This window comes from Flavobacterium sp. MR2016-29 (assembly GCF_015350695.1).
GTDB lineage: Bacteria > Bacteroidota > Bacteroidia > Flavobacteriales > Flavobacteriaceae > Flavobacterium.
The window spans coordinates 173,015-230,685 of sequence record NZ_JADKPU010000006.1; the positions used below are offsets into that span (position 1 = coordinate 173,015).

The following is a 57,671-nucleotide window of genomic DNA, read 5'->3' on the forward strand; positions in this document are numbered from 1 at the left end:
TCCGCGTGAATTACTGGATCGCTTAACTGCCGAAATTAATTTGTTAAGCCGAAATGAAACGGTTTCGGTTATAGTTTTACAAAGTGAAGGTTCGAAAGTTTTTTGCTCTGGCGCTTCGTTTGACGAACTTTTGCAAGTTCAAAATGAGGAGCAGGGAACAGAATTTTTCTCTGGTTTTGCACATTTGTTAAACGCCATGCGAAATTGTTCTAAAATAATTGTCGGCCGTGTTCAAGGCAAAGCAGTAGGTGGCGGTGTCGGCATTATTGCGACTTGCGATTATGTTTTGGCAACACCCGAAAGTGCAGTAAAATTATCTGAATTGGCAATCGGAATTGGGCCTTTTGTTATCGAACCGGCTGTTTCGAGAAAAATAGGAAAAACGGCGATGACAGAAATGACATTGGCGGCGCACGAATGGAAGTCGGCTAACTGGGCTTTGCAAAACGGACTTTACGCCTCACTTCATACTGCAGCGGAATTAGATGCCGAAGTTGCGAATTTTGCTCAAAAACTAAGTTCGTATAATCCTGAAGCTTTATTCGAAATGAAAAAAATCATTTGGGAAGGAACAGAACAATGGGAATCGATTTTAATTGAACGTGCTAAGATTACAGGTAAATTGGTTTTGTCTGATTTTAGCAGAAATGCTCTGACGCAGTTTAAGAAGTAATTTTCAGTTTTCAATCTCAGTCTCAGTTCTTGAATTTTGACAAAGTTTGGACTCAATATAACAAAGCTAAAAAAAGACCCGAAAACGGTTATTAATTTGTAAATTTGCAACCTAAAATTTAAATCGATGAGTAATATCAGAATTACAAAGCAATTTAATTTCGAAACCGGTCACGCTTTGTACGGTTACGACGGAAAATGCAAAAACGTTCACGGGCACAGTTATAAATTATCGGTAACGGTTATTGGTTCGCCAATCACGGATCGAAACAATGTGAAATTCGGAATGGTAATCGATTTTTCAGATTTAAAGAAAATTGTAAAAGAAGAAATTGTCGATCAGTTTGATCATGCAACTGTTTTTAACGAAACTACACCGCATATCGAATTGGCAAATGAATTGAAAAACCGCGGACATCACGTAATTTTAGTAGATTATCAGCCAACAAGTGAAAACATGGTGGTCGATTTTGCTGAAAGAATTGTTGCAAGGCTTCCTGCAGGAATAACGCTTTTCTCACTTAAACTTCAAGAAACAGAATCGTCATTTGCAGAGTGGTACGCAAGTGATAATCAGTAAAAAGTAAAAAGTAAGATGTGAAAAGTAAGATGTGAAAAGTAAAATGTAAAAAGTAAAAAGTAAAAAGTAAGATGTGAAAGGTAAAACAATTCACATTTGACATCTCACAACTCACATTTGACATCTCACAAATCACAACTCACAGTTCACAAAAAAAAAATCAATGAAAAAAGTATATTTTGCTTCTGATCAGCATTTTGGAGCGCCGACTCCAGAGTTGAGTTTGCCTCGTGAAAAGAAATTTGTCGCTTGGTTGGATGAGGTTAAAGAAGATGCGGAAGCTATTTTTTTATTGGGCGATTTATTTGATTTTTGGTTTGAATATAAAACCGTTGTGCCAAAAGGATTTGTGCGTATTTTAGGCAAATTGGCTGAAATTCGCGACAGCGGTATTCCGATTTACTTTTTTGTTGGAAATCACGATTTGTGGATGAACGATTATTTTGAAACCGAATTAAATATTCCGGTTTACCACGATAACAAAGAATTTACTTTTAACGGAAAAACCTTTTTGATTGGCCACGGTGACGGAAAAGGTCCTGGCGACAAAGGTTATAAAAGGATGAAAAAGGTATTTACAAATTCGTTTTCAAAATGGCTTTTCCGATGGCTTCATCCAGATGTTGGCGTGAGTTTAGCGCAATATTTATCGGTTAAAAACAAATTGATTTCTGGTGACGAAGATGTAAAATTTTTAGGCGAAGAAAACGAATGGCTGGTTTTGTACGCCAAACGAAAACTCGAAACCAAACATTATAATTATTTTATTTTCGGACATCGTCATTTGCCAATGATCATTCCTGTTGGCGAAGATGCTAAATATGTAAATCTTGGCGACTGGATTGGTTATTTTACCTACGGCGTTTTTGACGGTGAAACTTTTGAACTTCAAAAATTCGAAAAATAACTATTTTTATTTAGCCGGATAAATTCCGATTTTGTGCGTTCTCAGATTGTAATTCGAAAATTGCTTGCTGTTTGAAAGCTGAAATTTAATCGCACTAGACGGTTTTTTCGGCATATGGCATTCTACACAATTATTTGCCAGCATGCTTCCTGACATTGTTTTTAATGTAGTTTCAGTGTGTTTTAAATCTTGATGACAATTCATGCAGATCTTAGAATAAGACGCTAGTTTAGTAGGCGCATTCTCGTGTGGATTATGACAGGTCATGCAATCCATTTTTTCGCTTTTTTGAAAACATTTGCTTTGCGCCAATAAACCCAATTGATTGCCGTGAACATCAAAGTGAAGACTATCATTTGAGGATGGAGTTGCTCTGAAGTAATCATTTATATTATCACCGGGCTTAAATTGAAAACGAGATTTCATTCTGAGTTTATCGTTTCCTGAATGGCATATTGCACAAGCATCAATTCGTTGCTGTCTGGTCAGATTTTTGAAGGCAACAATATTTTGGGATTTCTTTAGATCAGGAAATTTTAAGTGAGTTTGAACGTGCTCTTTTCCAGGACCATGACAACGTTCACAGTCAATACCGTACACTAAAGTGTTTTTGTCCATAAAATTCTCGACTTCCATTGTCATCGAACTTACTTTGTCTGAACTTGTTGTTATGTAACTGCTTGCAATATTTGAGCTGTGACAGCCGTAGCATTCTTTAGCTATTTCTCGAGTAAAATTTGGTTTGTCTGCCGGATATCCCGGACTTGTAGCCCAACTGTTTAAGGATTTGTAATACGATAATGGAAGTTCGTATGTGTAATGGTTTTTCCAGAAAGCACTTGTTTGTGCATGTTTTGTTCCAAAGACAATATCATAAGGATGTGCTTCGACTTCTTTTCCATTTTTGTATAAAACTTGGTACAGGCTGTCGTTGCGTTCTTCCATGACCAATTTGGTATTTTTGTCATAGATGAAAACATGATTTCCTTTATTAAAATCACCTAAAACATTTTCTAAGGTTGCTGGAGCAGTTGCTTTAAAATGAGAACTCACTAAAGCCAATTGATGTTGTGTCTGATGACATTGAATACAGCTTTCAGAACCTGCGTAATCAGTACCGCGCGGGTCTATATATTCATCAGATTTATTTGTGCAGTTTGTTAGAAAAACGGCTAAAACAGCAAGGACAAAAAGAATGCAAGTTTTTTTCATTGCTGTAAATATACTTTTTTTTGAAGAAAATCAAAATATATTTCAATAATGAAAAAATGTTGTTAAAATATTTAGAATGCTTCTTAATTCAAGCCAGCTCCATAAACATATTCGTCAAGTTCAATTCGGAACAAAGACCCTTCAACCAAATCTTTAATAGATTTTAATTCTGTCATAGAAACAGCCAAATCTATTGCTGCGCAAGGTGTTTTCAATAAAAATTTATGACAAGAATATTTTAATTCGCAAGCTTCGCAACATGCATTTTCGATCAGGCTGTCTTCTATTAAATCACAGAATTGATTCATTTCAGAAATGGTGAAATAAAAACCTGTTTCCTTAAAAACGAGCTGTACTTTGTCTACCAATGTTTCGTTTTCTTTTTTCCAGTAAAAAGCTATCCCAAAATTGTTGTGGTATATCTGCTCTATTTCTCTCATTGCAAATCTTTTTATTGTCACAAATATAAATATTATTTATATTAGTTCTAAATAAAAGATTCATAAAAAACAGAAAATTTTCAAACTCTATAAGTAAAATAAGTTCATATTAAACATTCTTATTTTGGCATACGGCGAAATAATAAAATAAAACAGCCTCAGTTTAACTTGAGGCTATTTAATTTAAAGTTCTATAATTAGATGAACTTATATTACATATATGAGAAAATATAATTACTCCATATTCTGATGATCATCCATATCTTTTTGAAGATCTAGATTTCTAAATGTAGGCGATTTTATTCCGAAACCTAAAACGGTTAAAAGCGTCATACTTCCTCCAAAAACTACCGAAACAACAGTTCCCATTAATCGTGCGGTTAAGCCGCTTTCAAATGCGCCTAATTCATTTGATGACCCAACAAATATAGAATTTACTGCTGCCACGCGGCCACGCATGTGATCAGGAGTTTTAAGCTGTAAAATGGTTTGACGAATAACAACTGAAATTCCATCAGCAAGTCCACTTAAGAATAAAGCAACTACCGAAACCCAGAAAATAGTCGAAACTCCAAATAATATAATAGACAATCCGAAGATAAAAATGGCAGCCAACAGTTTCATTCCGGCTTTTTTGTATAAAGGAACGTAGGCCGATACCAACATTGTGATAAAAGCTCCAACAGCGGGAGCAGCTCTTAAAACGCCGAATCCTTCAGGGCCAACTTTTAAAATATCCTGTGCAAAAACAGGCAGTAAAGCTACAGCTCCACCAAAAAGCACGGCAACCATATCAAGTGAAAGAACTCCCAAAATGGTTTTATTATTGAAAACAAATTTAATTCCCTCTTTCAGACTTTCCATAATTGGCTCGCCAATTTTTGGATTTAAAATTGGTTTTTTCTCAATTTGAGATAATGCGATTAATGAGAAAACAGAAAACCCAACTACCAAACACATTGACCAGTGAACCCCAATCCAATTGATCGAAAATCCTGCAACGGCTGGCCCTAAAACAGAACCAATCTGCCACACCGAACTGCTCCAGGTTGCTGCGTTTGGATATGCTTTTTTAGGAACAATCAAAGATAAAAGTGAGAAAATAGTTGGACCAAGAAAAGAACGAACCAATCCACCGATAAAAACTAAAAAGTAAATAGAAAGTAGGATTGCATCTGTAGACCACCCGTGAACAATTTTTGGCCACGTTAATAAAAACAGTCCAAAACTAACGACCGAAAAACCGAGGATACATTTTACCAACAATCCTCTTTTTTCTCTTTGATCGACCATGTGTCCAGCAAATAAAGACATTCCGATGGCTGGTATTATTTCTGCCAAACCAATAAAGCCCAAAGAAAGCGGATTTTTCGTTAAGCTGTAAACTTCCCATTCAATAACAATAAACTGCATGGACCACGCAAAAACCATTGCAAAACGCAGGATTAAAAAAATATTAAATTCTCTGTAGCGCAATGCCTGATACGGGTCGGCTTTTTTTGATTTATCTTTCATTTGTTCTAATATCTTTTAGCATAAGCTGAGTCGAAACATTTCCGTTCCACTCATTTTCAGCAATACAATAGGCAAGCTGAAAAGTATTTTGATTTTTGGTAAGGTCTATTTTTTTTCCGAGTCCAAAACCAATTGCTGCAATTCCGTCTGTCCCAATGCTTCGGGATTGTTTAACGAAAAGCCTCAAATGTTCTTCGTCTGCGCCTAAAGTTTTGGCATAACCTGTATCTTTTACATCCGAAGTCATAAAAACAGGTGTCATATTTTGCGGACCAAAAGGTTCAAATTGTTTTAAAATCCGAATCAGTTTTGGTGTAATATCGCTAAAGTTTATCTCTGCATCAATTTCGATTTCCGGTGTTCGCATTTCAGGCAAAATGGTTGCTGAAACTTGTTTCTCAAAAGCTTCTTTAAAAGTTTTATAATTCTCAGCTTTCAACGTCATTCCCGCAGCGTACATATGGCCTCCAAATTGTTCTAAATGATGTGCACAAGCGTCTAGAGCATTATAAACGTCAAAACCTTTTACAGATCTTGCCGAAGCAGCATATTTGTCGCCGCTTTTAGTGAAAACCAAAGTGGGGCGATAATACGTTTCTATTAATCTTGAAGCGACAATCCCAATTACGCCTTTGTGCCAGTCTTCTTGAAAAACAACAGTTGAAAAACGCTCTTCTTCTTGATTTTCTATAATTTGCTGAAAAGCTTCTTTGGTAATTTTTTTATCTAGATCTTTTCGATCTGCATTGTATTGCTCAATTTCGGAAGCAAATTGCTGCGCTTGATCAAAATCAAATTCAGTTAATAATTCGACCGCATGATTTCCATGTTTGATTCTTCCTGCAGCATTTATTCTAGGAGAAATAATAAAAACAACATCGGTAATGTCCAAAACTTTCTTCTTTACCTGATGCACTAAAGCTTTGATTCCCGGTCTTGGTTCGCTATTAATAACTTGCAATCCAAAATAAGCCAAAACACGGTTTTCTCCCGTGATCGGAACAATATCTGCTGCAATCGCAGTTGCAACCAAATCCAGATACGGAACAAGATCTTCAATAGTTTCATTTCGATTTTGGCCCAAAGCCTGAATCAGTTTAAAACCAACGCCACAACCGCATAATTCATCGTACGGGTAGGAGCAGTCTTCTCTTTTAGGATCTAAAATTGCAACAGCATCAGGAAGAATATTTCCGGGTCTGTGGTGATCGCAAATAATAAAGTCGATGTTTTTTTCTTTCGCGTAGGCGATATGATCTATTGATTTGATACCACAATCTAAAGCGATAATTAATGAAAATCCGTTATCATCGGCAAAGTCAATTCCTTTAAAAGAAATTCCGTAACCTTCATCATAACGATCTGGAATATAAGTAGCAATATTAGGATAATGCGATTTCAAATAAGATGAAACCAAAGAAACGGCTGTCGTTCCATCAACATCATAATCGCCAAAAACCAATATATTTTCCTGATTTTCAATAGCCGATTCGATTCGGGAAACCGCTTTGTCCATATCTTTCATCAAATACGGATCATGAAGATGTTCTAACGATGGGCGAAAGAAATTCTTGGCATCGTCAAAAGTTTCAATGCCACGCTGAATCAAAAGTGTTGCTACAAAATCTTCTACATTTAAGGCTTGCGCCAAATGTTTGATTTTATCTTCAGAAGGTTTTGGTTTTAATGTCCAACGCATTTTTAATGATTTTTGATTTTTGAATGAAGATTAACGATTTTTTATTTGAAATACAGATTTGTAATTAAAAAGATTTGTAATTCTGAAATCAAAAATCGTTAATCAAAAATCTTAAATAAAATTACTTCAATTCTAAAGCATTTCCTTCAAACTGAATTCCGTCCCAGCCTAAGCTGATGAAATTTCTAATGTTTTGGTGATTGGTTCCGTTTGGATCTTTTAAAACTTCTTCGAAATAAAAAGCGCCGAAACAAGCTAAAGTTTCTTCTTTGCTTAAGTTTTGCAATTTCGCGAAAGAAAATAATTTGCAAGAACCAGAGTTTTCGCCAGCAGCATTATGCTGTGTTCCATTTTGAAAAGCAGTTGGAGTAAAATTATAGTTTTCCTCAATTACTGCAATAGTTTCCGGGAATGTTATTTGTGTTGGAGTTTGTTTTACTTTTTCTAAAAAGGCTTGAATTGTCATTGTTTTTTAATCTTTATATTTTATACTTGAAGCTTAAGTTCAATCTTGGTTGCTAACCTTTTCCACATTCTCAAAAGTGTTTTTGTTTCACTTTGAGTTTCAGAAAATATTTCTTTTCCGATTTCAGTTAAAGAATATTTCTTTCCTGTTTTTACAATTAGTTTATTGTTATTAAGCCAAGTTAGTGAGCTTTGCATTTCTTTTTCGTTTGGAATAGAATGATTTATCCCATCTGCAATTTGAGAAATTGAAATAAAATTAACTGGAGAATCTTGAGAAGCAATTGCTAAAGCTAGAACTATCCACGATATCGTTTCTGCGTTTCTCATAATTCTGTTGGATAACTGTAAATAGTATAAGTTTTATTCCTCGTTATCATCATCCTTCGAATACTTATTTTTCTTAGCTTCTTTTTCTATTGTTTTTCCAGCAACGACAACCACGATTTCACCTCGCGGTGCTGTTTTTTCAAAATGAGTTAAAACTTCTCTTGCGGTGCCGCGGACATTTTCTTCGTGTAATTTTGATAATTCTCTCGAAACGCAAACTTGTCTGTCTTCTCCAAAATATTGAATAAATTCGGCTAAAGTCTTAACGAGTTTATGCGGTGAAACGTATAGAATCATCGTTCTGGTTTCTTCGGCTAAAGCCAAAAAACGAGTCTGACGTCCTTTTTTATCCGGCAAAAAACCTTCAAAAATAAATTTATCATTTGGCAATCCGCTGTTTACTAACGCGGGAACAAAAGCGGTTGCACCAGGCAGACATTCTACTTCAATTTTATTTTCGACGCAAGCGCGTGTTAATAAAAAACCTGGATCTGAAATTGCCGGAGTTCCTGCGTCAGAAATTAAAGCTATAGTTTCGCCAGCTTTCAAACGTGCAATTAAATTTTCAGTCGTTTTATGTTCGTTGTGCATATGATGGCTGTGCATGTGCGTGCCAATTTCAAAATGCTTTAAAAGTTTTCCGCTTGTTCGGGTGTCCTCGGCCAAAATCAAATCGACTTCTTTCAGAATTCTGATCGCACGAAAAGTCATGTCTTCAAGATTGCCAATTGGCGTTGGAACGATATATAATTTAGACATAGTTTTTTTATATTTAACACAGATTGCACGAATTAGCACGAATGATTAGAATGCTAAAAATTTCACCAAAATAAATTAGTGTAAATCTGTGAAATTCGTGTTTAAGAGAATTTTTTCTCTACAATTCCCAGAAAACGTTCTGCATAATCATCTTTTCCTTCCCAGTTATTATAATCTGGTTTTACCATATTTTCAATAAAATCTTTGGCTTCTCCAAAAGTATCAAAAGTCAATAATTGATTTAAAACACGACTGTAATCTTCAGAACTGTTTCCGAAAAGATTTTTAGTAAAAGCAATTCTATCATTCAAATCAACGTGAAAACCTTTTGCCAGTTTTTCGTTTAAAGTAACTGTCTTTGGTTCAGAATGAGTTTCTAAAACTGCCGTTTCAGGAGTTTTCTTTTCTGTAAATTCATTGAATAATGGAGTAGGAACGGGAGAAACTGCTTCAAAACTATCCACTTTTACAAATTGTGCATCGGCATAATTGATTCCGAAATCTTCAAACGAAATTGGAACTGGAATTGATTTTGTTGAAGTTTCAATTTTTGGCTCTTCTTTTTCCTCTTCAATTTTTTCTAATTCAAAAGCAGGTTTAAAATCCGGAATTGGTTTTAGTTCGTTTACTGTCGTAAAAGAAAGATCTCTATTTGCTTCGATTGTTTTTTTAGCTTCAAAAACAGCTTCTTCAATTTTTTTAATAATTGGATCTTGAACATTTTCGGCAGTTTCAGGAATAGTTTCAACAATAGATTCCGCAATTATTTCTTCTGGAACTTCGGCAACGATTTCTTCAGAAGCTTCCTCAGCTTTATTTTCTTCTGTCACTTCTGATTCGGCGATTATTTCATTTGGAGTTTCTTCAACTGCAACAGGAGTTTCAATCACAGCTTCTGCTGGAGTGTTTTCTTGTTTTTCGAAAATAGTTTCGATTTCAGAACTAATGTCGCTGTGGCTGATCGTTGGTTTTGCCGTGTCGAAATTTTCATCGACAAATTTTAAAATCGCCAGTTTCTCATATAATTTCTGAGTTTCAAGATACAATTGATTGATATCGGATTTATTTTTAAGCTTTAAAATTCGATGTGCAATGCTGATTAAATCGGCTTCCAATTTTTTTTTCATAACTGTTGAAATTATAGTGAATAGGGTATTTTAGTGTATTTTGTATTTGAATGTCTTTATTAATGGAGAAAATCAACGAGATAATTTTTATTTCTGTTAATAAGCGTTTGCGAATCTCCGATTTGATAAAAATTTTCTACTTTTGAAAAAACGTAAAACATCAAAATTTTGCGTCAATTTATTACCAGTACAAAGTAATAAAAACTATTCATTTTTAAAGGTAGAAAAATACAAAATGTTTCTCGAAAATACAGTAAATCACAAAGAACAATTTGGTTGGATTGAAGTTATTTGTGGATCAATGTTTTCGGGTAAAACCGAGGAGTTAATCCGCAGATTAAAACGCGCCCAATTTGCCAAACAAAGAGTCGAAATTTTTAAACCTGCTATTGATACCCGCTATCATGACGAAATGGTGGTATCGCACGATGCCAACGAAATTCGCTCAACCCCAGTTCCAGCAGCAGCAAATATTGCTATTTTAGCCCAAGGATGCGACGTTATCGGAATTGATGAAGCGCAGTTCTTTGATGATGAAATTGTTACGGTTTGTAATGATCTTGCCAATCAAGGAATTCGTGTTATAGTTGCAGGACTTGATATGGACTTTAAAGGAAATCCTTTCGGACCCATGCCAGCTCTTATGGCAACCGCCGAATATGTAACTAAAGTTCACGCAGTTTGCACCAGAACAGGAAATTTAGCGAATTACAGTTTTCGTAAAACCGACAATGATAAATTGGTAATGCTCGGTGAAACCGAAGAATATGAGCCGCTTAGCCGTGCAGCATATTATAATGCGATGAAAAAAAGCCAAGAGAAATAAATTCAAAATTCCATTTAAAGCCAAATAACAAATGCAAGAAAAGCAAAGTAAAAGAAAACAGAACATCTTATTATTGGTTGTAATTGGAATTGCGATTTTTTTAGCTGTCTTTTTTCAGTTTTATCTTTCGAAGAATTCAGATGAAGTAAATACTGAAATAACAGAATTAGTTGGAAAATATAATAAAAATTGTCCTCTCACGATTCAGCAAGGAATTCGACTAGACAGTGTAAATTTACCTTCAGAGCAAGTTGTGCAGTATAATTTGACATTGATGAATGTAGAAAAAGAAACTGCAGAAATTAATGTTATAAAGAAAGAAATTGAAAAAAGTTTGATCAGCACTGCAAAAGCAAATCCGGGGCTTCAAGTTTTTAGAGATAATGATTATACCTTGGTTTATAAATATAGTGACAGAAAGAAAGCGTCTTTGTTTGAAGTAAAAATATTGGCTGATCAATATAAATAATTGAACTTCCAGAAAAAAAATAAAACCCGACAGATTTCAAAAATCTATCGGGTTTGTTGTTTTGTTTAAAATGGACTGAAGTCCCGCTCTACAATATACTACGTTCCTTCGGTACTATTAAAGAACCTGTAGTTTTATCCATATTTTAAGGACGGATTTTAATCTGGTTTATAATGAGTAATTATATTAAATCTTCTTTCTCATTCTTGCTACCGGAATATCAAGCTGTTCTCGGTATTTTGCAATAGTTCTTCTCGCAATCGGATATCCTTTTTCTTTAAGAATTTCAGCCAATTGATCATCTGGAAGCGGTTTGTGTTTGTCTTCTTCTTCAATTGTATTCTTCAGAATCTTTTTGATTTCTAAAGTCGAAACATCTTCACCTTGATCATTTTTCATCGCTTCAGAGAAAAATTCTTTGATTAGTTTTGTTCCGTAGGGTGTTTCAACATATTTACTGTTGGCAACACGCGAAATTGTCGAAATATCCAATCCAACCATATCGGCAATATCTTTTAAGATCATCGGTTTTAGTTTGGTTTCGTCGCCGTCTAAAAAGAATTCCTCCTGATAATGCATAATCGCATTCATCGTTACAAAAAGTGTTTCCTGACGCTGTCTGATCGCATCTATAAACCATTTAGCCGAATCCAATTTCTGTTTGATAAACTGAACTGCATCTTTCTGAGCAGTCGATTTATCACGAGAATCTTTATACGTCTGCATCATTTCCTGATAATCTTTAGAAACATGCAGAGAAGGAGCATTTCTTCCGTTTAAGGTTAATTCTAGCTCGCCGTCAACAATTCTGATGGCAAAATCCGGAACTACATTCTCCGTAACTTTATTGTTTCCGGTAAAAGATCCTCCCGGTTTTGGATTTAGTCTTTCGATTTCGTGAATGGCTTTTTTAAGCTGTTCGTTAGAAACACTATATTTCTGTAAAAGTTTATCGTAATGTTTTTTTGTAAAAGCATCAAATTGATTTTCGATGATGTCAATTGCTAAATCAACATATTCAGTTGGTGTTTTGTGCTTTAACTGCAATAATAAACATTCCTGCAGATCACGTGCTCCAACTCCGGAAGGTTCAAGTTCGTGAATAACGTGAAGCATTTTTTCGACCATTGCTTCATCAGTATAAATTCCCTGAGTAAAAGCCATATCATCAACAATATCCGGAACGCTTCTGCGGATATAACCCATATCATCAATACTTCCAACAAGAAATTCTGCAATTTCACGTTCTTGATCGTTCAGAATAAAAGTATTCAGCTGATTGATTAAATCCTGATGAAAACTAATTGGAGAAGCAAAAGGTGTTTCTCTTTCTTCATCTTCACCATAATTATTTACCTGAGTTTTATAATCAGGCGTATCGTCGTCGCTTAAGTATTCGTCAATATTAATGTCGTCTGCTTCGATTCTGTCAGATTCTGCATCATCATAATCGTCGTATTCTTCATTGGCGAATTCATCGGCTTCGTATTCGTCTTCTTTTCCAGCTTCCAAAGCCGGGTTTTCGTTCATTTCTTCTAATAAACGTTGCTCAAAAGCTTGCGTAGGCAATTGAATTAACTTCATCAGCTGAATTTGCTGTGGAGATAATTTTTGGGATAATTTTAAATTTAAAAATTGCTTTAGCATTTGTTTTTGTTAAAAGTTTCAAGTTTCAAGTTTCATGTTTTCCAACTGAACGGAGAACCTAAAACCTGAAACTTGAAAACAAATTTTATAATTTTAGTTCAAGCTTCAATAACTTGAAACCTGAAACTTGAAACTTTTTTAAACTAATTTTTTAAAATTCCGCGCTTCCAGGAGTTCTTGGGAAAGGAATTACGTCCCTAATGTTTGTCATTCCGGTTACAAACAATACCAAACGTTCAAATCCTAATCCGAAACCTGCGTGAGTGGCAGAACCAAATCTTCTGGTGTCTAAATACCAGTATAATTCTTCTTTGTCGATTCCTAAAGCTTCCATTTTCTGAACTAAAACATCGTAACGTTCTTCTCTTTCAGAACCACCTACGATTTCTCCAATTCCTGGGAAAAGGATATCCATGGCACGAACTGTTTCTCTTCCTGGTTCTGTGTTGTCGTTCAAACGCATGTAAAACGCTTTAATGTTTGCTGGATAATCGTATAAAATTACCGGACATTTAAAGTGCTTTTCAACCAAGTAACGCTCGTGTTCTGACTGTAAATCAGCTCCCCATTCGTTAATTAAGTAGCTGAATTTTTTCTTTTTATTTGGAGTTGAATCTCTTAAAATGTCAATTGCTTCAGTATAAGAAACACGTTTGAAGTTGTTCTCCAAAACAAAATTCAATTTCTCTAACAAAGGCATTTCGCTTCTGTCTGCTTGCGGTTTTGATTTTTCTTCTTCTAAAAGTCTCCCTTCTAAGAATTTCAAATCGTCTCCACAATTGTCTAAAGCATATTTAATTACGTACTGAATAAAATCTTCAGCCAAATCCATGTTATCATCAAGATCGTTGAAAGCAACCTCTGGCTCGATCATCCAGAATTCTGCCAAGTGACGAGAAGTGTTTGAATTTTCTGCTCTAAAAGTTGGCCCAAAAGTATAAATCTGACCCAAAGCCATAGCAAAAGTTTCCCCTTCTAATTGTCCAGAAACTGTTAAGTTAGTATGTTTTCCAAAGAAATCTTCTTTGAAATCAATGTTTCCTTCTTCGTTTTTTGGAAGATTATCCAAAGGCAATGAAGTCACCTGAAACATTTCTCCAGCACCTTCAGCGTCAGCGCCGGTAATAATTGGTGTGTTTACATACACAAAACCTTTTTGTTGAAAATAGCTGTGAACTGCATAAGACAATACAGAACGTACACGCATAATCGCACCAAAAGCATTTGTACGTACGCGCAAGTGAGCATTTTCGCGTAAAAATTCTAAAGAGTGTTTTTTAGGCTGCATTGGGAATTTCTCAGCATCAGAATCTCCAAGGATTTCAAGTTTATTAACCTGAATTTCATATTTCTGACCTGCACCTTTACTTTCAACCAAAGTTCCGATTACAGAAACCGCAGCTCCAGTCGTGATTCTTTTTAAAGTTTCTTCTGGTGTATTTTCAAAATCAACAACACATTGTATATTATTAATGGTAGAACCGTCATTAAGCGCGATGAACTGATTATTTCTAAAAGTTCTCACCCATCCTTTTGCATTCACTTCTTGTAGCGTCGTAGTACTGTTTAATAAGTCTTTAACTTTTGTGTGTCTCATTTTAATTTTAGATTTATAGATTGCTGATTTTAGATTAAAATAAAATCAGTGTTTTATATCGAATTGCAAATATAAACGATAATAATTAATTTTTGAAGCTATTCCTGCTATCCGCTTGTATCTTTTCCTTGCTAAAGAAGCAAGAAAAAGGATACCGCTTCTATCAGGGCTAGGCGACTCACTTTCATAAGAAGCAACCGTTTTTATTTTTGTCATTTCGATCCCGAGGCTTCGGGAGAGAAATCTTCACAAGTAGCTCCGTTTAGTATTTCTTAGTCTTGCAGAATCTCGCAGATTTCGATCCCGAAGCCTCGGGATCGAAATGATAAATTTTTGTGTGATTCTTAATTAAATTATGATTTCAAATATTTCGTTGAACTTTCGTTCTAAATTTTTCATTTCTTGTTTTGTTCGCCATTTTGTATAAAACGTTGAAAAAACAATAAACAAGTTAAAAAATAAATATACTTGTAAAGGGATTTTTTCTTGACTAATAAGAACTGAATTTGCTAAAACAAATGCAATAATTGGAAAATACTTTATCCAAATAATTGAAAGTTTGTGAGTTGGCTCAATTGTATAACTAATATTTAATGTTCTATTTGCTGTTTTGTAATTGCCTTTTATTGTATAAAATGTCGGCAATATGGCTGTATTTATTGTTAAACGAAATGTTGAATCGTCAAAATTTCCATAAAAAGGTTTTGAAATTCCTTCAAATATTCTGAATAACCAAAATGGACTAATATATTTAAGTTTTGGGTTACCAATTACTGTGTTGCTTTTAATCTTATTTCTAAATTCAGTCGCTTCCAGTTTAGATTTCATTTTATTTTTTTAATTAATTCGTGCTAATTCGTGAAATTGGTGTTTCCTTCCAATCCTTCCAAATCCTCTTTCTTCGCTTTTTTCTTCTCAAAAGTCAAAACCAAAGCGGGCAAAACCAATAAATTGGCAAACATCGCAAACAATAAGGTACATGAAATTAATCCGCCAAGTGCGATTGTGCCACTAAAGCTTGAAAGCGTGAAAGTAGCAAATCCTAAAATTAAAACGACAGAGGTGTAAAAAGTACTGATTCCGGTTTCTCTTAAAGCGCTGAAAACAGATTTTTTTACTTTTCCGTTGCTTTGCAATAAATCATGTCGATACTTCGCCATAAACTGAATCGCATTATCTACCGAAATTCCGAATGCAATACTAAATACCAAAATAGTTGACGGTTTCAACGGAATTCCGAAATAGCCCATTAATCCAGACGTAATACAAAGCGGTAAAACATTTGTAATTACAGACGCAAAAACCATTTTAAAAGATCTAAATAAGTAAAGCATCAAAGCAGCAATTACTAAAATGGCAAAAATCAGCGACTCGATTAAGTTATCAACCAGGTACGATGTTCCTTTCTGGAAAACCAATGCTTTTCCGGTTAAGGTAACTTCATAGCGGTCTTTCGGGAAAATTTCAGCGATTTTGGCATGCAGTTTTTTCTCAACTTTCGCCATTTCATCGGTACCAATATCTCTCATAAAAGTCGTGATTCGGGCGTATTGTCCAGTCGAATCTACATAACTTTTCATTAAATTATCTTTGCTGTTTTTTGTTGCGTTTTTAGCATACGATAAAATAAAAGTTTGTTCCTGCGAAGTCGGCAATTGGTAATATTCTGGATTTCCGTTATAAAAAGCCTGTTTCGAATATTTAACCAAATTTACAATAGAAACCGGCTTTGATAGTTCTGGAATCGACGCAATTGTATTTTGCAGTTCATCCATTTTTTTCATTGTCGATAATTTCATTACACCTTTTTTGTGTTTGGTGTCAATCATTATTTCGAGTGGCATTACACCTTTAAACTCTTTTTCGTAAAATAAAATATCTTTAAAAAACGAAGCGCTTTTTGGCATTTCGCCAATCAAACTTCCTGAAACTTTCATTTGTGCAACTCCAATAACACTAAAAACTAAAAGCAAACCGTAAATGGTATAAATTACTTTTCGTTTGTTTTTAACTACATTTTCTACAAAATCCAGTAAAGTAGAAATGTAAGTTTTAGTCAAATGATAAAGGTGCTTTTCTTTTGGCAGCGACATAAAACTGTATACAATCGGCACAATTAAAAGCGTCAACAAATACACAGAAATAACGTTGATCGATGTTACTAAACCAAATTCAAAAAGCAAATCATTTCCTGTAATCATAAACGTTGCAAAACCTATCGCAGTCGTAACATTTGTCATTAAGGTCGAAACTCCAATTTTCGAAATAATGCGCTGTAATGCTTTTGCCTGATTGTTATGCAGTTTAATTTCCTGCTGGTATTTATTGATCAGGAAAATACAATTCGTAATTCCGATAACGATAATTAGCGGCGGAATAATAGCCGTTAAAATCGTGATTTTATAATGAAATAATCCTAAAGTTCCGAACGACCAAATTACCCCAACTATCAAAATGCAGATCGAAATAAACGTAGCTCTAAACGAACGGAAAAAGAAAAAGAAAATCAATGAAACCGTCAATAAAGCAGCGCCGATAAAAAGTGCGATTTCGCCTTTCATATTGTCAGCATTGATGGTTCTGATGTATGGCATTCCAGAAACTTTCAAATCGATTCCGGTTGTTTTCTCGAATTTAGCAATTTTCGGAACCAAGTTTTCAAGAATAAAAGTTTTTCTCTCCGCCGTATTTACAATTTTTTTGTTGATGTAAACTGCAGAACGAATACTGCCGCTTTCTTTATTAAAAAGCAAGCCTTCATAAAAAGGAAGATTGTGAAATAAATCGTACTGTATTTTTTTTAAATATTCAGGATCAACCGCTTTGCTTTGGTCAATAAAAGGCGCCAAAACGAATTTTTCGTTAACAGTATCTTTTTCTAATTTTTTCAAGTCGTTTAAAGAAACAACCAAATCAATTTCCTTCGATTTTTTTAAACCCGTCATCAATTCATTCCAAGCCGCGTAATTTTTTGGCGTAAAAAACTTTGGGTCTTTAAAACCAATTACTACAAGATTTCCTTCTTCACCAAATTTGTCAAGAAACTTTTGATAATCTTTATTTGCAACATGATTTTTAGGAAGCAAATTCGCTTCGGTATAGGTCATAGCAAGATTTCTCCATTGAAAACCAAGGAAAATGGTCAAGGCTGCAACCACAACTAAAATCGTAATTCTGTTTTTAAGAATAATTCGGGCTACTTTTTCCCAAAATCCAACTTGAATAGCGTTTTTCATAAAATCTTTAAAATGGTTGCAAATGTAGTGAAAAGTGCTCAAAATCATAAATAATCGTTTGTATTTTACTTAATGTTAACACAAATCTGCAACTTTATATTTTATAATAAATTTCTTTCTTTTTGCTGATTAATCCTAAGCTTTTCTCATATTTGCAATTAATTTAAAAATGAAAAGAAAATGAACTGGATTTTATTAATTATCGCTGGACTTTTTGAAGTTGGATTTGCATCGTGCCTTGGAAAAGCCAAAGAAACAACCGGAATTATTTCGACGTATTGGATGGGAGGTTTTTTTGTATGTTTGACCATAAGTATGGTTTTATTATATAAAGCAACTCAAACATTGCCAATCGGCACGGCATATGCAGTTTGGACAGGTGTAGGCGCGGTAGGAACTGTTTTAGTTGGAATTTTAGTTTTTAAAGAGCCGGCAACTTTCTGGAGAATATTTTTTCTTTCAACTTTAATCACGTCGATAATTGGGTTGAAGTTTGTTTCTAGTCATTAGAAAAATGTTTATGGAGTATAAAAAGATTAAAATTGCAACTATTGTACTAAGTTTAGTGCTTTTTGGTATTTCACTCACTCAAGATGCAATAGTCAAAAATTATAATGATGAGATAAGCTCAGTTTCATCTTTAGAATATTTTTTTATGGGAAGTACTGCTTTTATTGGCGGAGGATTATTAGAGCAAATTATTTGGTTAGCAAATCCCTTGAGTTTATTTGCAATTATATATTTATTTAAAGACAATAGAAAAGCCATAATATTAAGTTTAATAGCATCCGTTTTGGCAGTTTCATTTTCATTTTGGAGTGAAATATTAGGTGCAGAAAGTGGTTCTATGGCTAAAATTGTTTCTTTTGAATTAGGTTATTATCTTTGGTTATCAAGTATTTTTACATTGACAATTGGAATTTTAATTTATTACAAAATTTCGTTGAAATCAATTTTACAATCTTAAAACATGCAGGAAAACAACACAATTACTTTTATTTTTTTAGCAATTCTTTTGTTGCTCATTGTCATCATTTGCTTTATGATGTACCAACTAATGCAGGCAAAAAAATCGAAAGAAGATGCTGAAGAGAGTTTTTATGCACTGGAGAGAAAGGTAAATGACTTGCAGTTAGAAACTTTAGAGTCTAAACTTAATCCGCATTTGTTTAAGAATATTCTAAACTCAATTCAATCACACGCCTATCAAACTTATTTTGCTTTAGATAAATTAGCCAATGTTTTGGATTATATTTTATACGAAAGCAAAAAGAAATTCGTCACGGCAAAAGAAGAAATTGATTTTGCACTGAATTTAATCGAAATCAATAAAATCAAAATCAGCCCGCTTTTTGAGCTGAAGATAAAAACCAATATTAATAAAGAAGATAAATTATACGACCAGCCATTATTAGCGCCGTTAATTTCAATTGATTTAATCGAAAATGCTTTTAAACATGCTGATTTGCAAAGTGCCGATGCTTTTATTTCGGTTGTTTTTGAGTTTAAAGACAATGCTTTTTTTATGACGGTTTCGAATAAAATTTCAGATAAAAAAGTACTCAAAAAAGAACGAAGCGGTTTTGGCCACGCAACATTAGAACATCGTTTGCGCATTATTTATAAGAATAATTTCAAACTTGATAAATTCGTAGAAAACGACGTTTATATCGCTCATCTTAAAATAGATTTACTTGAATACAAAACTGAAATGCTTGCTTCTGGACGATGAGTTGCCCGGATTAACGTACTTGAAAATGCTTTGCGAACAAATTCCTGAAGTAGAAATTGTAAAAACGTATAACAATCCTGAAAAACTCCTTGCCGATATTCCGGATCTCGATTTTGATTTATTAATATCAGATATCGAAATGCCAGGAATGGATGGCTTGCATTTGGCTGAAATGTTAGAAAACAAATTAGTCATTTTTTGTACGGCATATAAACAATATGCAGCCGACGCTTTTAATATTGACGCTGTAGATTATATTACAAAACCAGTAAAATTAGAGCGCCTGCAAAAAGCAATCTCAAAAGCTTTTGAGAGGTTTCACAAACCAGAGACTGCTAAAAAATTTATGCAATTAAATACGGACAAAGGAAAAACCTTGCTGTATTTTAACCAAATTCACTACATCAAAACCGCAGTAAGCGACAGTCGCGACAAAACAGTTTTGCTCTCTGATGGAAGTTTTTTGAATTTAAAGAATGTTAAGTTTGATACACTTCTGAAAGAATTGCCAGAAGCTGATTTTTGCCGTGTAAACAAAAAAGAAATCGTGGCGGTAAAAGCCATTAAATTCTTTAACCACAACGAAATTGTACTTCATCATTTAGAGAAAAATGATAAAAACAGCACATTGATTTTAAGTGAAACGTACCGTTCTGACTTTCTGAAAAAAGTAAAAATCTAACTTATTACAAAGTTTTTCCCACTTGTTACATAGATCGAAAATTAGCAGTAAATTTACTTTATCGCTAAATTTTCAGTGTTGATATTTGCAGCATTAAAATCAAAAAAACGAGTTATGAATAACTTAAAAAACTCTTTGTTTTACGTAACAATTATTGGAGGTTTCGGCGCTCTGATTTATTGGATAATTTCAAAAGGCGCATCTCTAGAAGTTGGACGAGGCATCATTCAGAAAAAAATAGAAAGCAATCATTGGAATGATTTTCTTCATTCTATGGTCGAAAATTTACAGCATCCTTTAGCTATTTTATTAGCACAAATCGTGACTATTATTTTAGTGGCACGTTTATTTGGGTGGGTTTTCAGAAAAATAGGACAGCCGTCTGTAATTGGCGAAATGATTGCAGGTATTGTTTTAGGGCCATCTTTGGTCGGAATGTATTTTCCTGAATTCTCAGCGGCTTTATTTCCAAAAGAATCTTTAGGAAATCTTCAATTCTTAAGTCAGATTGGTTTAATCCTTTTCATGTTCGTAATCGGTATGGAATTGGATTTGAAAGTTCTAAAAAATAAAGCGCATGAATCTGTAGTAATCAGCCATGCTAGTATCGTAATTCCGTTTGCATTAGGATTAACATTTGCTTATTTTATCTACGGAACTTTTGCGCCGGTTGGTGTAGAGTTTTCTTCTTTCGGATTGTTTATGGGAATCGCTATGAGTATTACAGCTTTTCCGGTTTTAGCGCGAATCGTTCAAGAGCGAGGGATGCAAAAAACAAAACTCGGAACTATTGCGATTACTTGTGCGGCCGCAGACGATATCACGGCTTGGTGTATTTTGGCAGTTGTAATTGCTATTGTAAAAGCAGGTTCATTTACAAGTGCTTTGTATGTAATAGGTTTAGCTATTTTATATGTAATTGTAATGCTTAAAATAGTTCGTCCGTTTTTGAAACGTGTAGGCGATTTGAATTCAACACGCGAAAGCTTAAACAAACCGGTTGTTGCGATTTTCTTTTTAACACTTTTATTTTCTGCATATGCATCTGAATTAATCGGAATTCATGCTTTATTTGGCGCTTTTTTAGCGGGAGCTATTATGCCTGAAAACAATAAATTCAGAAATATTTTTATTGAAAAAGTAGAAGATGTTTCAATCATCGTTTTATTGCCATTGTTTTTTGTTTTCACAGGTTTGCGTACACAAATCGGATTATTAAATGATCCTTATTTATGGAAAGTAACTGCAGTAATTATTGCGGTAGCGGTAACTGGAAAATTCTTTGGCAGCGCATTGGCAGCAAAATTTGTTGGACAAAACTGGAAAGACAGTTTGGCCATTGGAGCGTTGATGAATACACGCGGTTTAATGGAATTGGTAGTTTTAAATATTGGTTACGATTTAGGAGTTCTTTCTACTGAAATTTTTACTATGATGGTAATTATGGCTTTAGTAACCACTTTTATGACGGGTCCGGCTTTAGATTTCATCGGATTTATTTTTAAAGATAAAGTAACAACTGTACCGCAAGAAATTGGAAATAAAAGCAAATACAAAATTTTGCTTTCGTTTGCTACTCCTGAAAGAGGAAAAAAATTGTTGAAAATCGCTAACAGTTTAGTAAAAAAACAAGGAGATAATTCGATCGTAACAGCGATGCATTTATCTTTAAGTACAGAAATACATTCATTTGATGTAAAAGATCATGAACGTAAAATGCTGATTCCGGTTATTGAGGAGTCAGAACGTTTGAATCAAAATATGATAAGTGTATTTAAAGTGACCAATGATATTGATACAGATATTATTGATACTGCAAATCAAGGTGAATACGATCTTTTATTAGTTGGTTTAGGTCAGTCAATTTTTGACGGAACTTTGCTGGGCAAGATTCTAGGTTTTACAACCCGAATCGTAAATCCGGATCGTTTGATTGACAAATTTACTGGAAAAGAAGGTTTGTTTGAAAATTCTCCTTTTGATGAAAGAACACGTCACATTATTGCAAAAAGCAAAATGCCAGTCGGAATTTTTATTGATAAAGATTTAGAAGAAGTAAATCAGATTTTTATGCCTGTTTTTAGTAAAGAAGATGCTTTTTTAATTGAATATGCTAAGAAATTAATCAATAACAACGGCTCTCAAATTACAGTTCTTGATGCCAGCGGTGAGGTAAAAAGTACACGCGATATTCAGGAAACGATTCGTTCAATCGAACAGATTGCACCAAATCATATTATGATTATGCACGATAGAACCATTAAAAAAGAGTTTTTAGAAAGCCAAAACTTAATGATTATTAGCTTAGACAGCTGGAAAAAGCTGATTGAATCTCAAAGTACATGGCTGAACAATACGCCATCAGTTTTGATTTTGAAACCATAAAAGGATTTAAATTGCAATTCTTAAGCCTCACAATAAAAATCCCAAATCCAATTTTATGATTGGAGTTTGGGATTTTTTGTTCTTGTCATTTCGATCGGAGGGAGAAATCACACGCGTAACTCAACAAAGATTGGCGATTCTTTTTCCGGAATATCTAGTGTGATTTCTCTCCCGAAGCCTCGGGATCGAAATGACAAGATTGTGTGGAAGATTGGAATTTGGATTTATCTTGATACCTACATGGTTTGAAATTTTAGGTATTAAAGTCCCAAATCCAAAACATACGAAATCTTAACCGCTATATTGTCTTCAAATTTCAACAATTGATTTGGGCCATAACGGTAAAATCCGCCTAAACCAAAACCTTTAAAGATTTTATTCAATTCAATTCCAGATTCAAAGAAGCCTTTGTCTAAAGTTTTATATGCCGGACCAACATGCTGTTCTGGGTTTTGCATATTTCCCCAAGCCATTCTCGTAACTAAAACTAAAGAGGGACGGACTTTTTTAAGAATTGTAATTCGGTCAAAACCATGTTTAATTTGAAAAAACACATATTGGCTCGAGAAAAACTCATTAAAGTACATGGTTTCAAAACTGTTTCTTCCTGCAAAAGTAATACGCTGCATAACCGTTTCTTTGGTTAAGTTATTAGGCATTGTATTGTACAAATGTGTTATTGGCACATCGCCAATAGCGTAACCGCCCTGTAATAGTAAACTTGTTTTTTGGCCGTTTAAATATTTCTTTTCATATTCTGTTTTGAAATCTATTTTACTGAATTTAAAATCGTTTTCTAAAACATTTGGCAATGATTGCGTATACTGAAAAGTAAACCTCGGAAATCTTTTGTCAGATTCTGTTCTTCCTGTTGGCGTTTGCATGAAATCGCTAAAAGGCGCCCAAACAATCGAAGCCATGGCAGTTGTCATCACATAACTTGAATATAACTGTCCGTTTAAATTAAAAAGATAATCAAATTTTGGCTCAACATCCGTTCGTGATAACTCAAAAACAGCTTCGGTTTTCGGAATAATTTTAGTTTGAATATTCGCTTTCCAGCTTATGTATTTATAAAAAGTACTAATGTTGATTGGCCGTGGATCGTAAATTTTGAAAACACGTTTGTCAACTGCAAAAACGGTACTCGCAATTTCTCGAACATCATCTGTGTAAGATCCGTTTAGCCAAGTATTAGTCGATTTGTCCAACAAAACTCCAGAGCCTAAATTGTATTTAAAAACACCGTCTTTTGTTCCGTATGCAGTATAGCCTTCAATCCTGAAATTTTTAGAAAAACGATCATTCGTAATACCGCCGACGCCTAAACGAAAACCTTCGTAATTGTTAAAGCTGATTAACTTCTTTAAGTCAAGATCTACAGGTCCGATAGGCAGATAACCATTTATGATTTTTCGCCCAAGGCCTAAACGTTTTTCTATTCTCTTCTTAACCGAAAGACTGTCTAATAATTGATAGGTTTTCTGGCTTTTTAGGTCTAAACTTTCTTTTCGGTACTCATTCCAAAATTCTTCTGGTTTTTTGCTGGCATCGTCTTTAATTTCAATATAGAGTGCAGGATTTTTTATCGCAGGATTTGTGTTATAATGAATGTCAAAATTGTTGCTTTCTGAAATCAGATAAGTAAAATCAGAAGCTACTTTTTTTCTTCTTTCAAAATTATCTTCAACATCTCCGTCAAACTGGATTGTACCGCCCAATATTTTGATATCATCATCATTTTTTCCTTTGACAATTTTAAAAGTTGTATTGCTCTGAAACCAGATTTTTTCCTCCGGAACATATTCAAATTCATGAACACCGCTAATGTCTAGAACGCTTTTTATACGCATTACAGCTTTGGCAACAGCAAAATTTTCCTGATCAATATATAAAACGCCTTCAAGAGCATTTGTTTTTCTTTTCTTGTTTTTAAAGTAAATCATAAAAGTTTCTCGTCCTTTTATATTTACGGTATCAAGAAGTTTATAATTGTAATCATCAAAAGCGTTGTTTGCAATCGGGCTTTGATGTTTGGTTTCGAATAATTCGTATTTCGAATCGTAAACTGAAATAGATTGCAGGTTAAATGCCAGCACTTCATAAATTGGCTGTTTGAAACCAGCTATTTTAGTTCCTAAAATAGTTTCTTTGAGTTTGTTGTTTCCAAACTGATATTGTGAAACTTTTTCAGTTTGAAATAAATGCTGTTTGCTGATTATTTCTTTAAACTTATAATCAGACGAATCAATATTGATTTCTTTTTTATTGAAATCTTTATACGCTGCAGAAGAATCGATTCTGCCGTCAATTGAATCTGGATTGGCAGTTACAATAAGTTTGTTGTAGGTTTTGTACTCAAAACTGCTGAGTTTTTTTTGCGGATCGTTTTTGGTTTTATTAGCGATGACTTTTCTAATTATGGCTAAAGCTGGATTTTCATTAGAAATTACAACTTCTTTTAAATCATCTGTTTTTTGAGAAAGAGAAATCGAATAAAACTTTTTATGATCTGCAATTGCAATGATTTTAGTTTCAAAACCAATGTAGGAAACAGCAAAATTGGTAATTTTTACTGAAGTTTTAAAATCAAATTTACCGTCAACATCTGTAATAGTATTCTTATTGTCAGAAGTTGTTATAGTTGCAAAAGGCAACGGTTTGTTGTTAGAATCAGTTACAATTCCGTTTACTTGAAATTGCGCTTGAATAGAAAGCGTGAAAAACAAAGTCAATAAACAGAATAGCTTCATACAGAATGTTATAGTTTCAAAAACGAAAAGAATGTGATTTTGGTATGCAAAAATAAGAATAAAAAAATCCGTCTGGTAAATTTAACCAAACGGATTTCTATTTTGTATCAAATACAATTAAACCTTCATTATTTCAGCTTCTTTCGCAGCTAATAATTCATCGATTTTTTTGATAAAAGTATTTGTTAAGTTTTGAACTTCTTCTTCAGCAGATTTGCATACATCTTCAGAAGTTCCGTCTTTTTCTAATTTTTTAATATCAGAGTTGGCGTCTTTACGAACGTTACGAACACCAATTTTAGCATCTTCAGCTTCAGATTTTGCTTGTTTCGCCAAATCTCTACGGCGCTCTTCTGTCAAAGGCGGTACGCTGATGATGATTACGTCACCATTGTTCATCGGATTAAAACCAATGTTGGCAATCATAATTGCTTTTTCAATAGCTTGAAGCATATTTTTTTCAAAAGGCTGTAACGTGATTGTTCTTGCATCAGGAACACTAATTTTTGAAACTTGCGAAAGTGGTGTTGCAGAACCATAATAATCTACAAAAACACTTCCCAACATTGCTGGAGAAGCTTTTCCTGCACGAATATTTAGAAATTCTTTTTCCAAGTGTGCAATAGAACCGTTCATTGATTCCTCAGTACTTTCTAATATAAAATCTATTTCTTCACTCATTTTTTTTTCGATTTTTAAGTCCCGAAGCCTCGGGATAGACGTTTGGATTTTTAGATTTTAAAAATCGTTGGATCTAATTTACTAACTAATATGATTTTTGTTTTTTTTTGAATATTAAACGATTGTCAAAAATTAAGAGAAATCTAATAATCTAAAAGTCGAATAATCGAACAATCTAAACATTTACTACAGTTCCAATATTTTCTCCTTCACAAATTTTCAATAAATTTCCAATTTTGTTCATATCAAAAACAACGATTGGCAATTTATTTTCCTGGCTTAAAGTAAAAGCCGTTGTATCCATAACGTTTAGTCCTTTTTTAAGAACATCATCAAACGAAATCATATCGAATTTTACTGCCGAAGCATTTTTTTCAGGATCAGAATCATAAACACCATCAACGCGAGTTCCTTTTAAGATAACATCAGCATTAATTTCGATTCCTCTTAAAACAGCTGCAGTATCAGTTGTGAAATATGGATTTCCGGTCCCGGCTCCAAAAATTACAATTCTTCCTTTTTCAAGATGACGATCTGCTCTTCTTTTAATGTAAGGTTCAGCAATAGATTCCATTTTCAAAGCAGTCTGCAAACGCGTTTTCATTCCTTTGTCTTCAAGCGCACCTTGCAAAGCCATTCCGTTAATTACAGTGGCAAGCATTCCCATATAATCACCTTGTACTCTATCCATACCGGCACTTGCACCTGCAACGCCTCTAAAAATATTTCCTCCTCCAATAACAATAGCAATTTCTACTCCTTTACTATGAATCTGCTTAATTTCGTCAGCATATTCGGCTAATCTTTTAGGGTCAATTCCGTATTGTAAATCACCCATTAAGGCCTCGCCGCTAAGTTTTAGAAGAATTCTTTTATATTTCATGTTTGTGTTGCGTTAATTTGTGCAAATATAGACATATTCTGATTTTTAAAAATAATGTTTACAAAAAATTAATAGCTCTTTTATATTTAAATTTAAACAGACTTTTGGTATTAATTTCGGTCTAATGTGATAAAAGTCATACTCGCATCTTCTTAAAATCATTATTTTTATAGAACCAAAACGAAGTAAATATGAAAAGTATTGTTGCTAAAGCATTATTCAATAGTTATTCTTACACAGAATATAGAAAATTAGTTACCGATTTATTGTCAGAAGGAAAATCGACAGGAGATACTCAATCTGAAAGTTTGACTCATTATACGAGTTTGAATGAAGCTCGAATGAATCGGCTTGAAAAAACGATTAAAATTTCAGAAGAAACAATTGAGAAGCTTCAAAAATTAGACAACCATTTTATTTGGTTAGTAATTTCTGAAGGCTGGTGTGGCGATGCTGCGCAAATACTTCCTATCCTTAATAAGATGGCTATTGAATCAAATAAAAAAATCGATCTTCAAATTGTGCTTCGTGACCAAAATGATGATTTAATGAGTCAATATTTAACGAATGGCGGAAGAGCAATTCCAAAAGTTATTGTAATTTGTAAAGAAGCCGGAATTGTTCGTGCAGATTGGGGACCAAGACCAAAAGGTGCAACTGAATTAATGACAAATTATAAAAAAGAATTTGGTGTAATTGATGAAAAAATCAAAACAGATCTGCAATTATGGTATTTGGCTGATAAAGGAATTTCAGTGCAGCAGGAATTGCTTGAGATTATGGAGAATATAAAATATAATCGATTGTAGTTTTTATTAAAATTAAATCTTTTAAAAGCCTTTTTGTTCTAGTAATTTGTTGAGGGCAAGTGTTTTAATATTAAATAATCTGTAAAATATTTTTTTATTATGTGGAATTTTGTATCTTAGTGAAATAATCCCACTTCTATTATTTACTTTTTGATTTACTCTATTATTGGTGTTTATTTAATGTTTAACTATTAAAAACTGCACTATTATGAAAAAGTTATTCGAAAGGTTTTATGATTTTTTTTCATCATTCTTGTTCGGAGGGAAAAGTGTTCCTCACTATTAATCACAGGACAACAAGTATGAAGTAACATTACTTAGGAGTTGGCACATTACAATACCCCATTGTGTAATGTGCTTCTTTAATGCCAAACTCAGTAAGTTTGCTTAAAGAACGCTTTTAAAAAGTAATAACAGAAATTCTAAAGTTAAGACTGCAAATGCTAGAGTTTTAATACAAATAAAAGTGAAATGCAAATTTCTTTATTTCAGACTTTCCTCAAACAAAGGAATATCAATTGCATTTTTCACATCGTAATCGCCAATTTTAGTTCGGCGTAAAACGGTTAAGTGTGATCCTGAATGCATTGCTTTTCCAAAATCATAAGCAAGTGATCTAATATAAGTTCCTTTACTGCAAACTACTCTAAAGTCAATTTCAGGAAGTGCAATTCTAGTAATTTCGAATTCGTGAATTGTGGTTTTTCTGCTTGCAATTTCTACCGTTTCTCCGGCGCGTGCGTGTTCATATAAACGAACGCCGTCTTTTTTAATTGCTGAAAAAATAGGTGGTTTTTGATCGATTTCGCCTAAAAACTGTTTTACCGTTTCATGAATTAAAGCTTCGTCGATATGTCCTGTTGGAAAAGTTTCATCAATTTCAGTTTCTAAATCATACGATGGAGTAGTGGCTCCAATATAAAAAGTTCCCGTATATTCTTTTGCCTGACCTTGAAGTTCAGAAATTCTTTTGGTAAATTTTCCAGTACAGATTAATAATAAGCCTGTAGCCAAAGGATCTAAAGTTCCTGCATGGCCAATTTTGAACTTTTTTGGAAGCCCGACTTTGTTAATTAAAAGGTATTTTAATTTGTTGACAGCTTGAAACGAACTCCATTTTAAAGGTTTGTCTATCAGTAAAACTTGTCCGTCTAGATATTCTTCAGTTGTCATTATATAATGCTAAGCGGGTGAATGAAAAAGTGAATCAATAATAAAATGATTCCGGCAATGATTCGGTAATAACCAAAAACTTTAAATCCGTTTTTAGTTAAGAATCCGATGAAGGTTTTGATAGCCAAAAGCGCTACAATAAATGCCACTACATTTCCGATAACCAATAAGTTGATTTGGTCGTGAGACAATTCGAATCCATCTTTATAATAATCGTAACATTTTTTTACTGTTGCGCCCAACATTGTTGGTACTGCAAGGAAAAATGAAAATTCAGCAGCTGTAGTTCTTGATAATTTTTGAGACATTCCCCCAACGATACTTGCTCCACTTCTTGAAACTCCAGGAATCATAGCGATACATTGAAATAATCCAATTTTAAAAGCTTGCAAATAGGTAATTTCTTGAGAACCTTCGGCAGTATTTGGATTGTTGAACCATTCGTCGACTTTCAATAAAATAAATCCTCCAATTAAAAGTGAAATAGCTACAGTAACTGGATTTTCTAATAAACCATCAATAAAATCGCTTAGCAATAATCCTAAAATGACAGCCGGAATAAAAGCGACCAAAAGTTTAAAATAAAAATCAAGTGTTTGAAAGAAACGTTTGAAATATAAAACGACAACCGAAAGTATAGCGCCAAGCTGAATAACAATCGTAAAAAGTTTTGTAAAGTCTTCGTGTGCAATTCCGAAAAAAGAAGAGGCAATAATCATGTGACCAGTTGAAGAAACAGGTAAAAACTCTGTAATTCCTTCTATTATGGCAAGAACAATAGCTTGTAATGTATTCATTTATTTAGATTGTTAGATTATTAGACTTCTTAGATATCAGACTTTTTAAAGATATTAATCTAATAATCTAAAGATCTAAGTTGTCTAAGGAGTCTATTTTGTTTTTTTGAAAATAGAATAAATCGTGATTCCAAAACCAAGCAAAACAGTTGTTGGTGCTAAACGGATACGTCTAAAGCTAAAAACATCTTCATTAAAAACATTAGGATTATCACTTCCTCCACCAGACATTAAAATAAAGCCAAGTGCAATAACCGCAATTCCAATCAATAAGATTTTGTAATTGATACCGTCAAAAAGAAATTCTTGTTTTTGTGGCTGTTGGTATTCTTCTTTAATATTGTTTTTCATTTTATTTCTTTTGTAATCCTAGCAAAGCTAAAATATTTTTATTGTTTTATTGAACCATTAACATTCAGACTGTATACTAGTATAAGTCGTCCGTTCTTAAGTTCAAGAAACGTTGTGTTGCAAAGTGAGTACTTACCCAAGTAATTAAAACGCCAATTCCGAAAACGGCTAGTAATACTAATCCGATTAGGGCTTTATCTTCTAAAATCCCTAAACCTGGAAAGTTAGTGTCTACATAAAGTAAAAGTGCAATAAGACCAATAATTGCCAATCCTGCGCCAAGCATTCCTAATTTTACGCTTCTCATTACAAAAGGTTTACGGATAAACGATTTTGTTGCACCAACCATTTGCATGGTTTTGATAATGAAACGGTTTGAGTGAATCGATAAACGTAATGAGCTGTTGATTAATAAAACTGCAATTACCGCAAGGAAACCACTGATAATCAAAATCCACATACTTACTTTTTTGATATTGTCATTTACTAGATTTACCAATTGTTTGTCATACACAATATCTTCGATCATAGTGTTTTTACGCAGTTGGCTTTCAATTTGCAAAATGCTGTCTCTCTCAACATAATCTGCTTTTAGATGAATGTCGTATGAATTCAATAGCGGATTTTCCCCTAAGAAGGTCAAGAAATCTTCTCCAATAATATCAGTATGTTCTTTTGCTGCTTTTTCTTTAGAAACATACACATAAGATCTCGCAAAAGGAGCCCTTTTCAATTCGGTGTTAAATGCTTTTATTACACTATCATTAGCTTCGTTTTTAAAGAAAACCGTCATTGCGATTTTTTCTTTAAAATCATTGGCCAGTTTTTTAGAATTGATAATGAATAGTCCTAGTACTCCCAAAAGGAATAATACCAAGAATACACTTAATACAACCGAAAAATAAGAGGAAATTAACCTGCGCTTTTGAAATTTATCAAAGTTAGAACTCATAGTATGCTTAAATTATGTGGTAAAAATAATAAAGAATTTCTTTATTTAAAGTTAATAACGAACTTTTATACCATAAATATACAATTAGATATTGAATAAAAAATTGATTTTACTGCAAAGTGTTTAAAGTATTGTGTTCATTTACTTCAAAGTACGCTAAGGATTTTTAAATGTCCAGCCTTATAGAAACTTAAAGTTCACAAAGCATTATGTTGGTTAAAGCTTTGCGAACTTTAAGTTTTGTGACTTTAGTACTGAATAAAAAACCTTAGCGTACTTTGCGGTTAAACCTTCAGCCTCATTACTTAACTTTATAAACTTCAATACTCTTAAGCCAGTAAACATGACGCGGACCAGTTCGAATATCATTTCTGCAAATAGCAATCATTTCTCCATTTTTAATTGGTTTGCCATTTTCTTCAAAAAGAATATAGGCGTTTTCTCCAGTTGGATTATTGAAAATTTCAGCCCAAGAAAAAGTTGCTTTATAATCGTCTGAAGCTCTAGCAACAATGTAAAAGTTTCTGTCTTTATGATCGTCTTGTTTGATTTTTGCTTTTTCTAAGATATCTTTCAAAAGCACGCCTTTACAAGTTTTAATTTCTTTTTTGACTTCACCATTCTTGCCCAATATTTTGAAATTATCAATCGTGGCAACTTTCATTTTCTTTAATGAATCTACTGTTAATTGCAGCGGAAATTCAACATCGCCTTTTACTTCGATTTGGTGATTGGCCAATTTCAAACTATCCGCAGCTGTAAGGGTTTTGTGTTCGTGATTTTCAGTTTTTGAAGTTTGTACTGAAGCAACATTTTCTTCTTTATCTTTTTTAGACGAATTGCACATAGCACATGAAAATGCAATGAAAAGAATCAGGATGTAATTTTTAATTTTCATAATTATGGTGATTAATAGCATATTCAATATTACGTATTTTTAATAATTTGAATAAGTATTTTGATATTTTATTTGTTTGTCTATGAAATGCTTTGGTACAAACCACAATAAATGTAAATTTGCGGCTAATTAACTAGTGAAAAGCCTTAGAACCTTAGTCACTTAGAACCTTAGTCACTTAGAAATGAAATACAATCCAAACGAAATTGACGCCAAATGGCAAAAATATTGGGCAGAAAATCAAACTTTTGCAGCAAAAAACAACTCTGATAAACCAAAGCATTATGTACTCGACATGTTTCCTTATCCGTCTGGAGCAGGATTGCACGTTGGGCACCCGCTGGGTTATATAGCTTCAGACGTTTATTCTCGTTTCAAAAGACATCAAGGTTTCAATGTTTTGCACCCAATGGGTTACGATAGTTTCGGATTACCTGCGGAACAATATGCAATTCAGACAGGACAGCGTCCGGAAGATACGACGCGCGTAAATATTGACGGTGGTGTTGATAAAGAAGGAAAACAAATTGCAGGATACAGAAAACAATTAGATAAAATCGGATTTTCATTTGACTGGAGTCGTGAAGTACGAACTTCAAATCCGGATTATTACAAACATACACAATGGATTTTTATTCAATTGTTCAATTCTTGGTATTGCAAAAAACAAGGAAAAGCATTTGATATTTCAGAATTAATAACTGTTTTTGAAGAAAGTGGAAACGCATTAGTTGAGGCAGTTTGCGACGATAACGTAGTAATTTTTACTGCTGACGAATGGAAATCCTATTCTGACGATCAAAAAGAAAAAATCTTGTTGCAATACAGAATGACCTATTTGGCAGAAACCGAAGTAAACTGGTGTCCAGGCTTAGGAACTGTACTGGCAAATGACGAAATTGTAAACGGAGTTTCTGAACGTGGAGGCTTTCCTGTTATAAGAAAAAAAATGACACAATGGAGTATGCGAATTTCTGCTTATGCCGAACGCTTGCTTCAAGGCCTAAATGATATCGATTGGAGCGAGTCAATAAAAGAATCTCAACGTAACTGGATTGGGAAATCTGTTGGTGCTTTAGTTAAGTTTCAAGTTTCAAGTTTCAACTCTCAGGTTGAGGCGCAAAGTGATGAAACTTTAAACATGAAACCTGAAACAAATTATATAGAAGTTTTCACAACAAGACCTGATACTATTTTTGGAGTAACTTTTATGACTTTGGCACCAGAACATGATTTGGTAGCTAAAATTGTGACTGCTGATCAAAAAAATGCAGTTGACGCGTATATCGAAAAAACAGCAAAACGATCAGAGCGTGAGCGTATGGCCGATGTAAAAACCATTTCTGGTGTATTTACAGGTGCTTATGCAGAACATCCTTTTACAAAAGAACCAATTCCGGTTTGGATTGGGGATTATGTTTTGGCAGGTTACGGAACAGGCGCTGTAATGGCGGTTCCTTGCGGAGACGAAAGAGATTATGCTTTTGCTAATTTCTTTAAAGGTCAGGAAGGAATGCCGGAAATCAAAAATATCTTCGCTAATGTTGATATTTCTGAAGCCGCATACGGATCAAAAGACAACGTTGAAATTGCAAATTCTGATTTCTTAAACGGATTGAATTATAAGGAGGCAACTCAAAAAGCAATTGCTGAATTAGAAAAAATTGGTCAGGGAACGGGAAAAACAAATTACCGTTTGCGTGATGCCGTTTTCTCTCGTCAGCGTTATTGGGGAGAACCTTTTCCGGTTTATTATGTAAACGGATTGCCAAAAATGATCAGTGCAGAACATTTGCCAATTATTTTACCTGAAGTAGAGAAATATTTACCAACAGAAGATGGTTTGCCTCCGTTAGGAAATGCAACGATTTGGGCTTGGGATACAAAAAACAATGAAGTTGTTAATACGGATTTGGTTGATAATTTCGAAATTTTCCCTCTGGAATTGAATACCATGCCAGGTTGGGCGGGAAGCTCATGGTACTGGATGCGTTATATGGATGCACACAATGAAAAAGAATTTGCAAGCAAAGAAGCTTTGAAATATTGGGAAAGTGTGGATTTATATATTGGAGGAAGCGAACACGCAACCGGACATTTATTGTATTCTCGTTTCTGGAACAAATTCTTAAAAGACAAAGGTTTTGCTCCAACTGAAGAGCCATTCAAAAAACTGATCAATCAGGGAATGATTTTGGGGACTAGTGCTTTTGTTTATAGAAATTATTATCAAGTAAATTTCAATGCTACAGGTTTTGACGACATTTTAAAGAACGAAGTTACAAAGTCGCCGATATTTATTTCAAAAAATTCTTTGAATTCATTAAATAATGGAACGGCATCAGAATCTCTTAATTTAACTATTGAAAAACTTAAAAACGATTTTAGGAATAGAATTAGAGAGATTATTGGTGCGGATGAATATATTGATGTAAATATTGATTATAATTTTCAACCTATTCACGCTGATGTTTCAATGGTAAATTCTTCTGATGAATTAGATATTCAAAAATTCAAGGCTTGGAGAGAAGATTATGCTGATGCTGAATTTATTTTAGATGATAACGGAAAGTATATAGTTGGTCGCGAAGTCGAAAAAATGTCGAAATCAAAATACAATGTGGTAACTCCAGATGATATTTGTGCTGAATATGGAGCTGATACATTACGTTTATATGAAATGTTTTTAGGTCCGTTAGAGCAGGCAAAACCTTGGAATACTGCTGGAATTTCGGGAGTATTTGGTTTCCTGAAAAAATTATGGAGATTGTATATTGATGAGAATAACGGTTTAATCGTAAACAACGACACACCAACAAAAGACAGCTTAAAATCATTGCATAAAACAATCAAAAAAGTGGCTGATGATATTGAGAATTTCTCTTTCAATACTTCGGTTTCTCAATTTATGATTTGTGTGAATGAATTGTCGACTCAAAATTGCCATTCAAGAGCGATCTTAGAACCATTAGCAATTTTGGTTTCGCCATACGCGCCACATATCGCAGAAGAATTATGGTCGCAATTAGGACACAAAACGTCAATTTCTGAAGTAGCGTTCCCAATTTTTGACGCCAGTCATTTAGTAGAGACAAATAAAGAATATCCAGTTTCTTTCAACGGAAAAATGCGTTTCACTATCGAATTGCCTTTGGATTTAACCAAAGAACAAATCGAAGAAATCGTAATGAAAGACGAAAGAACTCAAAAACAATTAGACGGAAGAACTCCAAATAAAGTGATAATCGTTCCTGGGAAGATTATCAACCTTGTGGGGTAATTGAATAAATTCCAATATAAAAATTCCAAATTCCAATTTTGTTGGGGTTTGGAATTTTTTTTGCACACAGTTTGTCATCCTGAAGGACGAAGGATATCACTAGATATTCCGTGGTCAAAATCGCCAATCATTGTAGAGTTACGTGTGTGATCCTTCGTTCCTCAGGATGACAAAAATTAAAAATGATTCTTCATTTCCTCACGATGACAAATCTCTGAGTGTAATATTTTTTTTCATTCTTAATCTCGCACCAACATTGGAATTTAGAATTTTTTCATTAAAAATTTAAAAACTTTTGTAACATTTTAATAGTCGTCGTATCAAAAGCATGGATCCGATTTAATTAACAACTTAAAAACTATTAAAAATGAAAAAGTATATTTTAATTATCGCCCTTTTATTTTCTGCATTATGTATTAATGTTTTTGCACAAACAAAATCATATCCTTTTGAAGTTATTAAAACCGGAAAAGGAAAACAATCTATAATATTCATTCCTGGTTTTGCTTCTTCTGGAGAAGTTTGGAACGAAACCAAAACAGCATTCGAAAAAGATTTTGCTTGTTATACGCTTACAATGGCCGGGTTTGCCGGAGCGAAACCACAGCCAGATCCTTCATTTGAAAACTGGAAAACTGGAATTGCGAATTATATAAAAGACAATAAAATCGAAAAACCAATTTTAATTGGCCACAGTATGGGCGGTGGATTGGCTTTGGCAATAGCCGCAGATTATCCAGAATTGATTGGGAAAATTGTTGTAGTTGATGCGCTTCCGTGTTTGGCTGCTTTGAGTGATGCTTCTTTTAAATCAAAAGAAAATAACGATTGTTCGCCAATGGTAACGCAAATGACAGCGATGTCTGATTCTCAGTTTTATGAAATGCAAAAAGGTACTATGCCAAGACTTATGCAAGACGCATCAAAACTGGATATTGTTGTAGATTGGAGTATAAAATCTGACCGAACAACTTTTGCTCAAATGTATTGTGATTTCTTTAATACTGATTTGCGAGAAAGAATCTCGGCGATAAAATGCCCAGCCTTAATTTTATTAGAATCTTATTTTATAAATTTAAAACCAGCAATTGAGGGACAATATAAAAACTTGAAAACGGCTAATTTTCAATATGCGACTAAAGGCTTGCACTTTATAATGTATGATGATACAGCTTGGTATTTAGGACAGTTAAACAATTTTCTAAAATCGTAAGAATGGAATTTGAAGATATTTATAAAACGTACTGGGATCGAATATTCAGGCTTTGCATGGGTTTTGTGAACGATTATGATATAGCGCAGGATTTGGCTCAGGAAACCTTCATAATTGTTTGGCAAAAGCTGGAAACGTTTAGAAATGAATCGGCGATTGGAACTTGGATTTTTAGAATTGCTTCTAATAATTGTTTAAGGCAGATTGAAAAAGAAAAACGATTCCCAAAATCTGATTTGCCGATTCATTTAACCGAAGAAAAGCAACAATCGATAGAGCCTCAAATTCAGTTTTTGTATAAATGCATAGCAGAATTGCCAGAAACCGAACGTATTATTATTTCACTGGAATTAGAAGATGTTAAGCAAGCAGAAATCGCCAAAATTGTTGGGCTTTCTGAAGCAAATGTTAGAGTGAAAATTCACAGAATCAAAGAAAAATTGACTCAAAAATTTAAAGAAAATGGACAACAATAATATAGATTTCAAAGATTTATGGAAAAAACAAACCGTAAGTCAACCCAATATCGAGGATTTGCTAGCACGATTAAAACAATTTAAAAAAGTAAATTTACGCAGTTTATGGAAAACTAATATTTTGCTTTTTGCTACAAGCGCCTTTATTCTGTTTGTTTGGTATTATTATCAGCCACAGTTTATTTCGAGTAAAATCGGAATTGTTTTAGCGATCGCAGCAATGGCGATGTATGTTTTTGTTTATAATCGTTCATTAAAAGATTTTAAAAATATTGATGCCACTCAAACCAATCATGAATATTTGCAAAAACTGATTTTAATTAAGAAAAAACAGCAGTTTATGCAGTCGACAATATTAAGCTGGTATTTTGTTTTGCTTCTTGTCGGAATCTGTTTGTATATGTATGAATACGCTTCGAGAATGACGGTTTTTTATGCTTTGATTACTTACGGCGTAACGTTGCTATGGATTGGATTTAATTGGTTTTATATCCGTCCGAAGCAAATTAAAAAACAAGACGAAAAGCTAAACAGTCTCATTGAGAAGTTTGAAGAAATAGACAAACAGCTGTTGTAAGTTTTGATTTTAATTTTTAAGTAATTCCAAATTTCAACGTTCGCTTAGATTTGGAATTTTTTGATTTGGAATTGAATAATAATGCCAAAATGACATTTTTTGAAATTGGTTCATAAATTGCAGTTTGTTTTGTAACTTTAAAATTCAATCAAAAAAAACAAAAATATGGGAAGTGGATATTTAATTATTGCCGGACTAATTATGCTTTTTAGCTGGTTAGTAAGCTCTAGACTTAAAAGTAAATTCGAATTATATTCTCAATTGCAGTTAAAAAACGGAATGAGCGGTGCTGAAATTGCAGAAAAAATGCTTGCCGATAACGGAATAACAGATGTGCGCGTTATTTCGACTCCAGGTCAATTGACAGATCATTACAATCCGTCAGATAAAACAGTGAATTTGAGTGAAGCAGTTTACAATCATCGCAATACAGCAGCGGCGGCAGTTGCCGCACACGAATGTGGTCACGCAGTACAACATGCAATTGGTTATGAATGGCTTACAATGCGTTCTAAATTAGTTCCAATTGTAAGTGTGGCGTCAAATTACGTACAATGGATTTTGATTGCTGGAATTTTGATGATTAAAACTTTTCCGCAGTTATTGTTAGTAGGAATTGTGATTTTTGCAGCAACAACTTTATTTTCAGTTATAACTTTGCCTGTAGAATACGATGCGAGCAACAGGGCGTTGGCGTGGCTTGAAAATAAACACATGCTGACACAAGAGGAACAAGCTGGAGCAAAAGACGCTTTAAAATGGGCGGCAAGAACGTATGTTGTTGCGGCGATAGGATCTATTGCAACGTTGTTATACTATATTTCGATTTATTCAGGGAGCAGCAGGAGAAACTAATTTGCTAATTAGTCAATTAGAGAATTTTATAGCAAACCCGACAGGTTTTAAAAACTTGTCGGGTTTTTTGTGAAGTATTTTGAAATTACCTAATTATCAAATTGCCACATTATCTCATTATAACTGAATCTGTCTGTCAATCTGCTGATCAAGCGAAATAAAAGTTTCTGTTCTTGAAACACCTTCAATGGCTTGAATTTTAGTATTTAAAAGCTGCATTAAATGTTCGTTGTCGCGACAGATAATTTTAATTAGTACAGACCAGTTTCCTGTAGTGTAATGGCATTCTAAAACCTCAGGAATTTTTCTTAAATCTTTTACAGCTTCAGAGTTTCGCGAAGCTTTGTCAAGATAAACGCCAATAAACGCCATAGTATTGTAGCCTAAAACCTTTGGATTTACAGTAAATTTTGATCCGGAAATCACGCCAGATTGTTCTAGTTTTTTTAGACGCTGATGAATTGCGGCTCCAGAAATGCCTATTTTATTAGCAATTTGCAAAATAGGTTTTCGGGCATCATCCATTAAATAACGAAGAATTTCTTTGTCGATGCCATCAATTTCAATTAGAAGGGAGTTGATTTTCATAAGAGTTTAAATTTGAAACTAATTTTAGTGATTTGGTTTTAGTTAGAAATCAAATGTACTCAAAATGAGGGGAAAATAAAATTCCAATTTTAAAAATTCCAAATTCCAAATAGAATTGATTGCCTGTATTTCTTTGTATAAATTTTAAACTTTTACAAAGATCAGAAAAGATTGATTTAAAAGAAAAATTCCAAATTCCAACAGATAAAGTTAGAATTTGGAATTTAAAAGATTTTAATATTGTTAAGGATTTATTTTCCTTTGTTTGCTTCACTAATGTATTTTTCTAAAGCCATTGTCATAGAAGGAGTTTCAGGTGTTGGAGCAAGAATATCAATTCTTAATCCATGGTCTAAAGCTTCTTTTTGAGTTGTGCTTCCAAAAACAGCGATTCTGGTATTGTTTTGCTGAAAATCTGGGAAATTTTTAAATAATGATTTAATTCCAGTTGGACTGAAAAAAGCTAAAACATCATAATAAACATCAGCTAAATCAGATAAATCACTCATTACAGTTCTATAAAAAATAGCTTGTGCCCAATCTACTTTCAGATTGTTTAATGTAATAGGTGCATCAGCATTTAATTGATCAGATGCCGGTAACAAGAATTTCTCGTCTTTGTATTTTTTGATCAGCGGTGATAAGTCTGCAAAGTCTTTTGCTCCCACATAAATTTTACGTTTTCTGTACACTACATATTTTTGCAGGTAAAACGCAACTGCTTCAGATTGACAAAAATATTTCAATCCTTCAGGAACTTTATAGCGCATTTCATCGGCTACTCTGAAAAAATGATCAACTGCATTTCTGCTTGTCAAAATAATCGCAGTATAATGATTAAGATCAATTTTTTGTAATCGAATCTCTTTTGCGTTAACCCCTTCCACATGAATAAATGGTCTGAAATCAATTTTTATTTTGTGTTTTTGTTGGAGCTCAAAGTATGGGGAATTTTCCACTTTAGGTTCAGGCTGTGACACCAAAATTGTTTTCACTTTCATATTATAAACATTTTCTAAGCACTCCCTTTTGTAATCCAATAATAGAGAAAATAATAAGGGGCTATTTCAAGTGCGCAAAGATATAAAATAAAATAAAATAACTTGCCGATTATTACATTTTGATACGTTTTAATTGAAATAAAGTAAGAGTATACGCTTATACAGAGCGAAACGCCTATGATTGCTAGCGGTATAGTTTTAGGAATATTGTCATAATAAAACAAAATGGCATTTATAGGAAGGATCAAAACTCCAATATAAGTTCTATAGGTTACTTTTTGTAAGTTAAAAAGATCTACAAAATCATCAATATTGAAAGAAGTCGCGACAATTTTCTCAATTAAGAACTTGGCCAGAATAAAATAAAGTAAAAAAGTAGCGATCTGAATAAACAAAATATAATCGGTTTTTTCTACGGTATCGTCAAAAATATGCATCGTAAGCTGAATGAAAAAAGCAAACGAAATAACCTGCACGAAAAATAAACCAACCGTAAAACTGCTTTTTAGATTGCCGTCACGATAAATTTTTGCGTATTTGTCTGAAATAATAAGCTTGCTGAATTCACTGAATCGTGTTTCATAAGCAGATTTTGTCATTGCAACGATAGCAAAGGCCACCACAAATAAAAGTGTTGCCCAATCTTTGTTTTCGAGGATTCTGGGGTGAAGTTGTTCAATCATAACGATACAAAATTAGTAATTTTTTGGCTCAATACTTTTATTATATATTTATTATGAATCAAATGCTATAAAAAGTTTACTTTTGCGGTGAAATTTACGCAGAAAAATGAATGATTGTATTGTCATAATTCCCACTTACAACGAAATCGAAAATATTGAAAGTATAGTTAGAGCTGTCCTTTCGCAACATAAACCTTTTCATCTTTTAATAATAGATGATAACTCGCCAGATTTCACTGCCAATAAAGTGATTGCGCTTCAGGAAGAATATCCTGGAAGGCTGTTTTTAGAAAAAAGAGCCAAAAAATCTGGTTTAGGAACTGCTTATGTTCATGGTTTTAAATGGGCTTTAGAACGCAATTATGATTACATTTTTGAGATGGATGCTGATTTCTCTCATAATCCAAATGATCTTGAAAAATTATTTGACGCCTGCCATTTTGGAGGCGCTGATTTAGCTGTTGGCTCTCGTTATGTAACGGGTGTAAATGTGGTAAACTGGCCTTTGAGCAGAGTACTGATGTCTTATTTTGCTTCGGTTTACGTAAAATTTATTACCGGAATGAAAATTCATGACGCGACCGCAGGTTTTGTTTGTTATAAAAGACAAGTTTTAGAAAAGATAAATCTTAACAAAATAAAATTTGTTGGATATGCTTTTCAAATTGAGATGAAATATAGAACATATTGTGGTAAATTTGAAATAACCGAAGTTCCAATTATTTTTACGGATAGAACAAAGGGTGTTTCAAAAATGAGCAATGCTATTATTAAAGAAGCGATCCTTGGCGTAATTTCTCTTCGATTAAAAAAATTATTCAATACATTATAAACGAAAGGCGATGAACAGGATTTTAATCAAAAATGCAAAAATTGTAAACGAAGGATCTATTTTTGAAGGTGATGTTTTGATTGAGAACGACTTAATTGTTGAGATTTCAGACAGTATAAGCCTAAAAACATCAGATTGTATTGTTGTAGATGCAGAAGGAAGTTATTTAATGCCCGGTGCTATTGACGATCAGGTACATTTTAGAGAACCAGGATTAACACATAAAGGTGATATTGAATCAGAATCGAGAGCAGCAGTTGCTGGCGGTATTACTTCTTTTATAGAACAGCCAAATACAGTTCCGAATGCCGTTACTCAAGAAATCCTTGAAGATAAATATCAGATTGCAGCAGTAAAATCATTTGCGAATTATTCGTTTATGATGGGTGCAACGAACGATAATTTAGAAGAAGTTCTAAAAACGAATCCGAAAAATGTTGCGGGAATTAAAATTTTTCTAGGTTCTTCAACCGGAAATATGCTGGTTGATAACGAAGCTGTTTTAGAAAAAATATTTTCAAGCACGCCAATGTTAATTGCGGTCCATTGTGAAGATGAAACTACTATTCAAAATAATTTAGCCGAATTCAAAGAAAAATATGGTGACGATGTTCCTGTAACGGCGCATCACTTAATCCGCAGTGCTGAGGCTTGTTATATTTCGTCTTCAAAAGCTGTGGCTTTAGCGAAAAAAACAGGCGCTAGATTGCATATTTTTCATCTTTCTACAGCGAAAGAAATGGAATTGTTCTCGAATAAAATTCCGGTAGAAGATAAAAAAATCACTGCTGAGGTATGTGTACATCATCTTTGGTTTACGGATGAAGATTACAAAACAAAAGGAAATTTCATTAAATGGAATCCTGCTGTAAAAACTGCTGAAGATCGCGCTGAACTTTGGAAAGCCTTGAATGACGGCCGTATTGATGTTATTGCAACTGACCATGCTCCACATACAAAGGAAGAAAAAATGCAGTCGTACTTAAAAGCGCCTTCTGGAGGTCCGCTTGTACAGCATGCAGTTGTTGCCATGTTCGAAGCACATCACCAAGGAAAAATTACTGTAGAGAAAATTGTTGAAAAAATGTGCCATAATCCGGCTAAAATTTTCAAAATCGAAAAAAGAGGTTTTATTAAAGAAGGTTATTTTGCTGATTTAGTTATTGTTAATCCAAGTTTGCCTTGGAGTGTAAAACCAGAGAATATTCTAGCAAAATGCGGTTGGTCGCCTTTTGACAATTATACTTTTAAATCGAGAATTACACATACTTTTGTAAACGGAGAAATGGTTTACAATAATTTTAAAGTAAAAGATATCCGCGCTGGAAAAAGATTATTGTTTGACAGATAAAAAGCTAAAATGAAGAATTTTGTATTTATAATATTGGTTTTGTCTCTTTCGATAAGTTGTAAAAAAGAATTGGTAAAAGAACCAAAAGGACTTATCGAGAAAGGAAAAATGATTGATATTATGTATGACTTGTCACTTTTAGAGGCTATGAAATATCAAAATCCACTTTCTTTGGATTCGGTTGATGCAGATCCTAAAAAGTATGTGCTGAAAAAATACAAAGTGGACAGTCTGCAGTTTGCTCAAAGTAATATGTATTACGCAGCAGATTTTAATGCGTACAAAGAAATGTTCGACGAACTTGGCAAGCGAATAGCTGTAAAACAGAGGGCAACAGATTCTATCGTTAAACTTGAAGAGAAAAAAGCAGCGAAAGTGGCTAAAAAGAATAAAGGAAAATCAGAGCCAGCTCCAAAGCTGAATGAAGCAAAACCTTCAAAACCAGTCAATATTGATTCAATACGAAGAACGCTTCAAATAAGATAGTTTATATTTTTGAAACGTCTTTTATATATTGATGTACATCTAGAAAAACCGTTCCAAGAGCGGTTTTTATTTTTTCATTTGAATACAGATTTTTAGAATATGATGCTTTTGCTGTTGCCTTTGTCATTCTTCTCTTTTGAAAAAACAGCGTAGAGAATATTACGTCGGCTATCCAAAGTAGATTCATTATTAAAGGTGTTGCGTGAATGCTTGGCTTTTTTACTTTTAAAGCTTCTGCAATTGTATTTAATATATCACGGAAAACAATATTGTCTGCAATTAAGGTAAATCGCTCGTTTTTAATATCGCTTTTCATTAATTCACTTGCTATTCTTACAACATCATCTACAGTTATGAAACCGGTATTTCCAAGTGTGTAAAAATAAAGTCCATCAGCAACTTTTGTATAAAGCTGGCCACTTCCTTCATTGTAGATTTTTGCCGTTGGAATCTTTGCTAAAATAACTCCCGGATTTAAAATAATAACATCTAATCCTTCTTGAACTGCGCGCCAAACTTCCATTTCGGCACCATATTTAGAAATGGCGTAATCGCTGTGCGGTTTTTCTGGGTTCCAATCTGTTTCTTCAGTTATATAAGTTTCGTGAGCAGCTAAATCTCCTAGCGCTGCAATCGAACTTACAAAACAGAATTTCTTTACCCCTTTTGCGATAGAAAAATTAACCATATTGGCCGTTCCCTCAATATTGGTTTTTCGAAGTGCATCTTCGTCTTTAGGATCAAATGAAATCAAAGCAGCGCAATGATATACGTAATTCACATCTGCGAAAGCAATTTCTAATGAAGGAACATCTAAAATATCGGCTTCAATCCAATTGATTTTTTCAAACAAAAAAGCTTTTTTATACAGTTCAAAAAGTGATTTTGTTTTCTGGATGTTATTTGAATTTCGATAAATAGCCCGAACATTTTCTCCATTTTCAATTAAATGAAGCAATAAATGCGCGCCGACTAAACCAGTTCCTCCTGTTACTAATACCATTTTGTAAAGATACTTATTTTGGTTTTTGCCACAAAGACGCAAAGACGCTAAGTTTTTTGTTTTGTCACAAATTGGCAAGTTTTTTAATTCTTCTTTGTGTCTTAGTGCCTTTGTGGTAAACCTTTTTGATATTGCGATTCACAATCTTTGGTTTTTGCCACAAAGGCGCAAAGATGCTAAGTTTTTTGTTTTGCTACAAATTGGCAAAGTTTTTTAATTCTTCCTTGTGTGTTATTGCCTTTGTGGCAAACCTTTTTGATATTGCAATTCACAATCTTGGTTTTTGCGACAAAGGCGCAAAGACGCTAAGTTTTTTGTTTTGCCACAAATTGTCAAAGTTTTTTAATTCTTCTTTGTGTCTTAGTGCCTTTGTGGCAAACCTTTTTGATATTGCGATTCACAATCTTTGGTTTTTGCGACAAAGGCGCAAAGACGCTAAGTTTTTTGTTTTGTCACAAATTGGCAAGTTTTTTAATTCTTCTTTGTGTCTTAGTGCCTTTGTGGCAAACCTTTTTGATATTGCAATTCACAATCCTTATATTTGCGCAAATTATTTTAAAAAATGAAGAATCTAGTTGAAGAATTAAAGTGGCGCGGTTTGTACCATGACAGCATGCCAGGAACGGAAGAACAATTGCTTAAAGAAGTAACAACGGCTTATATAGGTTTTGATCCAACGGCAGATTCTTTACATATTGGCAGTATGGTTCAGATTATTTTATTGGTTCACTTGAAGAATTTTGGACATCAGCCTATTGCTTTGGTTGGTGGCGCAACCGGGATGATTGGTGATCCTTCTGGGAAATCTGATGAAAGAAATTTGCTGAACGAAGAAACGCTGGCCAAAAACGTTGCTGGAATTAAAAGTGTTTTGTCTCGTTTCTTAGATTTTAATTCTACGGATTCAAATGCTCCGATTATGGTAAACAACTATGATTGGATGAAAGAATTCTCCTTTATTGACTTTGCTCGTGAAGTTGGAAAACGTATCACGGTAAATTATATGATGGCAAAGGATTCTGTTAAAAAGAGATTAAGCGGAGAAGGAGAAGGAATGTCTTTTACCGAATTCACGTATCAGTTAATTCAAGGTTACGATTTTTATCATTTATATAAAAACAACAACTGCCTTTTGCAAATGGGAGGTTCTGACCAATGGGGAAATATCACTACGGGTACAGAATTAGTTCGCAGAATGGGTGGAGAAAGTGCGAAAGCTTTTGCTTTGACAACGCCTTTGATTACAAAAGCAGACGGTTCTAAATTCGGAAAATCTGAAGGAGGAAATGTTTGGTTAGATGCTGATAAAACTTCTGTTTATAAATTTTACCAATTTTGGGTAAACGCAACAGATGTCGATGCAGAAAAATACATCAAGATCTTTACTTTCTTAGAGAAGGATGCAATTGATGCTTTAATTGAACAACATAAGGAAGCTCCACATTTAAGAGTTTTACAAAAGAAATTAGCTGAAGAAATCACGATCTTTGTTCACAGCAAAGAAGAATTAGAAAAAGCAATTCAAGCTTCGAATATTTTGTTCGGAAATTCAACTGCAGAAGATTTAAAACAACTGGATGAAGCGACTTTTCTAGAAGTCTTTGACGGAGTGCCACAAGCAGAAATTGCAAAAGCTGATTTACAAAACGGCTTGGATATTGTTTCAGTTTTAAACGAAAAAACAGGTTTCTTTAAATCTAACGGAGAAGCAAGAAGAGCTTTGACGGCGAATTCAATTTCTGTGAACAGAGAAAAAATTAAAGAAGATTTTGTGTTGACTGCAAATGATTTGATCAACAATCAGTTTGTATTATTGCAAAGCGGAAAGAAAAATTATTTTGTAATTAGAGTGGTTTAATTACAAAACCATGAGGTTGCAACCTCGAATATCAGAATTATCAAAACGTCCCAATACCTCGAAAGAGTTGTTGGGATTTTTTTTGCCCAAATCTTGAGTGGCAATAAAAGAGCATGAATTTATATTAGCCAAATCAATAACGTTGATGCCTCCGGTTTTTCCGTCTTTCACGTAAGTGAGTGCGTCTTCTGGATCGCGAACTAAAATGTGCATCCAAGACGGGCATTCGAAAATACCTTCACCTAAAGAATACGCTTGCGCTAAAAGTTCAGTCATGCCGTATTCTGAGTGAATTGCAGTAACACCAAAACCTTGACAAAGTTGTTCATGCAGTTCTTCGCGAATCATTTCTTTACGTTTGCCTTTCATGCCTCCGGTTTCCATAATAATGGTATTCTGGAGTTTGAATGTATGTTTTTCGATTAAATCTAAAAGAGCATATGTAACGCCAATTAGGATGACATTTTGACCAGATTGATCTAAAGCTGTAAGTTTTTTAATTAAGTCGTCGTGATTGTGTAGATAAAACCCGCTGTCAGGCTGATTGGAGAGTTTAATTAAATCTTCGACCATATAAATAAGCGAAGATCCATCACGTTCGAGATAAGACGGTAAAAGGGCCAAAACAACGTAATCCTCGATATTGCCATAAAACTGAGAAAACCCGTTGCGGTAGCTTTCTTCATAAAGAGAAACATCCGTAACCAAATGTCTGCTGGTAATCATTCCGGTTGTACCGCTGCTGGTAAAAGTTACTTGAGCAGGATTTGCGTTAGAAATGACATCATGGCTTTTGAAAAACTGAATAGGCAGAAACGGAATTTGCTCTAAAGATTTTACCTGTTGTGGGTTTACTTTTAAAAAGTCACAAAAATCACGATATACCGGATTATTTTCGTGCTGAAAACGAAACACTTTTAATGCTATTTTTTCAAATTGTTTCTGACTCGAAATGGTAAATATATCGCTTGCTGTAATCAAAACTTTTTTTGTGCAAAGATATTGTTTTTTAGTTTTCAGTCTCGTTTTTCAGTCTCAGTTTTCAGTCTGAGTTTTGTGCAGTCTGTTTACTGAAAACTTCCACTGCGACTGTAAACTAAAAAAGCTCCAATTAGGAGCTTTTTTTTATATTTTTATCGAATAATGAGCTTTCGCGTTGCGGAAGCATTTTCTTCACTTATTTTAATGATATAAACGCCAGGAACCAAATCCGAAACGTTTAATTCTCTTGAACTTAAATGTGTTTGAAGTACTTTTTTACCCAAAATATCAAAAATGATTATTTCTTTTTCTAAATCATTTTTTGATGAAATATTTACTTTTCCGTTAGTCACTGGATTAGGGTACAAGCTTAGTCCCTCAATAGTTGTAGTCTCTTGAGGTTTTGGTAATTGCTTACTGTCTTGTGCCGAAACACTTACAGTAAAGAAAAATGCCAATAAGAATGTAATATAAAAGTAGTTTTTTGCCATCGCGTTATTTTGGTTACGGTAAATATACAAAAAAAATTACAAAAATTACGCCAAAAAAAAACATCCTAAAATTTTAGGATGTTTTTAACATTTTATAAGATGATTCTTATTATTTGATCAAGCTTGCACCGTCAACTGAAGCCCAAGCTCCAGCAGTTAATGAAGCTCCTGTAGCAGTAGTACTAGTTGTGAAAGTTCCAGCTGGGAAAGCAACTGTAAATCCAGTAGCACCGTTAGTTGGTACTATAAGTGTAGTGTTAGAAATTTTAACATTTAAAACTTTAATTTTAGATGTATTCACTTGGTGAGTATTAGTTGCAGCATCTAAGATACTAACTACAGCACCTTGGTAAGTTGTAGTTCCAGTTGTAAAGTTTCCGTAACCATCAACAATGATATTGCTGTATTCTCCGTTACCTTCTCTTTTGAATTGGAAAGCATCAACTTGATTATCTCCAACTTCAGGAACGTTAGAAGCTTCTCTTTTTAAAGTAATGTTAGAAACTTTTGGTCCAAAAGCATTGTCATTTGCAGACGCTTCGATTTCCATTCCGTAGTTTCCTTTTCCAGTTTGGTAAGCATACCAGTTTGTATTAGCAGTACCTTGCCATCCATCTTGCCAGTCAAATGCGTCATCATAGTTACCGAAAGAGATAGCATTTGTCATGCTTACAGTTCCTCCGAAAAATTCGAATCCGTCATCAGCTCCTTTGTAAGCAACTAAGTGATCTAAAGTTGTTCCAGAACCTACTGAGTAGAATGTGAAAGCATTGTTTTCTTTTTGACCATCAGCTAATTTAGATCCAGCGTATTCAACTCTTACATAGTTTAATGAACCACCATTGTGAGTTGCATTGGTTCCTCCGTAAGAAATATTATTTCCATCTTCTGAAGTTGAAGAAGTTCCTCCTCCAGCAACTTTTGCAGGTGCATCACCGTACATGATGATACCTCCCCAAGAACCTGGAACTTTAGATTTTTCTGTAAATACTACTGGTTTGTCAGCAGTTCCGTTTACAATTAATTTTGCTCCGTTTAAAACAACTAAAGCGTTGTCTCCTGTAGCTTTGTCAATAGTAACAGTAGAACCTGCATCAAAAGTTACAGTTACACCAGCATTGATTTTTACAATACCTTTTAATGTATAGTTACCGTAAGCGTAAGTTTTGTTTGCAGTTATTGGACCTGTAATTTCACCTGTTACTGGTGTTGGTGCAGGAGTTGGATCGTCGCTGCTTGAGCAAGAATTAAAAAATAAACCTGTAGCAAGTGCTAAAGCAAGAATTTTAGTTTTCATAGTTTTTTGTGTTGTATTATTCGTTTTTATTTTTTTCAAAATTAAGCCGTAAATCTCTTTAGGGTGTTATCTGAACATTACATTACAGTTACCAAAAATCAATTTAAATGTGAAGAGAATGTTAAGCGATATTTTTGTTGATTTTTAAAATAAAAAAAGCTCCAGATATCTGGAGCTTTGAATTTTGTATGTTGTTGTATTAAAAAGTATATCCAACTTTGAAAGAGAAACCGACACCTTTTTTATAGCTGTTGGCTAATAAAGATGGTTCGTCAACTTTTACAGTTCCGTTGTTTCCAAATTCTAATTTTCTTTCTGGATTCAATAAATTGTCAGCTGTGAATTTTACATCAAAATGTTCTGAGATTTTACTTCCCCAAACAAAGTCTAATTGCGATACTGGTAATTCATAAGTATTGTCCTGACCGTTTGTACCTACTGCATAAATTCTTTTTCCGAATACACCATAAACAAGTGACATTGTATTTGTCCAGTCTTTAGCTAAATTAAATTCATACTTCAAATCAGAATTAACTAACCAGTCTGAAGCACCTTGTAAAGATCTTGTTTGGTGTGTTTCGATTGAATTTTTAACTGTAATATTACCGTCTTCGTCCTGAGATTCGTAAGTAGCTGCAACATTTACTTTTGTTGACATAACTGAAGCGTTCAATCCAAAAGAGAAATGTTCTAAATTTTCACTTATTCTGTTTAATCCTAATAAAAATTCAACTTCAGCTCCAAATAATGTTGCGTTATCTGAATTTAAAAATGTAGTTACAGTTCCAGATGTTGCATTAGCAATAAAAGTTCTCTCGATCGGATTGTCAATATATTTCCCGAATACTCCAAAAGTCATCATTTCTTTATTTGTAGGGAAAATTTCGTATTTCAAATCAACATTATAGTTGTCACTATTTTTCAATAAAGAATTTCCTTGTGTCGAAGTATTATCTGCATTGATGTATGATATCGGGAAAGATTCCATTACAACCGGTTTTGTGTATGTTTTACTTGCTGCAAAACGAATGTTTGAGGTTTCGTTTAAAAGATATTTTACGTTTAACGATGGCAAAACATAAAGGTTGTTGTATTTTTTTAATTTGAAAGGATCATCAAAAGAACCTAAAGTTCTGTAATATGTTTCTTTAATAGTGCTTTCAACTCTTACTCCTCCGTTAAGTTCAAATTTTTCTGCAAATTTCAAGAATAAGTTTGCATATCCTGCATTTGCACTTTCATTAAGTTTTACTTTGTACGTTGTGTTTGAACTTTCGTTAAAGAAAACGGCACTACTGTTAATGTCATTTGTAATTTTTGTGTCAATATTGTTTATGTCTGCTGATGAAAAAGTCCCACCGTTACTTGCAACGAATCGGTAAGAAGATTCCATTTTAGAAGCATTTCCATTATAACCAACTGTCAATTTGTTTTGTTTTGCATCTTTTCCAAATTTCAAGTTGTATTCTAATAATCCAGAAACGAATACATTTCCGTCTACATCTAAATACTGGCGTAAGAAGTTGTTTCCACCATAAGAAGTGTTAATTTGATTTTCAGCTTCCTGCGTACCTGAGAAAAATTTTCTATCAGGTTGTCCGTATTTTGTATTTGCATAAGATACACCTGCTTTTAAAGTTTGGTTTTTATCTTCTGTCAAATTGTATTCTCCTAATAATTGAGCATTTAAATAATCCGTTTTGTCCAATTGGTTAGTACGGATAAAGTTATTTTTAACTCCATTATTGCTTAAAACTCCGTATTGATCTAAAATTGAATTTAATGTTGTTTTTAAATACAATGTGTTAAACGCTAACTTAAATCTTTCAGTAGTATAATTTACTCCTACTAACGCAGATGTACTGGTCTTAAGGCGATATTCAGTATTAATAAAATCATTATTGTATTTATCACCAAGAGTTTGAAGTGTTCTGCTGACACCTTCTCTAACAGCATAACTATTGTCGAAATTAAGAGACAATAAGTATGAAATGTTACGATCATTGCTTAGGTCAAATTTTTCGGCATGAAGAAAATTGAAGCTAGAGTTTAATGGGCTTTTGCTTTTATTTACATTGAAACCTTTATCACCGCTTACAGAGTTTAATGCCTGATCTGTTGTAAAAGTCGATCTGCCAGCAGTTTCACCTAAAAAGCTTGGTAACTCTCTGTCTTTTCCGTTAAATCCAAAAAATCCTGCAGCAGAATCTGCATCACTAGAAAGTAAGAAATCTTTAAAACTGTTTCCAGTAGTATATCCTGCGCCAATATTTATTTTGGTAATGCTTTTAGAAACTTTAGAAGTTTGAATATTAAAAGTTCCACCAGCGAAATCTCCATAAATGTTTGGGTTAAATGTTTTGTATACATCAATAACACCTATAATATTTGTTGGAAACAAGTCAAGAGGGACAATTTTTGAGAAAGGGCTGTTTGATGGAACAGCAAGATCGTTAATTAATAAGTTGTTGTATCTGTCTTCAAGACCACGAACAAATAAACCTCTCGATCCAACTTTAGTGATTCCGGTTACTTTAGTCAAACCTTCTTCTACATCGCTAACACCTTTTCTAGACATTTCCTGTGCACCAATACTTTGTTTGATTACAACAGCATTTTTTTGGTCTAGCAATAAAGCAGTTTCTTTTTCTTTGTTTGCTGTCGATTTTACAACAACATCTTTTAGCGTATAACCGCCAGATGAAAGTACTTGATTTACAGTGACAGTTTCGTTTGCTGCAACTGTTACTGGTTTTTCTACAGATTCATATCCAACGAAGCTAAATATAATAGTATAAGTTCCTGGATTTACACTCAACGAATATTTTCCGTCAATGTCAGTGTTTGTGCTGATATTTGTTCCTTTTATTAGGATGTTTGCAAAAGGAAGTACTTCATTATTAGTTTCTTTGTCGGTTAATACACCAGAAATTGTACCTTTGTTTTGCGCGATCGAAATCGTACAGATAAATAATGTGATAAATAGAAATTTTAAATTGAATTTCATTTCAGTGTTGTGTTTAATTTATTTTTGTGCAAAGAAAGAAACGCGATGTAAAGTTCATGTTAGGGACTTGTTATGTTTTTGTGTTGTCAAGATTATCAAATTGTTACCAAATTAAATTACAGTTAACCGTATTTTTTAACGGCTGTTTTGTTAGTATATTTACGCTGTGAAATAAAAAACATCGAATATATAATAAAGAAAATTTGATGTAAGAATCTCTATTTTTGCTATTTATGAAAAAAACACAAACCAAGATTTTATTAGTTGACGACGAACCAGATATCTTAGAAATCGTTGGCTATAACCTTGCACAGGAAGGCTACCAAATTGTAACGGCTTCTAACGGAAAAGAAGCAATAGCAAAGGCTCAGAAAGAATTGCCACAATTAATCATTATGGATGTAATGATGGCTGAAATGGACGGGATGGAAGCTTGTGAACACATCAGAAAAATTCCAGAATTAAATAATGTTATCATAACATTTCTAACCGCAAGAAGCGAAGATTACTCTCAAGTTGCTGGTTTTGACGCAGGTGCTGATGACTATATCACAAAACCAATAAAACCAAAATTATTGGTAAGCAAAGTAAAGGCTTTGTTAAGAAGGTTAAAAGAACAAGAAGTAGTCAGCGATACCTTAAATGTTGGCGGAATCGAGATTAACCGAGAAGAATACAAAATCATCAAAGGCAATGTCGAAATTGCTTTGCCAAGAAAAGAATTCGAATTGTTTTATTTATTGGCTTCTAAACCTGGAAAAGTTTTTAAAAGAGATGAAATTCTAGATAAAGTTTGGGGAAATGAAGTTGTGGTTGGAGGAAGAACAATCGACGTTCACATTAGAAAACTTCGAGAAAAAATAGGAGAAGACCTTTTTAAAACAATAAAAGGTGTTGGTTATAAATTTGAAGTATAAGTTTTTTTAAGATGCTGAGGTTCTAAGTTGCTAAGGCTTTTAGTATTTTGCTGAAGATTAAACGGATTTGGATTATATAAAAAAATAAACCATATAGGAAATTAAAGATCACGTGAACTTTAATTTCTTATATGGTTTTTGAGTTAACTTTGTTTTGAGTTCAAATGTTAATTTAAAGAAATTTACAAACTCAAAAGAAAACTTAATTTTTCTTAATCTCTTAATGGTTAATACTACCGATGAAAATTAATTTTAAAAAAACATACAAATTTGCTGTAAAATCGGCATTATATATAAGTCTTTTTGGGACAGGATTTGTGCTGATCTTGATGAATTTGTTTTATAAAAATCAACTAAAGCATCAAGTTGCGTTTGGAATAATTTTCATAATCTCAATTTATATTTTCTCATTTTTAGTTTTGCAATATCGTGTAGAACGTTTTATTTACAGAAGAGTAAAGAAAATTTACGATGAGGTTTCGTTGTTAGAATCGACAACGCTTATCAATCAGCCCATAACGACAGATATGGAAACGCTTTCGCGCGAAGTGAAAAAGTTTGCTACTGATAAAAAGCTGGAAATCGAAATGCTTGAAATTCGTGAAGAATACCGAAGAGAGTTTTTAGGAAATATATCTCACGAACTTAAAACGCCTTTGTTTACCGTTCAAGGTTATGTTTCGACTTTGCTTGACGGAGCGATGGATGACAAGAACATTCGTAAAAAATATTTAAAACGTGCCGAGAAAGGTGTGGAGCGACTTATATATATAGTCGAAGATTTAGATATGATTACTAAATTAGAATCGGGTGATTTAGATTTGAATATGACTGATTTTGATATCGTTGAGCTGATTCAGAACGTCTTTGATTTATTAGAAATGAAAGCTGATAAAAAGAAAATCAACTTGGCTTTTGAAAGTAAAAACATAAAATCAGTTCTTGTACATGGCGATCAAGATAGAATTCAGCAGGTTTTAGAAAACTTGATTGTAAACTCTATTAAGTATGGTAAAGAAGGCGGTTTAACTGAAGTTGGAGTAGTAAATCTAACAAAGAAAAAAGTGCTCATTCGTATTAGCGACAATGGAGAAGGTGTTGAAAAACAAAATATTCCAAGGCTTTTTGAACGTTTTTATAGAGTTGATAAAAGCGGAACGCGTTCTGAAGGCGGTTCTGGTTTAGGTTTAGCGATCGTAAAACATATTATCGAAGCGCATAAAGAGAAAGTTTATGTCGAAAGTGAATTCGGAATTGGTTCTGAATTTTCTTTTACGCTAGAAAAAACAAATAAAACAATAAAACCCGAGGTTAAATAATTGTAACCTCATTTATACTTAAAGCTCAAATAAACGCATTTAACAATAAATAAACATTTGGATTCAGTCCATAACATTAAATTTTTATTATGGTAACATCTTGTTAATGATTTCTTAACATAGGTGAGTGATCTTTGCACCTTGAAATTAAGGGAATTAGAGAAAAGATGATAAAAAGAAAATTAATTATTGTTTTGTTGTTGTTACATTTCACAGCAAATGCTCAAGAAATAAATAAACAGGATGTAAAAAACGAAGTAATTCGTATTTTAGATTCTATAAACAAAGCAAAACTTCCAGATACCAAATCGGGAGTCAGCGGAGAAGAACATTGGTACGACAAAATTTCTTTAAGAGGTTATGCCCAAATAAGATACAACGGTCTTTTTTCTACAAACGACAAAGTTTCGTGCGAACAATGCGATAAATCTTGGGGAACAACTTCTACTGCTCCAGACGCAAAAGCAAACAACGGACTTTTTATTCGCCGTGCGCGTTTAGTATTTTCTGGACAAGTTCATCCTAATGTCTTTTTCTATTTTCAACCTGATTTTGCCAGTTCACCAAGTACCGGAATCCAAAATTTTGTTCAGATTCGTGACCTATATTTTGATCTTTCTTTTGATAAAAAGAAGGAATATCGTGTTCGTGTGGGGCAAAGTAAAATTCCATATGGTTTTGAAAATATGCAGTCCAGTTCACAGCGTTTGGCTTTAGACCGTAATGATGCACTAAACAGCGCAATATTAAACGAGCGTGATTTAGGGATATTCTTTTATTGGGCGCCTGCTGAAATCAGAGAACGTTTTGCCATGTTGGTAAAAGACGGTTACAAAGGTTCAGGCGATTTTGGCGTTTTTGCCTTTGGAGTTTACAACGGACAAATTGCCAATAAATTAGACGGAAACAGAGATTTGAATGTTGTAGCGAGGGTAACATATCCGTTTGTTATCGGAAGTCAGATTATCGAACCCGGAATTCAGGCTTATACAGGAAAATGGGCTTTTACTGGAGAAATTTCATCAGGAGTTATAGTCAATGATCCTCAATATGTAAAAGACCAGAGAATAGGCGCGACTTTCGTTTTATACCCAAGACCTTTTGGAATCCAGACCGAATATAATATAGGAAAAGGACCGCGATATAATACTCTAACAAATACTGTTGATGAAACAGATTTAGACGGCGGTTATGTTTTATTGAATTACAAATGGGACATTAAAAAACAGCATATTTATCCTTTCGCTAAATTTCAATATTATGATGGAGGAAAAAAATATGAAAAAGATGCCAGAAGCTATGTTGTAAGAGATTACGAATTAGGTATCGAATGGCAGCCAATGAAAGCTTTCGAACTAACTGCAGAATATGTTATCGCAGACAGAACTTTTGAAGACAGCGTACTCCCAATAAACAGGCAACAAGGAAATTTATTGCGATTGCAAGCGCAGTTTAACTTCTAAGTTAGTCTTCAAAAACAGTAAATAACGAGTCCCAGTCTATATCATTTTTAAATTGAGACAAACCTTTAAACGACTTTACCTTTGATAAATCTTCAATCGTAAAGTCGTCTTGCAATGCATAAGGTACAAGATTTTCTTCCTGAAGTTTTATCGCCAAATATTCCTGCTCATATTGCCCGGGAGTTGGAATAAAGAAAGCTTTCTTTCCGAGTTTGGCCAAATCCATTACGGTTGTATATCCGGAACGGCAGAGTACAAATTCACTTTCATTAAAAGTTTGTTCTAATTGTTTTGAATTCATGAAATTGTAATATGTTACATTTCCTGTTTGCCATTTGGTTTGTGTTTTCTCTACTATACCTTGAATAAAAACAACTTTTCCTGGATAATTTACAGTTTCCTTTTGCAGTTTTTCATCCAAATAAGTGCGCTGAGGTTCTGGTCCAGACAAAATGATCATTAAATCATATATTTTTGGAGTTTCCTTTTGGCGCATTCTGCTTAAAGGCCCAATATATTTTAAGTTCAGATGATTGGTTTTTAAATGCCCCAATTCACCCGTTAAATTTGTTCCTTCATTAGTGTCAGGAACCCAGCATTCGGTATATTTTTTTATAAAATATTGATGACATTTACTGGTAAACCAAGTCGTATTTCCAGTCATGACATTCAATTGATGCGTCATAAATACAGATGGAATTTTTCTGCTGAAAACACCCAATCGGTTATCCGAAATAATGCCGTCAATTCCATGTTTTCTAATCCAGGAATTAACGATTTTTTTCTCGTCTAAAATAGCAGTAATCATTTTAGGCAAGTTTTTAATCAGTTTCCATTTAAAGTTTTTGCCGTTTTTAGCATATTCAATATGATACGATGGCAGTTCAAGTGTTTGTATATAAGGAAATTCTTTTCTCAATAAAGCTAATGCAACACCGTCAGACGCAATAATCGGAATAAAATTGTTTTCTTGAAGCGCTTTAATAATCGGAATACATCTTGTGGCATGGCCCAATCCCCAGTTTAATGGAGCAACTAAAATTGTTTTGTTCGCAGAATAGTCAATGCTCATAATTAACGCTTTTTAAAAACGAAGATAAAGAAATAAGCTTTCTGTGTTATTTTGAATGTATTACTAAATTATTAACTCAATATTTTTTTTAAGGTTCTATCCCCAAACTTTTGGGACTGTGGGAACTAAGTTTTTGCCATTTTTTAGATTGAATAAAAAAAGCCGAACGCAAGTTCGGCTTCACAGTTTTGTATCTTACAATCTCAGGATCAAAGTCTTGGTAACTTTCTTTTAATCCTGAATATAAGTTTTATTACCGTTTTTATTAATGTAGTATTTACCGCCTCTTGGTCCTGTATATACTTTCTTTCCATTATACTCTCCTGTAACTTTATCTGGAACAGCCGGAGCTTTTTCGTTTGTTTCTTTTAAAGTTTTTGCTGAAGATTTTTTTGCTTTTGTGGCATCTTTCTTGGCTGCATCGGCATCTTTTTTAGCTGTTTTTGATGCAGATTCAGCTTTTGTTGCTGTTTTCTTTGCTTTGTCAGCTTCTGTTTTTGCTTTTGTTGCCTCACTTTTTGCTTTGGTCGCGTCTTTTTCAGCTGATTTTTTGGCAGCGCTTGCTGCTTCTTTTTTAGCTTTTGTCGATGCTTCCGTCGCTTTATCTGCAGCTTTTTTAGATTTTGCGGCTTCTTTTTTAGCGTCGGCAGCAGCTTTGTCTGCATCGCTTTTTGCTTTGGCTTTTTTTGCCGCAGCTTCGGTTTTGCTCTTAGTAGCCTTTTCAGTTGTTTCCTGAGCATAGAATGTAGAAGAAAAAACAACTATGAAACACAATAAAAATAATTTTTTCATAAGGTTAAAGGTTTAAAATTCAAATTAAAAATAAACAATTTATGCATAGGTTTTGCAAAGGGCTAAAAATAAGCACGAAGCTGAACATTTCCAGTATGAACAGTTTTACCCGTTTCGCTTTTTCGGCCTTGATAATTTAAATTGATATCTAAAAACTGTGTGATATTTTTCTGCAAAAGCAATTTCCAAACTAAATTTTGTCCAGCCTGAAGTCCTTCCAGCATCTGAAACCCCACTGACGAAAACTCATTTCCAGTAAATTTATTTTCATAAAAAGAAAACTCTCCATTCAAGGTTACTTTTTTTTCTCCAGCAAATGAAAACGAAGTTCCTAATCTGTTTTGAACTAAAGTTTCTAAATTCCCAATCTGATTTTCTTTGTTTTGAAATTCATAAAAGAAATCTAAACTGGTGTTTTTCGAAAATAAATAACTGATTTTTGGTGCAATTTGATACCCTTTTAAATCATAGTTTTTTTCGACAAAATCCTCTGAAACTAAGTTGGTATTTATGGTTTTTGTAAAGAAATTAAAAAGCCAGCTTTTTTGATAT

General features: G+C 33.6%; 54 protein-coding genes (2 of these 54 running past the window's edge). 23 read left to right on the top strand and 31 right to left on the bottom strand.

The annotated features are described in order from the left end of the window. From IR010_RS14445 to IR010_RS14455, 3 genes are all read left to right on the top strand, one after another. Positions 1-673: the 3' portion of an enoyl-CoA hydratase/isomerase family protein gene (locus tag IR010_RS14445; RefSeq protein WP_194604809.1), read on the top strand. Its footprint begins 92 nt before the window's first position; the window shows 673 of its 765 coding nt (coding positions 93-765); its start codon lies off the left edge, out of view; its stop codon occupies positions 671-673. Positions 674-799: 126 nt separating this feature from the next. Then, a complete protein-coding gene (locus tag IR010_RS14450; protein WP_029270730.1) occupies positions 800-1,252 on the top strand; it encodes a 6-pyruvoyl trahydropterin synthase family protein in 453 nt (150 codons plus the stop codon). A 163-nt stretch (positions 1,253-1,415) separates the two neighbouring features. Continuing rightward, positions 1,416-2,159, top strand: a complete 744-nt coding sequence (locus tag IR010_RS14455; RefSeq protein ID WP_029270729.1) for a UDP-2,3-diacylglucosamine diphosphatase — start codon at positions 1,416-1,418, stop codon at positions 2,157-2,159. A gap of 6 nt (positions 2,160-2,165) precedes the next feature. Here IR010_RS14455 and IR010_RS14460 read toward each other — a convergent pair whose 3' ends face one another. The 8 genes from IR010_RS14460 to IR010_RS14495 form a co-directional block, all read right to left on the bottom strand. After that, positions 2,166-3,371 (bottom strand): cytochrome c3 family protein, encoded by a 1,206-nt coding sequence (locus tag IR010_RS14460; protein WP_194604815.1) that lies wholly within the window; start codon positions 3,369-3,371, stop codon positions 2,166-2,168. 83 nt (positions 3,372-3,454) lie between these two features. After that, entirely contained in the window at positions 3,455-3,811 is a 357-nt protein-coding gene (locus IR010_RS14465) for a hypothetical protein (protein ID WP_029270726.1), read from the bottom strand. Between the two features lie 234 nt (positions 3,812-4,045). Continuing rightward, positions 4,046-5,326 (bottom strand): MFS transporter, encoded by a 1,281-nt coding sequence (locus tag IR010_RS14470; RefSeq protein ID WP_029270725.1) that lies wholly within the window; start codon positions 5,324-5,326, stop codon positions 4,046-4,048. Further along, positions 5,316-7,025, bottom strand: coding sequence for a single-stranded-DNA-specific exonuclease RecJ (recJ, locus tag IR010_RS14475; RefSeq protein WP_194604817.1), 1,710 nt, complete (start codon positions 7,023-7,025; stop codon positions 5,316-5,318). Before recJ ends, IR010_RS14470 begins: the two co-directional genes overlap by 11 nt. 121 nt (positions 7,026-7,146) lie before the next feature. Next, complete coding sequence (locus IR010_RS14480) at positions 7,147-7,491, bottom strand: HopJ type III effector protein (RefSeq protein WP_194570354.1); 345 nt, start codon at positions 7,489-7,491, stop codon at positions 7,147-7,149. Between the two features lie 20 nt (positions 7,492-7,511). Beyond that, positions 7,512-7,820, bottom strand: a complete 309-nt coding sequence (locus IR010_RS14485) for a hypothetical protein (RefSeq protein ID WP_194604820.1) — start codon at positions 7,818-7,820, stop codon at positions 7,512-7,514. Positions 7,821-7,853: 33 nt separating this feature from the next. After that, positions 7,854-8,579, bottom strand: coding sequence for a 16S rRNA (cytidine(1402)-2'-O)-methyltransferase (gene rsmI / locus IR010_RS14490; RefSeq protein ID WP_194604823.1), 726 nt, complete (start codon positions 8,577-8,579; stop codon positions 7,854-7,856). A gap of 101 nt (positions 8,580-8,680) precedes the next feature. Next, a complete protein-coding gene (locus IR010_RS14495) occupies positions 8,681-9,706 on the bottom strand; it encodes a hypothetical protein (protein WP_029270719.1) in 1,026 nt (341 codons plus the stop codon). Between the two features lie 235 nt (positions 9,707-9,941). Between IR010_RS14495 and IR010_RS14500 the strand changes: the two genes are divergently transcribed. Together IR010_RS14500 and IR010_RS14505 are read left to right on the top strand one after the other, a co-directional pair. Continuing rightward, positions 9,942-10,532, top strand: a complete 591-nt coding sequence (locus tag IR010_RS14500) for a thymidine kinase (protein WP_029270718.1) — start codon at positions 9,942-9,944, stop codon at positions 10,530-10,532. Between the two features lie 31 nt (positions 10,533-10,563). After that, positions 10,564-11,001: a hypothetical protein gene (locus tag IR010_RS14505; RefSeq protein ID WP_194604825.1), complete on the top strand. Its 438-nt coding sequence runs from the start codon at positions 10,564-10,566 to the stop codon at positions 10,999-11,001. Positions 11,002-11,187: 186 nt separating this feature from the next. Here IR010_RS14505 and rpoN read toward each other — a convergent pair whose 3' ends face one another. The 4 genes from rpoN to IR010_RS14525 all read right to left on the bottom strand — a co-directional run bounded on the left by rpoN (position 11,188) and on the right by IR010_RS14525 (position 17,481). Further along, positions 11,188-12,648, bottom strand: coding sequence for an RNA polymerase factor sigma-54 (rpoN, locus tag IR010_RS14510; protein ID WP_029270715.1), 1,461 nt, complete (start codon positions 12,646-12,648; stop codon positions 11,188-11,190). A 151-nt stretch (positions 12,649-12,799) separates the two neighbouring features. After that, positions 12,800-14,245 carry an asparagine--tRNA ligase gene (gene asnS, locus IR010_RS14515; protein ID WP_194604826.1) on the bottom strand — a complete coding sequence of 482 codons (1,446 nt, stop codon included), beginning with the start codon at positions 14,243-14,245 and terminating at the stop codon, positions 12,800-12,802. A gap of 348 nt (positions 14,246-14,593) precedes the next feature. Further along, a complete protein-coding gene (locus IR010_RS14520) occupies positions 14,594-15,073 on the bottom strand; it encodes a hypothetical protein (RefSeq protein WP_029270709.1) in 480 nt (159 codons plus the stop codon). A gap of 23 nt (positions 15,074-15,096) precedes the next feature. Further along, on the bottom strand, positions 15,097-17,481 hold the full coding sequence (locus tag IR010_RS14525; RefSeq protein ID WP_194604828.1) for an efflux RND transporter permease subunit: 2,385 nt from the start codon (positions 17,479-17,481) through the stop codon (positions 15,097-15,099). A 180-nt stretch (positions 17,482-17,661) separates the two neighbouring features. On the opposite strand from IR010_RS14525, the gene IR010_RS14530 reads away from it, so the two are divergent. From IR010_RS14530 to IR010_RS14550, 5 genes are all read left to right on the top strand, one after another. Continuing rightward, complete coding sequence (locus IR010_RS14530) at positions 17,662-17,991, top strand: DMT family transporter (RefSeq protein ID WP_194604830.1); 330 nt, start codon at positions 17,662-17,664, stop codon at positions 17,989-17,991. Positions 17,992-18,001: 10 nt separating this feature from the next. Continuing rightward, complete coding sequence (locus IR010_RS14535) at positions 18,002-18,448, top strand: hypothetical protein (RefSeq protein WP_194604832.1); 447 nt, start codon at positions 18,002-18,004, stop codon at positions 18,446-18,448. 3 nt (positions 18,449-18,451) lie between these two features. Continuing rightward, positions 18,452-19,213 (top strand): sensor histidine kinase, encoded by a 762-nt coding sequence (locus tag IR010_RS14540; protein WP_194604834.1) that lies wholly within the window; start codon positions 18,452-18,454, stop codon positions 19,211-19,213. After that, entirely contained in the window at positions 19,176-19,895 is a 720-nt protein-coding gene (locus tag IR010_RS14545) for a LytR/AlgR family response regulator transcription factor (protein WP_194604836.1), read from the top strand. Before IR010_RS14540 ends, IR010_RS14545 begins: the two co-directional genes overlap by 38 nt. Before the next feature lie 114 nt (positions 19,896-20,009). Next, positions 20,010-22,280 carry a cation:proton antiporter gene (locus tag IR010_RS14550; protein ID WP_194604841.1) on the top strand — a complete coding sequence of 757 codons (2,271 nt, stop codon included), beginning with the start codon at positions 20,010-20,012 and terminating at the stop codon, positions 22,278-22,280. A 260-nt stretch (positions 22,281-22,540) separates the two neighbouring features. On the opposite strand, the gene IR010_RS14555 is transcribed toward IR010_RS14550, so the two are convergent. The 3 genes from IR010_RS14555 to pyrH form a co-directional block, all read right to left on the bottom strand. Further along, positions 22,541-25,033: a DUF5686 family protein gene (locus IR010_RS14555; RefSeq protein ID WP_194604844.1), complete on the bottom strand. Its 2,493-nt coding sequence runs from the start codon at positions 25,031-25,033 to the stop codon at positions 22,541-22,543. 117 nt (positions 25,034-25,150) lie between these two features. Further along, positions 25,151-25,714 carry a ribosome recycling factor gene (gene frr, locus IR010_RS14560; RefSeq protein ID WP_029270693.1) on the bottom strand — a complete coding sequence of 188 codons (564 nt, stop codon included), beginning with the start codon at positions 25,712-25,714 and terminating at the stop codon, positions 25,151-25,153. A gap of 175 nt (positions 25,715-25,889) precedes the next feature. Continuing rightward, positions 25,890-26,597 (bottom strand): UMP kinase, encoded by a 708-nt coding sequence (gene pyrH, locus IR010_RS14565; protein ID WP_029270691.1) that lies wholly within the window; start codon positions 26,595-26,597, stop codon positions 25,890-25,892. 191 nt (positions 26,598-26,788) lie between these two features. On the opposite strand from pyrH, the gene IR010_RS14570 reads away from it, so the two are divergent. Continuing rightward, complete coding sequence (locus IR010_RS14570) at positions 26,789-27,406, top strand: thioredoxin family protein (RefSeq protein WP_194604847.1); 618 nt, start codon at positions 26,789-26,791, stop codon at positions 27,404-27,406. A gap of 483 nt (positions 27,407-27,889) precedes the next feature. On the opposite strand, the gene truB is transcribed toward IR010_RS14570, so the two are convergent. The 5 genes from truB to IR010_RS14595 all read right to left on the bottom strand — a co-directional run bounded on the left by truB (position 27,890) and on the right by IR010_RS14595 (position 31,577). Next, positions 27,890-28,579, bottom strand: coding sequence for a tRNA pseudouridine(55) synthase TruB (truB, locus tag IR010_RS14575; protein WP_194604850.1), 690 nt, complete (start codon positions 28,577-28,579; stop codon positions 27,890-27,892). Continuing rightward, on the bottom strand, positions 28,579-29,376 hold the full coding sequence (locus IR010_RS14580) for an undecaprenyl-diphosphate phosphatase (protein WP_194604853.1): 798 nt from the start codon (positions 29,374-29,376) through the stop codon (positions 28,579-28,581). The genes truB and IR010_RS14580 overlap by 1 nt, the downstream gene beginning before the upstream one ends. Before the next feature lie 93 nt (positions 29,377-29,469). Further along, entirely contained in the window at positions 29,470-29,727 is a 258-nt protein-coding gene (locus IR010_RS14585) for a DUF3098 domain-containing protein (RefSeq protein WP_029270682.1), read from the bottom strand. Between the two features lie 76 nt (positions 29,728-29,803). After that, a complete protein-coding gene (locus IR010_RS14590) occupies positions 29,804-30,679 on the bottom strand; it encodes a cell division protein FtsX (RefSeq protein WP_029270680.1) in 876 nt (291 codons plus the stop codon). A 301-nt stretch (positions 30,680-30,980) separates the two neighbouring features. Next, positions 30,981-31,577, bottom strand: coding sequence for a molybdopterin-dependent oxidoreductase (locus IR010_RS14595; RefSeq protein WP_194570387.1), 597 nt, complete (start codon positions 31,575-31,577; stop codon positions 30,981-30,983). Between the two features lie 184 nt (positions 31,578-31,761). Between IR010_RS14595 and IR010_RS14600 the strand changes: the two genes are divergently transcribed. From IR010_RS14600 to IR010_RS14620, 5 genes are all read left to right on the top strand, one after another. Continuing rightward, positions 31,762-34,857, top strand: a complete 3,096-nt coding sequence (locus IR010_RS14600; protein ID WP_194570389.1) for a leucine--tRNA ligase — start codon at positions 31,762-31,764, stop codon at positions 34,855-34,857. A 367-nt stretch (positions 34,858-35,224) separates the two neighbouring features. After that, a complete protein-coding gene (locus IR010_RS14605) occupies positions 35,225-36,070 on the top strand; it encodes an alpha/beta fold hydrolase (protein WP_194604856.1) in 846 nt (281 codons plus the stop codon). Between the two features lie 2 nt (positions 36,071-36,072). Beyond that, entirely contained in the window at positions 36,073-36,546 is a 474-nt protein-coding gene (locus tag IR010_RS14610; protein WP_029270675.1) for an RNA polymerase sigma factor, read from the top strand. After that, positions 36,533-37,123, top strand: coding sequence for a hypothetical protein (locus IR010_RS14615; RefSeq protein ID WP_194570392.1), 591 nt, complete (start codon positions 36,533-36,535; stop codon positions 37,121-37,123). The genes IR010_RS14610 and IR010_RS14615 overlap by 14 nt, the downstream gene beginning before the upstream one ends. A gap of 165 nt (positions 37,124-37,288) precedes the next feature. Next, complete coding sequence (locus tag IR010_RS14620) at positions 37,289-37,978, top strand: zinc metallopeptidase (protein WP_194570393.1); 690 nt, start codon at positions 37,289-37,291, stop codon at positions 37,976-37,978. A 117-nt stretch (positions 37,979-38,095) separates the two neighbouring features. Here the strand turns inward: IR010_RS14620 and IR010_RS14625 are convergent, their stop codons facing one another. The 3 genes from IR010_RS14625 to IR010_RS14635 all read right to left on the bottom strand — a co-directional run bounded on the left by IR010_RS14625 (position 38,096) and on the right by IR010_RS14635 (position 40,250). Beyond that, positions 38,096-38,566: an Lrp/AsnC family transcriptional regulator gene (locus IR010_RS14625; protein ID WP_029270670.1), complete on the bottom strand. Its 471-nt coding sequence runs from the start codon at positions 38,564-38,566 to the stop codon at positions 38,096-38,098. A 251-nt stretch (positions 38,567-38,817) separates the two neighbouring features. Then, positions 38,818-39,567 carry a uroporphyrinogen-III synthase gene (locus IR010_RS14630; RefSeq protein ID WP_029270668.1) on the bottom strand — a complete coding sequence of 250 codons (750 nt, stop codon included), beginning with the start codon at positions 39,565-39,567 and terminating at the stop codon, positions 38,818-38,820. Positions 39,568-39,581: 14 nt separating this feature from the next. Continuing rightward, positions 39,582-40,250, bottom strand: coding sequence for a DUF4271 domain-containing protein (locus IR010_RS14635; RefSeq protein ID WP_194570394.1), 669 nt, complete (start codon positions 40,248-40,250; stop codon positions 39,582-39,584). Positions 40,251-40,356: 106 nt separating this feature from the next. Here IR010_RS14635 and IR010_RS14640 point away from each other — a divergent pair, with 106 nt between their 5' ends. From IR010_RS14640 to IR010_RS14650, 3 genes are read left to right on the top strand one after another with little or no spacing between them, the layout of a single operon-like run. Next, positions 40,357-41,082 (top strand): polyprenol monophosphomannose synthase, encoded by a 726-nt coding sequence (locus tag IR010_RS14640; protein ID WP_194570395.1) that lies wholly within the window; start codon positions 40,357-40,359, stop codon positions 41,080-41,082. 10 nt (positions 41,083-41,092) lie between these two features. Then, the gene (locus tag IR010_RS14645; protein WP_029270664.1) at positions 41,093-42,433 is read left to right on the top strand and encodes a dihydroorotase; all 1,341 of its coding nucleotides are present in this window, start codon (positions 41,093-41,095) and stop codon (positions 42,431-42,433) included. A gap of 9 nt (positions 42,434-42,442) precedes the next feature. Next, positions 42,443-42,919 (top strand): DUF4296 domain-containing protein, encoded by a 477-nt coding sequence (locus IR010_RS14650; RefSeq protein ID WP_194604859.1) that lies wholly within the window; start codon positions 42,443-42,445, stop codon positions 42,917-42,919. Position 42,920: 1 nt separating this feature from the next. Here the strand turns inward: IR010_RS14650 and IR010_RS14655 are convergent, their stop codons facing one another. Continuing rightward, on the bottom strand, positions 42,921-43,922 hold the full coding sequence (locus IR010_RS14655) for an NAD-dependent epimerase/dehydratase family protein (RefSeq protein ID WP_194604862.1): 1,002 nt from the start codon (positions 43,920-43,922) through the stop codon (positions 42,921-42,923). Positions 43,923-44,484: 562 nt separating this feature from the next. Here IR010_RS14655 and tyrS point away from each other — a divergent pair. Beyond that, positions 44,485-45,780 (top strand): tyrosine--tRNA ligase, encoded by a 1,296-nt coding sequence (gene tyrS / locus IR010_RS14660; protein ID WP_194570398.1) that lies wholly within the window; start codon positions 44,485-44,487, stop codon positions 45,778-45,780. Here tyrS and IR010_RS14665 read toward each other — a convergent pair whose 3' ends face one another. The 4 genes from IR010_RS14665 to IR010_RS14680 all read right to left on the bottom strand — a co-directional run bounded on the left by IR010_RS14665 (position 45,781) and on the right by IR010_RS14680 (position 51,556). Beyond that, complete coding sequence (locus tag IR010_RS14665) at positions 45,781-46,761, bottom strand: acyl transferase (protein ID WP_194604865.1); 981 nt, start codon at positions 46,759-46,761, stop codon at positions 45,781-45,783. A gap of 152 nt (positions 46,762-46,913) precedes the next feature. Beyond that, positions 46,914-47,252, bottom strand: a complete 339-nt coding sequence (locus IR010_RS14670) for a T9SS type A sorting domain-containing protein (RefSeq protein ID WP_029270652.1) — start codon at positions 47,250-47,252, stop codon at positions 46,914-46,916. A 109-nt stretch (positions 47,253-47,361) separates the two neighbouring features. Then, positions 47,362-48,549, bottom strand: coding sequence for a hypothetical protein (locus IR010_RS14675; protein ID WP_029270650.1), 1,188 nt, complete (start codon positions 48,547-48,549; stop codon positions 47,362-47,364). Between the two features lie 199 nt (positions 48,550-48,748). After that, entirely contained in the window at positions 48,749-51,556 is a 2,808-nt protein-coding gene (locus tag IR010_RS14680; RefSeq protein WP_194570400.1) for a TonB-dependent receptor, read from the bottom strand. 233 nt (positions 51,557-51,789) lie between these two features. Here IR010_RS14680 and IR010_RS14685 point away from each other — a divergent pair, with 233 nt between their 5' ends. The 3 genes from IR010_RS14685 (at position 51,790) to IR010_RS14695 (ending at position 55,255) form a co-directional block, all read left to right on the top strand. Further along, positions 51,790-52,473, top strand: a complete 684-nt coding sequence (locus IR010_RS14685; RefSeq protein WP_029270647.1) for a response regulator transcription factor — start codon at positions 51,790-51,792, stop codon at positions 52,471-52,473. A 239-nt stretch (positions 52,474-52,712) separates the two neighbouring features. After that, the gene (locus IR010_RS14690) at positions 52,713-53,792 is read left to right on the top strand and encodes a sensor histidine kinase (protein ID WP_029270645.1); all 1,080 of its coding nucleotides are present in this window, start codon (positions 52,713-52,715) and stop codon (positions 53,790-53,792) included. 167 nt (positions 53,793-53,959) lie between these two features. Continuing rightward, the gene (locus IR010_RS14695) at positions 53,960-55,255 is read left to right on the top strand and encodes a porin (protein WP_194604868.1); all 1,296 of its coding nucleotides are present in this window, start codon (positions 53,960-53,962) and stop codon (positions 55,253-55,255) included. Position 55,256: 1 nt separating this feature from the next. On the opposite strand, the gene IR010_RS14700 is transcribed toward IR010_RS14695, so the two are convergent. From IR010_RS14700 to IR010_RS14710, 3 genes are all read right to left on the bottom strand, one after another. Then, positions 55,257-56,327, bottom strand: a complete 1,071-nt coding sequence (locus tag IR010_RS14700) for a glycosyltransferase (protein WP_194604871.1) — start codon at positions 56,325-56,327, stop codon at positions 55,257-55,259. Positions 56,328-56,558: 231 nt separating this feature from the next. Then, positions 56,559-57,119, bottom strand: a complete 561-nt coding sequence (locus IR010_RS14705) for a hypothetical protein (protein WP_194604873.1) — start codon at positions 57,117-57,119, stop codon at positions 56,559-56,561. 62 nt (positions 57,120-57,181) lie between these two features. Beyond that, on the bottom strand, positions 57,182-57,671 hold the final stretch of the coding sequence (locus IR010_RS14710; protein WP_194604876.1) for a hypothetical protein. 2,942 nt of this gene lie beyond the right edge of the window; 490 of the gene's 3,432 nt are visible here — the last part of the coding sequence; its start codon lies beyond the right edge, outside the window; its stop codon occupies positions 57,182-57,184.

Bases quoted from the DNA above. Each gene is read 5' to 3' on its own strand.
- IR010_RS14450 (WP_029270730.1), top strand. From the start codon at position 800: ATGAGTAATATCAGAATTACAAAGCAATTTAATTTCGAAACCGGTCAC.
- IR010_RS14455 (WP_029270729.1), top strand. From the start codon at position 1,416: ATGAAAAAAGTATATTTTGCTTCTGATCAGCATTTTGGAGCGCCGACT.
- IR010_RS14460 (WP_194604815.1), bottom strand. From the start codon at position 3,371: ATGAAAAAAACTTGCATTCTTTTTGTCCTTGCTGTTTTAGCCGTTTTT.
- IR010_RS14465 (WP_029270726.1), bottom strand. From the start codon at position 3,811: ATGAGAGAAATAGAGCAGATATACCACAACAATTTTGGGATAGCTTTT.
- IR010_RS14470 (WP_029270725.1), bottom strand. From the start codon at position 5,326: ATGAAAGATAAATCAAAAAAAGCCGACCCGTATCAGGCATTGCGCTAC.
- recJ (WP_194604817.1), bottom strand. From the start codon at position 7,025: ATGCGTTGGACATTAAAACCAAAACCTTCTGAAGATAAAATCAAACAT.
- IR010_RS14480 (WP_194570354.1), bottom strand. From the start codon at position 7,491: ATGACAATTCAAGCCTTTTTAGAAAAAGTAAAACAAACTCCAACACAA.
- IR010_RS14485 (WP_194604820.1), bottom strand. From the start codon at position 7,820: ATGAGAAACGCAGAAACGATATCGTGGATAGTTCTAGCTTTAGCAATT.
- rsmI (WP_194604823.1), bottom strand. From the start codon at position 8,579: ATGTCTAAATTATATATCGTTCCAACGCCAATTGGCAATCTTGAAGAC.
- IR010_RS14495 (WP_029270719.1), bottom strand. From the start codon at position 9,706: ATGAAAAAAAAATTGGAAGCCGATTTAATCAGCATTGCACATCGAATT.
- IR010_RS14500 (WP_029270718.1), top strand. From the start codon at position 9,942: ATGTTTCTCGAAAATACAGTAAATCACAAAGAACAATTTGGTTGGATT.
- IR010_RS14505 (WP_194604825.1), top strand. From the start codon at position 10,564: ATGCAAGAAAAGCAAAGTAAAAGAAAACAGAACATCTTATTATTGGTT.
- rpoN (WP_029270715.1), bottom strand. From the start codon at position 12,648: ATGCTAAAGCAATTTTTAAATTTAAAATTATCCCAAAAATTATCTCCA.
- asnS (WP_194604826.1), bottom strand. From the start codon at position 14,245: ATGAGACACACAAAAGTTAAAGACTTATTAAACAGTACTACGACGCTA.
- IR010_RS14520 (WP_029270709.1), bottom strand. From the start codon at position 15,073: ATGAAATCTAAACTGGAAGCGACTGAATTTAGAAATAAGATTAAAAGC.
- IR010_RS14525 (WP_194604828.1), bottom strand. From the start codon at position 17,481: ATGAAAAACGCTATTCAAGTTGGATTTTGGGAAAAAGTAGCCCGAATT.
- IR010_RS14530 (WP_194604830.1), top strand. From the start codon at position 17,662: ATGAACTGGATTTTATTAATTATCGCTGGACTTTTTGAAGTTGGATTT.
- IR010_RS14535 (WP_194604832.1), top strand. From the start codon at position 18,002: ATGGAGTATAAAAAGATTAAAATTGCAACTATTGTACTAAGTTTAGTG.
- IR010_RS14540 (WP_194604834.1), top strand. From the start codon at position 18,452: ATGCAGGAAAACAACACAATTACTTTTATTTTTTTAGCAATTCTTTTG.
- IR010_RS14550 (WP_194604841.1), top strand. From the start codon at position 20,010: ATGAATAACTTAAAAAACTCTTTGTTTTACGTAACAATTATTGGAGGT.
- IR010_RS14555 (WP_194604844.1), bottom strand. From the start codon at position 25,033: ATGAAGCTATTCTGTTTATTGACTTTGTTTTTCACGCTTTCTATTCAA.
- frr (WP_029270693.1), bottom strand. From the start codon at position 25,714: ATGAGTGAAGAAATAGATTTTATATTAGAAAGTACTGAGGAATCAATG.
- pyrH (WP_029270691.1), bottom strand. From the start codon at position 26,597: ATGAAATATAAAAGAATTCTTCTAAAACTTAGCGGCGAGGCCTTAATG.
- IR010_RS14570 (WP_194604847.1), top strand. From the start codon at position 26,789: ATGAAAAGTATTGTTGCTAAAGCATTATTCAATAGTTATTCTTACACA.
- truB (WP_194604850.1), bottom strand. From the start codon at position 28,579: ATGACAACTGAAGAATATCTAGACGGACAAGTTTTACTGATAGACAAA.
- IR010_RS14580 (WP_194604853.1), bottom strand. From the start codon at position 29,376: ATGAATACATTACAAGCTATTGTTCTTGCCATAATAGAAGGAATTACA.
- IR010_RS14585 (WP_029270682.1), bottom strand. From the start codon at position 29,727: ATGAAAAACAATATTAAAGAAGAATACCAACAGCCACAAAAACAAGAA.
- IR010_RS14590 (WP_029270680.1), bottom strand. From the start codon at position 30,679: ATGAGTTCTAACTTTGATAAATTTCAAAAGCGCAGGTTAATTTCCTCT.
- IR010_RS14595 (WP_194570387.1), bottom strand. From the start codon at position 31,577: ATGAAAATTAAAAATTACATCCTGATTCTTTTCATTGCATTTTCATGT.
- IR010_RS14600 (WP_194570389.1), top strand. From the start codon at position 31,762: ATGAAATACAATCCAAACGAAATTGACGCCAAATGGCAAAAATATTGG.
- IR010_RS14605 (WP_194604856.1), top strand. From the start codon at position 35,225: ATGAAAAAGTATATTTTAATTATCGCCCTTTTATTTTCTGCATTATGT.
- IR010_RS14610 (WP_029270675.1), top strand. From the start codon at position 36,073: ATGGAATTTGAAGATATTTATAAAACGTACTGGGATCGAATATTCAGG.
- IR010_RS14615 (WP_194570392.1), top strand. From the start codon at position 36,533: ATGGACAACAATAATATAGATTTCAAAGATTTATGGAAAAAACAAACC.
- IR010_RS14620 (WP_194570393.1), top strand. From the start codon at position 37,289: ATGGGAAGTGGATATTTAATTATTGCCGGACTAATTATGCTTTTTAGC.
- IR010_RS14625 (WP_029270670.1), bottom strand. From the start codon at position 38,566: ATGAAAATCAACTCCCTTCTAATTGAAATTGATGGCATCGACAAAGAA.
- IR010_RS14630 (WP_029270668.1), bottom strand. From the start codon at position 39,567: ATGAAAGTGAAAACAATTTTGGTGTCACAGCCTGAACCTAAAGTGGAA.
- IR010_RS14635 (WP_194570394.1), bottom strand. From the start codon at position 40,250: ATGATTGAACAACTTCACCCCAGAATCCTCGAAAACAAAGATTGGGCA.
- IR010_RS14640 (WP_194570395.1), top strand. From the start codon at position 40,357: ATGAATGATTGTATTGTCATAATTCCCACTTACAACGAAATCGAAAAT.
- IR010_RS14645 (WP_029270664.1), top strand. From the start codon at position 41,093: ATGAACAGGATTTTAATCAAAAATGCAAAAATTGTAAACGAAGGATCT.
- IR010_RS14650 (WP_194604859.1), top strand. From the start codon at position 42,443: ATGAAGAATTTTGTATTTATAATATTGGTTTTGTCTCTTTCGATAAGT.
- IR010_RS14655 (WP_194604862.1), bottom strand. From the start codon at position 43,922: ATGGTATTAGTAACAGGAGGAACTGGTTTAGTCGGCGCGCATTTATTG.
- tyrS (WP_194570398.1), top strand. From the start codon at position 44,485: ATGAAGAATCTAGTTGAAGAATTAAAGTGGCGCGGTTTGTACCATGAC.
- IR010_RS14670 (WP_029270652.1), bottom strand. From the start codon at position 47,252: ATGGCAAAAAACTACTTTTATATTACATTCTTATTGGCATTTTTCTTT.
- IR010_RS14675 (WP_029270650.1), bottom strand. From the start codon at position 48,549: ATGAAAACTAAAATTCTTGCTTTAGCACTTGCTACAGGTTTATTTTTT.
- IR010_RS14680 (WP_194570400.1), bottom strand. From the start codon at position 51,556: ATGAAATTCAATTTAAAATTTCTATTTATCACATTATTTATCTGTACG.
- IR010_RS14685 (WP_029270647.1), top strand. From the start codon at position 51,790: ATGAAAAAAACACAAACCAAGATTTTATTAGTTGACGACGAACCAGAT.
- IR010_RS14690 (WP_029270645.1), top strand. From the start codon at position 52,713: ATGAAAATTAATTTTAAAAAAACATACAAATTTGCTGTAAAATCGGCA.
- IR010_RS14695 (WP_194604868.1), top strand. From the start codon at position 53,960: ATGATAAAAAGAAAATTAATTATTGTTTTGTTGTTGTTACATTTCACA.
- IR010_RS14700 (WP_194604871.1), bottom strand. From the start codon at position 56,327: ATGAGCATTGACTATTCTGCGAACAAAACAATTTTAGTTGCTCCATTA.
- IR010_RS14705 (WP_194604873.1), bottom strand. From the start codon at position 57,119: ATGAAAAAATTATTTTTATTGTGTTTCATAGTTGTTTTTTCTTCTACA.